This is a genomic window from Kitasatospora albolonga (genome assembly GCF_039535905.1).
GTDB classification, from domain to species: Bacteria; Actinomycetota; Actinomycetes; order Streptomycetales; family Streptomycetaceae; genus Kitasatospora; species Kitasatospora albolonga.
On sequence record NZ_BAAAYB010000074.1, the window covers coordinates 1 to 46,785 of the forward strand.

A 46,785-nucleotide genomic window follows, 5' to 3' on the forward strand; every position below is an offset into this window, starting at 1 on the left:
GCGCGCAGCCGGTAGAGCTTGCGCAGCAGCGCGGTCACGGCGGCGTTCCGCTCGTCCGCACCCACCGCCCGGCAGAGCTCGGCGAGCGTCAACTCCCGCCCGACTGCCAGCTCCTGCGCGACCAGCTCGCCGGCCGCCCCGCCGATCGGGAAGGCGTGCCCGTTGACGGCCCAGATCCGCCGGCCGGGCCCGTCCGGCTGCCGGAGCACCTCCCGCACCACCCGCAGCCGCTGTCCGGGGACGAGGGCCACGTCCTCGCGCGGCTCGGGGGCGGGCTCCAGCCCGGCGGAGGAGCGCCAGGCCGCCCAGCGGGTGCGCAGCGCCGCGGGCAGCTCCGGTCCGCCGGCCGCGGCTCGGGCCGCCTCGCCGATGGCGAGCATCGGATCGGCCGGTCCGCCGTCGGGCGGCGGGTAGGGCAGGCAGGGCACCGTGCCGTCGTACTCCAGGCGGTCCCGGACCTCCTCCGCCAGCAGGATCTTGACGGCTCCGGCCGCCAGGTGCGGGGCGCGCGGGACGGAGATCCGCAGCGTCAGGCAGCCGTCCAGGTGGCGCTCGCGCCAGCGGGACCCCTCGGGCCAGTGGAGCAGCTCGCCGGCGGTGGCCCGCAGCACCCGGAACGACCCGTCCGCCTCCCGCAGTTCGGCCTCCAGGGTGCCGCCCAGCACCCAGGTCAGCACGGCGTGGTCGGACGGGGCGGCCAGGCCGCGGAGGCGGGTGTGGTCGTCCCCCTCGGTCAGCTCGGCCTCGACCGGCAGGCACGGCAGGCCGACCCGCTGCCACAGCCGCTCCAGGCTGTCGCGGACGGAGGTCCAGAGCGCGTAGTCGGTGTGCAGCGGTTGACGGACGCTCAGCAGGAATCCGGTGTCCGGGCCGCTGCCGGCCGGCCCGCGGCGCAGCCGGGTCCGGTAGGCCGCCGGGGTCGGATCCTCGGCGTCGGGCAGCAGCCGGCCGGGCGCGCCGAGCCAGCCGAGCGCGGTGTGGAGACGGACCTGCGGGAAGGTCCGGAACACGGTGCCGGCCCGGAACGGGGCACAGGCGGCGACGACCGTCCGGTGCAGGTGCTCCGGGTCGGTCGGAGCGGCGGCCTTGAGCAGCGCGGGCTGCTTGCCCCAGGCGGGGGCGAGGAGTTCGGTCCAGTCGGTCGCGCTCACGCCCGTACCCCTTCCTTCGCGGGAGCCGGCTCTGACGCCGCCCCAGGTGCGGACCGGGACTCCGACCCGGGTGGTGCCGGTGCAGCCGGCGCCGCCCCGGGTGCCGAGCCGGTTCCCGACACGGATCCCGGCGCGGACCACGGCTCGGGTGCCGAATCGGGTGCCGACGCGGGTGCCGAGCCGGGTGGCGGGTACTTCGCCGCGAGCAGGGCCGCGTAGGCGGCCAGCGGCTGCAGTCCGGCAGCGGCGCGCCGCTCGTCCACCCGGTCCTCGTCCTCGATCGGGCAGGGCCGTAGCTCCCCGGGCGCGGCCCGTTCGAACTTGGTGCCGTACAGCTGCGGCCGGCCCTCGGCCCGGCGCACCGCATCGGTGAGGTAGGCCGCGTCGCGCGGCAGCATGTCGCCCGCCTCGGCGGCGGCCTCGATCAGCATCAGGCACGCCCGCCGGAAGTCGAGGTCGCCCTCGTGGTGTTGGAGCAGCGCACCGGCCGCCGTGGCTGCCTCCGGTCCGACCAGGCCGTGGCCGGGCCAGCCGTGCTCGGCGACCACGCCGCGCAGCCAGGCGATCCCGGCCCGGGTCAGCCGCTCCAGCCGCGCCTCCAGTTCGGTGTCGGTGAAGCCCCCCGCCGCCCAGGGCCCGCGCAGCGCGGCGTCGAGCCGGTCGAAGCGGAGCAACCGCTCGCGGATCTCCGCACCCGACCGGGCCTGCCGCCCACCCGCCTCCGCGAGGTCGGCGGTGGCGGAGGCGGTAGCGGAGGCGGAAGGGGTGTCCTGGGCTGCCGGCCCGTCCTGCCGGCCCGCACCGACCGCCTCCTCCCGTGCCACTGGATCGACCGGGCCGGCCGTCCTGATCAGCGGGTCGATGCGCAGCCGCAGCTTCGCCTCGTCCCAGGAGTAGGTGATGCGGCGGCCCGCCTGCGGCCAGTCGAAGGAGACCTCGCCCTCGCGCGGCCCACGCCGTACGAGCCGCACCCCGTGCCCCGGATCGTCCAGCTCGCCCGGCCCCGGCGAGTCGGGGTGCACGTACTCGACCGCGTCGCGCAGCGCGATGCCGAGCCCGGCGAGGTCAAGCTTGCCGCCCTCGCGGACGGCGGCGACCGGCGGCCAGGGCCGGTCCTCGCCCCACGCGGGTGCCTCGGCCGGCTCGGCGCGCAGCCCGCCGCCGGGCGGTGTCCGCATCGCCAGCAGCGGGCCGCCGTCGGCCGTCCGGAAGAAGTACGGGACGTCGCCCCGGGCGAGCTGCGCCGACTCGGCCTCGGTGAACGGCACGTCGCCACCGTCGGGGTACTCGTCCGTCGGCCGGGCGATCACCCGGACCACGTGCCCGGCCGCCCGCTCCCCGATGAACTCGGCGATCCGGGGCCGGTGACGGCACATCAGCGTCCAGGCGTCGAACATGCCGCGCAGCAGCGCCGGCAGGTACGGGCCGTAGCCCACCCGGCCCCCGGTGTCGCCGACGACCGCGCGGGTCTCGGTCCTGGTCAAGGAGCGGGTCCGGCGCTCCAGCCGCAGCGAGCCGTCGGGCTGCGGGTGCCAGCAGGTGGCCGGGCCGTCCGGCTCGCACCAGCGCGGGAGGGACTCCAGCCCGGCGTGGTGGTGGGTGGAGACCGCCGGATCGGCGATCAACCCGGTCCCGAACAGGCGCTCCACGGCACCGAAGTAGGACTCCAGGTCGACCGGGTACGGGAGCGGCTCGCCGTCCTCCGGACGCTGCCCGATCAGCACGTTGCCGCCGATCAGGTCGGTGATCCCGAAGGCGAACGCGGCGGCGGCCAGCGAACCGGCGCGATGCCAGTAGCGGTCCGCCACTCCGGGTTCCAGGACGGCGCCGCGCAGACTCAGCGGGCCCTCGGCCCGCAGCACGCCCCAGGCCTGCGGCGGCTCGATCCACTCCTGCCACGAGTGGTCCGGCCGGCCCGGCCCGCTGCCCTGCCGCACGCGCATCGTGGGGAGCCTGATCTCCCCCGCCATCGGAGGCAGTTGGTTGAGCAGGGCGAACAGCGAGCCTTCGGTGGCCAGGAACAGCAGTTCGCCCGTCGCCGGCCGTGGCTTGTACGCGAGCCGGCCGCCGTCGGCAAACTCGACCCGCACCACCCGCTGCCCGCCGTTGTGGGTCTCCTCGCCGTGCGCCCACAGGCCGGTGACCCGCCGGTCGGCGGGCTGGTCGCGGGCCAGCCGTTCGAGGAACAGTGTCAGGAACTCCAGGTACTGGCCCACCCGTTCGGCGGTGGACGCGGCGGCCCGTTCGGCCGGCCCGGCCACGCACGCCTCCAGCGCCTCGGTGAGCAGCGGCCCGAACACCTCGGCGTTCTCCGGCCGCAGCAGCCGCGGCTCGACCTGCCGGGCTTCGGCGGCGGCCTGCGCGGACCAGGCGTCGATCCGCCGGAGCGCCTCGTGCAGCGGCGCGAACCGGGGATCGGACAGCGCGTGCGCCAGCGCCCGTGCGTCGGACGGGCCGCCCAACGGACGCTCGACGGCGAGCGTGCCCTCCGGCCCGGGCACGACCGCGGGCGGGAACGCCCGGCCCGCCCGGCCCTCGGCCAGCGCGGTCAGCAACCGCCGTGTCGTGATCGGGAGTTCGGGCGCGGGGACGGTGCCGCCCGGGTCGCGCAGTTCCATCCAACCCCTCACCGGGTGGTCGCAGCCGCACGCTTCGCCGCCGACCCGCCCTGCCCTGCCCTGCCCTGCCACCGGAATTCCCACGACAAGAGGTCGGGTGCCACCGAATACGGCGGCACCCGATTCTCCTCGGAGGGGGGAAACTCTGCCTCCGCGGCGGATTCCCCCGCCACTTGCTAGAAGGAGCAGTAAACGCGGATACAGGTGCCGTTCTGCGGCTGGCCCTTCGGCGCGTCCTGCTCCAGCTCGCCGATCACGAGGTCGAACTCCGCGTCGCCGAACGTGGTGTCGGCCGGCAGCGCGTGTACGGTCGGAGCTTCCATACGGTCCTCCTGACAAGTGGGAACGAACCCCGGCCCCGCACGGCACGGGACCGCCGCCCAGTCTTGCCGCGCCCCGGCTGCTTCGTCAACAGATCGTTCCGCACCCGGAGTTCGAATTCCGCTATCCGTCCCGGCCCTGCCAGGTGGTCACGCAGACCTCGTTGTCCTCGACGTCGGCGAGCACCCAGAAGGCCGGGGCCCGGGCGGCGGAGAGCAGGCGGCCGCCGGCCGCCAACGCTGCGGCGATCCGCCGGGGCGCCTCGTCGTGGGGGACGCACACGTCGAAGTGGATGCGGTTGCGCTGCGGGCGGGCCTGGTCCATCTGCTGGAACCAGATCGCCGGGCCCTGCCCGACCGGGTCGACCAGGGGATCCCGGGGGCCGTCGGCTCCCTGCTCGTCGGCGTAGCCCAGCACGGCCTTCCAGAACGGGCGGATCGCCGCGATGTCGAGGGCGTCGATCGCGAGTTCCAGGAGCTGGACCGACCGCGGTGCGTCCGCTCCCACCTCGGGCTCCGTCCGTGAACCGGACTCCTCCGCGACGGCCGAGATCCGGCCCGCGAGGGTGACGTCCCGGGTCGTCACGGCGGCGTGGTCCAGCGACTGGAGGGTCAGGACCACCCGCCCGGGCCGGACGTCGACACGGAGGTGCCGGTCGGCCTCGCTGCCGCAGGCCGCCACCGCACCCGCCGCCACCGCGACCCCCTCGGCCAGCGACCCGACGGGGACCGAGGTGCGGATCGCGCCCAGCAGGAACCGCCACCCGAGACCGCCGACGGCCTCCGAGGCCTCCCGCCCGCTCAATGTCCGTTCCACGCCCACGTCCTCAGGCCTGACGGGCGGTCAGGCCCGCCGGGCGCAGGTCGGTCCAGTGGGACTCGATGTGGGTGAGGCAGGCGTCGCGGGTGGTGGGGCCGAGGATGCTGGTCCAGCCGGGCGGGACGGGGGCGAAGGCCGGCCAGAGGGAGTGCTGGTTGTCCGCGTTGACCAGGACGTGGAAGTCGGCCTCGGGGTCGTCGAACGGGTTGGTGGTCACGGAGGTGGGCTCCTCAGTCGGTGCAGGGGGTGGCCATCAGGGCGGCCAGGACGGTGAGTGGGAGGTCGGGGTTGGCGGTGGCGGTCCGGAGGAGGGTGAGGAGTTCGCCGGCCAGGGCGGCGGCCTTCCGGGGGCCGAGGCGGTCGGTGGCGTGGATCAGGGCGCAGTGCACCTCGCCGTCGCCGCGCGGCTGGTGGAAGCTGAGGGTGAGGTCGGCGGGGGTCCAACCGGTGGGGACGGCTTCGAGGGTACCCACTCCGCCTTCCAGGGAGGCGAGTTCGGCGGCCTCGTGGTGGATGACCATGACCTGGGGCGAGTGGCCGGCCAGGTCGGTGGCCTGGAGCACCTCGGCGTACGGGAGCTCCTGGTGTTCGAGGGCGGCCAGGGTGGTCTCCCGGACCCGGGCGAGCAGGTCGGCGAAGCTCGGGTCGCCCCCGGTGTCGGTGCGCAGGACGACGGTGTTGAAGAAGCAGCCGACCAGGTCGGCGAGTTGGTCGTCCGTGCGGCCGGCCACCTTGGCGCCGATGGGCAGGTCGGTGCCGGTCCCGTGGGCGGTGAGCAGGGTGGCGAGCGCCGCGTGCAGCACCATGAACATGCTGGTGCCGGTGGCCGAGGCCAGGCGGTCGACGGCGCGGCGCAGGCGCGGGTCGAGGACGAAGGGGACGTGGGCGGCCCGGTGGGTGCGCACGGTCGGGGCCGGACGGTCCGCGGGGAGGGCGAGGCGGGTCGGGGCTCCGGCCAAGGTCTGCCGCCAGTGGGCGAGTTGGGTGGCGGCCAGGTCGTGGGAGGCCAGCACGGCGTGGGCCCAGCGGGTGTAGTCGGTGTAGTCCACCGGGAGCGGGGCCCAGGCGGGGGCGGCGCCGCCGAGCCGGGCGGCGTAGGCGGCGGTGAGGTCGCGGAGCAGCGGGACCACGGACCACTCGTCCACGGCCAGGTAGTGCAGGGTGAGCAGGACGGCCTGCGCTCCGGTGGGGTCGGTCAGCAGGTGGGCCCGGAGCGGGGCGCCGTCGGGGAAGACGGCACGGCCGGTGGCCAGCTCGGCGATCCTGGCCTCCAGGTCGGGGCAGGCGGAGCACTCCAGGCGTGGCCCGGGGACCGGGAGTTGACCCCCCTCTCCGGCGGAGGTCCGCAGCGGAGCGTGCCGCTCAGCCAGGTCGGCGAGCGCGGCGGCCAGCGCGGCCCGGGACAGCCCGCCGGGTGAGCGGAGGACGAGGGCGTGGTCCCAGCCGGGGTGGACCGGGCTGGCGTGCCAGCGCTGGACCGGCGCCAGCGGGAGGGGCTGCGGGGAGGGGGCGGGCGGTGCGGGCAGGAGGGCGGGGCGGGCGGCGGTCGAGGGGGTGAGCTTGGCGGCGAGGCCGGCCACGGTGGGGGCGTCGAAGACGTCCCGGATGCCCAGCTCGACGCCGAGTTCGGCCCGTAGGCGTCCGACCAGGCGCATGGAGGCCATCGAGTGGCCGCCGAGGGCGAAGAAGTCGTCGTGGCGGCCGACGACCGGCAGCCGGAGGATCTCGCGGAAGATCCGGCCGACCGCCTCCTCGGCCGGGCCCTCGGGCTGGTCGGCACCGGTCAGGTCGGCCCAGTCGGGGGCGGGGAGGGCGGCCCGGTCGAGCTGCCGTTCGGGGTGAGCGGAGCGGGCCGTCCAGCGGGAGGAGGGCGGAGGGGAGCATGTACTCGGGAGCGCGGCGGCGAGGCGTTCCCGGAGGGCGGCGGCGTCGAACGGCTGGCCGGCGGCGGGGACCACGTACCCGACCAGGCGGACGATGTCGCCCCGCCGGTCGGGGAGCACGGCGGCCTGGGCGACCGACGGCTGGGCGGTCAACGCGGCCTCGATCTCGCCGAGTTCGATCCGGAAGCCGCGGATCTTCACCTGGGTGTCCACCCGGCCGAGGAAGTCGAGGTTCCCGTCCCGGCGCCAGCGGGCGCGGTCCCCGGTCCGGTACATCCGGGCGCCGGGGGCGCCGAACGGGTCGGCGAGGAACCGGGTCGCGGTCAGGCCGGGGCGGGCGAGGTAACCGCGGGCCAACCCCCCGCCCCGCGACGTAGAGTTCGCCGACCACCCCGGGCGGGACGGGGCGCAGGGCGTCGTCCAGCACGTAGCAGCGGGTGGTTGGGGTCGGGGGCGCCGATCGGGACCTGGCCGCTGCGGCGGCCGGTGCGGGTGGCGGGCCAGAGGGTGGAGTTGACGGTGGCTTCGGTGAGGCCGTACGCGGCGATCAGGTTCACGCTGCCCGCCCAGCGGTCGATCAGGTCCGGCGGGACGGTCTCGGTGCCGACCAGGATGGTGGAGCCCTCGGGAGTTCGCAGCCGGGCGGCAGGGCGGATACCAGCGAGGGCGGCAGGATCAGGTGGGTGACGCGCTGCTCGGCCAGGAAGTCGGTGAGCGCGGGGCCGGCCACCCGGGCCTCGTCCGGGACCAGGACGAGGCGTCCGCCGTGGCACAGGGCCATGGCGAGTTCGAAGACGAAGACGTCGAAGCCGACCGAGGCGAACTGGAGGACGCGGCTGTCGGCGGTCAGGCCCATCCGGTCCACGGCGGTGGCGACCAGACTGGCGATGCCCTCGTGCGGCAGGACGACGCCCTTGGGGCGGCCGGTGGAGCCGGAGGTGTAGATGACGTAGGCGGCCTGGTCGAGCGCCACCCGGACCGGGGCGGCCGGTTCGGCGGCGGAGAGCTCGGCCGCCACGGCCGGGGCGTCCAGGAGAAGCAGCGGGGCGACCGGCGGGATCTTCCCGGCGACCGGTTCGGTGGCGACCACCAGGGTGGCGGCGGAGTCGCCGAGGAAGTGCGTGAGGCGGTCGGCGGGGTGGGCGAGGTCGAGCGGGAGGAAGGCGGCGCCCAGCCGCAGCACCGCGAGCACGGTGGCGATCAGGTCGGCCGAGCGCGGGACGGCGACGCCGACCACACCCTCCGCTCCGACGCCCCGGGCCGCCAGCAGGGCGGCGATCCGGGCGGCCCGGGCGTCGAGCTCGGCGTAGCCGACCTCCCGGCCGCGGTCCACCACGGCCACGGCGTCGGGCCGTTCGGCCAGCCGGGCGGCGAACAGTTCGGGGAGGGTGAGCTCGTCCACCGGGCGCGCGGTGGCGTTGAAGGTCTCCAGCACCAGCTCGCGCTCCCCCTCCCGCAGCACGTCCGCGTGGGAGAGCGGTCGGGACGGGTCGGCGAGCACGGCGGCCAGCAGCAGCTCCATCCGGTCGGCCAGCTCCTCGACGGTGCGGCGGTCGAAGAGCTCGGTGGCGTACTCGATCCGGCAGCCGAGCCGCTCCCGCTCCCCCAGCTGCTCGGTGAAGCTGAAGACCAGGTCGAACTTGGCGGTCCGGGTCGGGTACGGGACGTACTCGGCGCGCAGGCCGTCCAGCGCCAGGGGCGCGTCGGTGCGGGTGTGGTGACCGACCATCACCTGGAAGAGCGGGTTGCGTGAGGTGGAGCGGGCCGGGTTGACCGCCTCGACGACGCGTTCGAAGGGCAGGTCGGCGTGGGAGAAGGCGGCCAGGTCGGTGGTGCGGACCCGGGTGAGGAGTTCGGCGAAGCTCGGGTCGCCCGTCAGGTCGGTGCGCAGGACCAGGGTGTTGACGAAGAAGCCGACCAGGTCGTCCAGGGCCTCCTCGTCCCGCCCGGCGATGGGTGCGCCGATCGGCAGGTCGGTGCCGGCGCCGAGGCGGTGCAGCAGCGCGGCGACGGCGGCGTGGAGCACCATGAACATGCTGGCGCCGTGCTCGCGGGCGAGTGCGCGCAGGGCGTGGTGGGTGTCCGGGGCGAGCTCGACGGCGAGGTCGGCACCGTGGAAGCCGGGCCGGGCGGGGCGGGGGCGGTCGGTCGGGAGCTCCAGCTCCTCCGGGGCGCCCGCCAGCGTCCGCTTCCAGTGGGCGAGTTGGGCGGCGCCCAGGCTGGAGGGGTCGTCGTCGGCGCCGAGCAGCCGCCGCTGCCAGAGCGCGTAGTCGGCGTACTGCACCGGCAGCGGCTCCCAGGCGGGGGCCAGGCCCGAGCGGCGCGCGGCGTAGGCGGTGGTGAGGTCGCGCAGGAACGGGCGGTCGGACCACTCGTCGGTGGTGATGTGGTGGAGCAGCAGGACCACCACCCGGTCCTCCGGGTCGATCTCCAGCACACTGGCGCGCAGCGGGAGTTCGGCGGCGAGGTCGAAGGGTCGGGCGACGGCGGCGGCGATCAGGTCGGGCAGCAGCTCCTCGCTGGCGGGCACCACCGTGACCTCCGGCCGGGCCTCGGCGGGTGGCAGCACGTGCTGGTGGGGGCGGCCGTCACGGACCCGGAAGAGGGTGCGCAGCGGTTCGTGGCGGGCCGTCAGGTCGGCGAGGGCGGCCGTCCAGGCGGCGAGGTCGAAGCGGCCGCGCAGCCGGAGCACCAGCGGGAAGTTGTAGGCGGCGGAGGTGCCCTCCAACTGCTGGATCAGCCACAGGCGTTGCTGGGCGGCGGAGAGCGGGATCTCGGCGGGGCGGACCGTGGCCACCAGCTCCGGGCGGGCCGCCGGACGCTCCGCGCCGGTGGCCGCGTCGACCCGGGCGACCAGGTCGGCGACGGTCGGCGCCTCGAACAGGTCGCGGATGGCCAGGCCGGCGCCGAGCACCGCGCGGGCCCGGCCGATCAGGCGGGTGGCCAGCAGGGAGTGGCCGCCGAGGTCGAAGAAGTCGGCGTCGACGGTGACGCTGCCCTCGGGCAGGCCGAGCACCTCGGCGTAGAGCGCGCAAAAGGGCCCGTTCGCGGTCGTCGCGCGGGGCGCGGCCGGGGCCGGTGAGCCCGGCGAGGTCGGGAGCCGGGAGGGCGCGGGCGTCCAGCTTGCCGTTGACGGTCAGCGGCAGGGCGTCGAGCAGGACGGTCGCGGCGGGCACCATGTAGTCGGGCAGCACAGTGCGCAGGTGGGCGCGGAGCTCCTCGGGGGTGACCGGGCCGGACGGGACGGCGTAACCGACCAGGCGCCTGCCCTCGCCGACCACCACGGCGGCCCGGGCCACGGCCGGATGGGTGGTCAGGGCGGCGGCGACCTCGCCGAGTTCGATCCGGTAGCCGCGGATCTTGACCTGGTCGTCGGTGCGGCCGAGGAAGTCCAGCAGGCCGTCGGGGCGGCGGCGCACCAGGTCGCCGGTGCGGTACATCCGCTCCCCCGGCTCGCCGAAGGGGTCGGCGACGAAGCGGGCGGCGGTCAGCCCGGGCCGGTCGTGGTAGCCGCGGGCCAGGCCGGTGCCGGCGATGTACAGCTCACCGGGGGCCCCGGGGGCGACCGGGCGCAGCATGGCGTCCAGCACGTGGGCCCGGGTGTTGCGGATGGGGCGGCCGACGGTGGGGGTGGGGCTGTCGGCGGTGGAGCCGCCGAGGGTGTTGATGGTGTACTCGGTGGGGCCGTAGAGGTTGTAGCCGTAGGTGCCCTCGGTCTCGCGCAGGCGGTGCCAGACCGCGTCCGGGACGGCCTCGCCGCCGAGCAGCACCAGGGCGGGCCGGTGCCCCTCCAACAGGCCGTGTTCGATCAGGAGTTGGGCATAGGTGGGGGTGACGTTCACCACGTCCACCGCGTTCCGGTCGCAGTACGCGACGAGCTGCTCGGCGTCGCGGCGCAGCTCCTCGTCGCAGACGTGCACCTCGTGGCCCTCGACCAGCCAGAGCAGCTCCTCCCAGGACATGTCGAAGGCGAAGGAGACGGTGTGGGCGATCCGCAGCCGGCGCCCGCCCGCCGAGGCGACGGCGGGGGCGAACACCTCGCGCTGGTGGTTGAGCTGCATGTTCGTCAGGCCCCGGTAGGGGGTGACCACGCCTGGGGCGGCCGGTGGAGCCGGAGTGTGGATGACGTAGGCGGGGTGCTCCAGACGGCCGGTGCGGCCGGGCTCGAAGCCGGGGACGTCGGCGAGCGGCCCGGCCGGGAGGGCGGCCAACTCGGCCTGGACGTCCGGGTGGTCGAGCAGAACCGGCTCGGCGGTTCCGGCCAGGGCCGGGGCGACCTCGGTGGTGGTGAGCAGGCAGAGCGGGCGGGTGTCCTCGAGCATCAGCCGCAGGCGGTCGGCCGGGTGGTCGAGGTCCAGCGGCTGGTAGGCGGCGCCGGTGCGCAGCACCGCGAAGAGGGCGACCACGGTCCGCACGGAGCGCGGCAGGGCGAGGGCCACCACGCGCTCGGGGCCGGCGCCGTGGGAGAGCAGCAGGCGGGCGAGGCGGTTGACCTCGGCGTCCAACTCGGCGTAGCTGAGCCGCTGTCCGCCGCTGACCAGGGCGGTCGCGCCGGGGGTGCGGGCGGCCTGCTCGGCCAGCAGTTCGGCCACCGTGCGGTCCGGCAGGGGCTCGCGGGTACCGGCTGTGTCGGGGGCCTCGCCGGGCAGCAGCAGGTCCAGGCGCCCGACGGGCGCGGCGGCCTCCAGGCCCTCGGCGAGGCGGTCCAGCACGGTGGTGTAGCGGTCCAGGACGGTGCGCGCGGCCTCGGCCGGGAAGAGGTCGGGGCGGGCGGCCAGGGTGACCCGCAGACGGGCCTCGGGGGTGACGATCAGGGTGAGCGGGAAGTGCGTGCCGTCCACGTTGCCCACCGCGGTGATGCCGTGCTGGGCCCGCAGGGCGGCGGCGCGCTCCTCACCGTCGGCGGAGCGCAGCACGAAGAGGGTGTCGAACAGCCGTCGGTGGCCGGTCCGTTGCTGGATCGCGCCGAGGCCGAGGTACTCGTGCGGCATCAGCTCGGCGCGCTCGGCCTGGAGGCGCCGGAGCAGCTCCGGCACCGGCTCGGCGGGGCGGAACGCGATCCGGGTGGGCACGGTGTTCAGGAACATCCCGATGATCCCGGCCACCCCGGGCACCTCTGCGGGCCGACCGGCCACGGCGGTGCCGAAGACCACGTCGGAGCGGCCGAGCAGGGCGGAGAGGGTCAGGCCCCAGGCGGCGCTGAGCAGGGAGTTGAGGGTGAGGCCGTGGGCGCGGGCGGCGGCGTGCAGGCGCTCGCTCGCGCCGGCGTCCAGCAGGGCGTGGTGGTCCTCGGGGATGACCGGGCCGCCGTCGCGGCCGGCGGGGGCGGTGAGGGTGCGCTCCGTCAGGCCGGAGAGGGCTCCGGCCCAGGCGTCGAGGGCCGCCTCGGAGTCCTGATCGGCCAGCCAGCGGAGGTGCTCGCGGTAGGAGCCGGGCCGCGGAAGGCCGGCGGTGTCGCCGGAGCGGGCGTAGAGGGTGAAGAGCTCCTCCAGGAAGAGCCAGGCGGACCAGCCGTCCCAGAGGATCAGGTGGTGGGTCACGACCAGGGTGTCCCGGCCGCCGCCGCGCCGGAGCAGCAGCAGGCGGCAGAGCGGAGGGGCCGTCAGGTCGAAGCGCCGGCGCCGGTCCTCGGCCAGCAACTCGGCCGCGCGGGAGTCCTGTTCGGCCTCCGGGAGGTGGGCGAGGTCGGCGACGGCGAGCGGGATCTCGGCCTGCTCGACCAGGTACTGGACCGGGTCGGGGACGCCGTCGGCGGTGAAGCCGGCCCGCAGGCCGGGGTTGCGCTCCAGCAGGGCGCGGCAGGCGGCGCGCAGCCGGTCGGTGTCCAGGCGGTGGTCCAGCTCCAGGGTCTCCTGCGAGAGGTAGACGTCGAGCGCGTCCCCGCTGTCGTAGCCGGCGTGGAAGTACATGCCCTCCTGGAGCGGTGAGAGCGGCCAGACCTCGCCGACGGTCCGCCCGGCGACGGCTTCGACCCTGGCACGCTCCTCCCCCGTCAGGTCGAGCAGCGGAGCCGGGGCCGGGGCCCCGGCGGCCGCCGTGAGCTTGGCCAGCAGGGCCTGCAGCGCCGGGTCGGCACTGCCCTGCTGCGCGAGCAGGGCCTGGAGGGCGGCGGCCTCGGCGGCGCCCAGGGTGAGGTCGGTCGGTTCGGTCACGGCGGTGGCGGGCTCCGGCTCGGGGGTCGGCTTCGACTCGTCGGGGGCGGGCAGGAGAGCGGCCAGGGCGGCCGGGGTGCGGGCGGTGAAGACCTCGCGCGGGCCGACCGGCAGGCCGAGCGCGCGGGCCCGGGTGGCCACGGTGATGGAGGAGAGGCTGTCGCCGCCCAGCACGAAGAAGTCGTCCTCCGGCCCCACCTCGGGCAGCCGCAGCACCTCCGCGTAGACGGCGCACAGCTCGCGCTCCAGGGAGGTGCGGGGCTCCCTGGAGGCGGTGGTCCGCCCGGTGGCGGACCCGGTGGCGGGCCCGGGGTCGGGCAGGGCGCGCTGGTCGAGCTTCCCACTGGGCGTCAGGGGCAGCTCCGCCAGCGGGACGACCGCCTGCGGGACCAGGGCGGCCGGCAGCACCTCCACCAGCGCGGCGCGCAGCGCCGCCCCGTCGAGCACCGTGCCGGGCAGCACGGCTCCGGAGGGCACCGCGTAGCCGAGCAGCGCACCGTCCCGGGCGATCACGGCGGCCCGCGCCACCCCGGGCAGGGCGGCCAACGCGGCCTCGACCTCCCCCAGCTCGATCCGCTGGCCCCGGATCTTGACCTGACGGTCCGTCCGGCCCAGGTACTCCAGCTCCCCGTCCGGCCGGCGGCGCACCAGGTCCCCGGTGCGGTACATCCGGCTGCCCGGCTCGCCGAACGGGTCGGCCACGAAGCGCTCGGCCGTCAGGCCGTACCGGCCGAGGTAGCCACGGGCCAGCTGGACCCCGGCCAGGTAGAGCTCGCCGGGGACGTCCTCGGGGACGGGGCGCAGGAAGCCGTCCAGCACGTGCAGCCTGGTGTTCCAGACCGGGCGGCCGATCGGCACCGGGCCGGCCGCAGTCCCGGTCCCGACGTGGGGGACGTCGACACGGGGGACGTCGAAGTGGGTGACGTCCACGGCCGCCTCCGTCGGGCCGTAGAGGTTGTGCAGGGGCACCCCGCCGGAGACCTCGGCCCAACCGCGGGCGGTCTCGCCGCCGAGCGCCTCGCCGCTGGCGAAGGCCCGGCGCAGGCTGGCCGCCCAGCCGGTCCCGCCCGTCGCTCGGGTGGCCTGGACGAAGGCGGTCAGCATCGAGGGGACGAAGTGCAGGGTGGTGACCCGCTCGGCCCGGATCAGCTCCGCGAGGTAGGCCGGGTCCTTGTGGCCCTCGGGCTCGGCGAGCACCACCGCGGCGCCCTCGCACAGGGCCCAGAAGAACTCCCAGACGGAGACGTCGAAGCCCGACGGCGTCTTCTGGAGCACCCGGTCGGTGGGGTCGAGCCGGTAGCGGCCCTGCATCCAGGCCAGCCGGTTGACGATCGCGCGGTGGGTGACGGACACGCCCTTGGGGCGCCCGGTGGAGCCGGAGGTGTAGATCAGGTAGGCAGGGTGGTCCGGCCCGGCTTCAACCGGGGTGGCCTCGGCCGGGGCGGGTTCGGGTTCCTGGTCGAGGTCCTCGATCAGCAGCCGTTCGACGCCCGGCAGGTCGGGGAGCTCGACCCCGGCCGTGGTGACCACCGTACGGGCGCCGGAGTCGGCCAGCATCGTGGCGAGCCGCTCGCGCGGGTGGTCCGGGTCCAGCGGGAGGTAGGCGGCGCCGGAGCGGAGCACGCCGAGCAGGGCGGTCATCAGCTCGGCCGAGCGCGGCAGGGCTATCGCGACGTGGCGCTCCGGACCGGCGCCCCGAGCTCGCAGACGCGTGGCCAACCGCTCGGCCCGGCGCTCGAGTTCGGCGTACGAGAGGGTGGCGTCGGCGGAGACCACGGCAGGTGCGTCCGGGGTCCGGGCGGTCTGCTCGGCGATCAGCCGGGGCAGGGTGGTGGCGGGCACCGGGTGGGCGGTCGCGTTGAGCGCGGCGAGCTGGAAGCGCTCGCGGTCGGAGAGCAGGTCGACGGCGGCCAACGGCAGTTCGGGGGTGGTGACGACCGTGGTCAGCAGGGCCGTCAGCCGGGCGGCCAGCGCGGCCGTCCCGGCAGCGGTGATCCTGCTGCCGTCGTGCTTGAGCCGCAGTTCGAGCTCCTCGCCGGGGAGCACCACCAGGGCCAGCGGGTAGTGCACCGCGTCGCGGACCTCGACCCCGGTGATCCGCAGGCCGTCCCCGGCGGCCGGCCCGGCGTTCAGGGCCGCCGTCGGGTGGTTCTCGAAGACCACCAGGGTGTCGAACAACTCGCCGCCCCCGCCGATCCGTTGCAGCTCGGCGAGGCCCAGGTGCTGGTGGTCCAGCAGGGCGCTCTGCTCCTCCTGGAGACGGGCCAGCAGGGCGGACAGCGACTCCTCGGGGCGCAGTCGCACGCGGACCGGGACGGTGTTGCTGAACAGCCCGACCAGCTCGGCGCTGCCGGCCACCTCGGTGGTGCGGCCGGAGACGGTGGTGCCGAACAGCACCTCCTCACGGTTGGTCAGCGCACCCAGCAGGACGGCCCAGGCCCCGTGCAGCACGGTGCTCGGGGTGAGGCCGTGCGACCGCGCGAACTCGGCTATCCCGGCCGTGAGTTCGGCGGGAAGCCGGACCTCCACCGTCCCTGGTGCGGCGGGATCCACTGCATCACCCAGCAGCTTCAGCGGTTCGAGCGGTCCGGCGAGGGCGGTACTCCAGGCCGTGCGGGCGGCCTCGCGGTCCCGGGTGACCAGCCAGCCGAGGTAGCCGTCCGGGGACGGCGCGGGCGGCAGCGGGGCACCCCCGTGGGCGGCGAGCAGGTCGCGCAGGACCAGGGCCACGGACCAGCCGTCGGCCACGATGTGGTGCAGCGTCAGCAGCAGCCTGGTCCGGCCCGGCGTCCGCAGCAGGGTGGCCCGCAGCAGCGGCGGAACCGCGAGGTCGAACCCGGCGGCCCGGTCCTCGGCGAGCGCCGCCTCCAAGGGGCCGTCGTCCGGTCCGTCGGCCGGCCCGCTCGACTCGACCACGCGCCACGGCAGTTCGCCGAGCGGCGCGATCCGCTGCACCACCCGGCCGTCCAGGAGCTGACGGAAGCCGGCCCGCAGCAGCGGGTGGCGTTCCAGCACGGTGCGCAGCGCCCCGCGCAGCCGCTCGCCGTCCACCGCCCCGGCCAGCTCCAGCACCTCCTGGACGAGGTACCCGTCCTGCGCGGCGCCGTCCCAGTGCGGCGTGGAAGAAGAACCCCTCCTGGAGCGGGGAGACCGGCAGCGCCTCCGGGTCGAGCACCACCGCCGGGGCCGCGGAGCCGGTCCCGACGAGGGTGGCCGCGGCGGCCAGCGCGGCGACGGTGCGCAGCCGGAACACCTGCCGGGGCGTGAGCCCGATGCCCTGCTCGCGGGCGGAGTTGACCAGCTGGATGGCCACGATGCTGTCGCCGCCCAGCTCGAAGAAGCTCTCGTGCACCCCGACCCGGGGCAGCGCCAGCACCTCGCCGAACAGCCGCGCGAGCGTGGCCTCCAGCGGGCTGCCCGGCGCCGAACCGGCGTCGCCGCCTCCCGCGGTCCAGTCCGGATCGGGCAGCGCCCGGTGGTCGAGCTTGCCGTTGGGGGTCAGCGGGAGCGGCCGGTCCAGCACCACCACGGCGCTCGGCACCAGGTGCTCGGGCAGCTCCCCCGCCACCGCGGCGCGGGCCGCCGCCACCGCGTCCCGGCCGCCCACCAGGTAGGCCACCAGCCGCTTGGTGCCCCGGTGGTCCTCCCGGACCAGCACGGCGGCCTGGGCGATGCCGGGGCGGGCCATGAAGGCGCTCTCCACCTCGCCGGGCTCGATCCGGTGGCCGCGGATCTTCACCTGGCCGTCGGCCCGTCCCAGGAACTCCAGGTTCCCGTCGGCCCGCCAGCGGACCCGGTCCCCCGTCCGGTACATCCGGCCGCCCGGCTCGCCGAAGGGGTCGGCGACGAAGCGTTCGGCCGTCAGCCCGTACCGGCCGAGGTAGCCCCGGGCCAGGCCGCGCCCGGAGACGTAGAGCTCGCCCTCGACGCCGACCGCGACGGGGCGCAGCGACGGGTCGAGCACGTGGCAGCGGGTGTTCGGGTCCGGGCGGCCGATCGGGACGGGCCCGCTCCAGCCGGAGGTGGCCGGCCAGAGCGTGGAGTTGACGCTCGCCTCGGTCAGTCCGTACGCAACCACCACGCGCAGCCGGCCGGCCCAGCGGGCCACCAGCTCCTGGGGTACCGCCTCGGTGCCGACCACCAGTACCGCGCCCTCGGGCAGGGTGCACTCCGGCGGCAGGGCGGCCACCAGGGAGGGCGGCAGGATCATGTGGGTGGCCCGGTGCTCGGTCAGGTACTCCGTCAACGCGGGCCCGGCGACCCGGCGTTCGGCGGGCACCAGGACCACCTGTCCGCCGACGCAGAGCGACATCACCAGGTCCCAGACCGTCACGTCGAAGCCGACCGAGGCGAACTGGGCGACCCGGCTGTGCTCGGTGACGCCGATCCGCTCGGTGGCGGTGGCGATCAGACTGCCGATGCCGTCGTGCGGGACCAGGACGCCCTTGGGACGGCCGGTGGAGCCGGAGGTGTAGATCACGTAGGCGGCCTCGTCCAGGGCGATGTCCACGCCCGGGGAGGTGGACGGCGCCGAGGCCAGCGCCTCCTGAACCTCGGGGGCGTCGAGGGCCAGGGCCTCGACGCCGGCGGGGAGTTCCGGCGCGAGCGCGGTGGTGGTGAGGACGGTGCGGGCCCCGGCGTCGGCCAGCATGTACGCGATCCGCTCGCGCGGGTGGTCGGCGTCCAGCGGGAGGTAGGCCGCGCCGGCCTTGAGCACCCCGAGCAGCGCCACCACCAGCTCGGCGGAGCGGGGCAGGGCGAGGCCGACCGGCTCCTCCCGGCGCACGCCGCGGGCGAGCAGCAGATGGGCCACGCGGTTGGCGGCGGCGTCGAGTTCGGCGTAGCTCAGCCGCTGGTCCTCGCAGACCAGGGCGGTCGCGTCCGGGCGGCGGGCGGCCTGGCGCTCGAAGGCCGCGGGCCAGCTGAGCTCCGGGCTGTCCACCGGGTCGGCGCCGAACTCCTCCAGCAGTTCGGTGAGTTCGGCGGCGGCGAGCAGCTCGATCCGGGCCACCGGCAGGTCCGGGTCGCCGGTGAGGGCGTCCAGGACGCGCAGCAGGCGTCGCTGGTGGCCGGCCAGCTCGGCCTGCGCGGTCGCGTCGGCCGGGGTATCCAGGGCGAGGTCGAGGCGGATGCCGTCGCCCGCCAGGGTCTCCCGAAGGTGATCGCGAGGTCGGCGGCCGGGCCGAGCCAGAGCGGGCGGAACTCCGGGGCGAGGCCGGTGAAGCCGAGGCCGGTGCCGACCGGGAGGACGTTGACGGTGGGGCCGGTGAGCGCGGCGACGCCCTCGGCGAGGCCGAGCTCACGGGCCAGCTCCTCGGCGCGCAGGCGGCTGTGGGGCAGCAACTCGGCGATGCCGTCCGCCACTTCGGCGACCAGCTCGGCGAGGGTGGTGGCGGGGCGGACGGTGAGCCGCAGCGGCAGGATGTTGGAGAGCATCCCGGGCACCTCGGCCCGCCCGCCGTCCGGCCGGGCGGCGACGGGCAGGCCGACCAGCAGATCGCTCTCCCCCGTGCTGCGGTGCAGATAGGCCGCGACGGCGGCCACCAGCAGGCGGGAGGTCCGCACGCCCATGGCCCGCGCGGCCGCCCGCAGGCGCGCCACCCGCTCGGCGCCGAGCTCCACGTGCCGGGTCACCCGCGTGGCAGTGGAGGCGGAGGCCGAGCCGGCGCTCCGGCACTCCGCCGAACCGGCGCCACCGCCCTGACCGGGCGTCACCCGGCCGGTGCCACCCTGCTCCCCCGGCCCGCCGGCGCCACCCTGGCCGCCCTGCCGCACTCCGGTGCCGCCCTGACTGCCCCGGTCCGCCGTGAGGTCCGTCCCGTCCGGACGGGCCCCCGGCCCACCGGTGCCTGCGGTCGAGCCCCCCGGCTCGCCGTCGGCCGGTGCGGCCGGTGAGGACGGGCGGGCCGTGGCGAGGCGGGCCGGCTCCGGGCGGGCCGCCAGCTTGGCGCGCCAGTAGGCGCGGTCGGCCTCGTGGGCGGGCGAGGCCAGGTAGGCCCGCTCGGCGTCGGTGAGTCGGGCCAGCCGCCAGTCCGGGTCGGACGCCGGGGCCGACGGGTCGTCGTAGAGCGCGGCGGCCCGGCGGGTGATCAGGGCGACGCCGGTGCCGTCCACCGCGATGTGGTGGTAGACCTGGTACCAGCGCACCACGCCGTCGGCCAGCCGGAGCAGCGCGTGCCGGTGCAGCGGCCCGGCCTCCAGGTCGATCGGCCGCACCCGGTCGGCCGCCATCCACGCCTCCGCCGCCCCGTACGGGTCGCCCTCGCCCCGCAGGTCGACCACCTCCGGCGCGGTCATCTCCCTCGCCGTGTCCGGGAGTTGGACCGGGCCGGGGGCGAACCGCACCCGCAGGCACTCGGCCTCCTCCACCGCCCGGCGGGCTGCCGCGGCGAGCCGCGGCAGGTCCACGGCCCCGTGCAGGTCCAGGAAGTAGGCGGCGTGGAAGGCGGTGCCCTCCGGTTCGTACTGCTGGGCGAGCCAGATCCCGTGCTGGCCGCCGGTCATCGGCAGGCCGGCGGGTGCCGTCGGGTCGGACTCGGCAGCAGACATGGTGGTACGCCTCTCTGGATGGGCCGGTGACGGTGCGTCCGGGGGCGGCGGCGCCCGGGCGGCTGCTACTGCTTGGGGCTGAGCAGCGGCTCGATCTGGTCGATCGCGTAGGGGATCGAGAGCACGGTGTTGAAGGAGAAGGCCGCGCCCACGTCCGGGTCGGTGTAGGGGACGAAGAGGTCGCGCTTCTCCTGCTGCACCTTGAGCTTGCGGTAGAGCGGCTCGCCCTTGATCCGCTCGTTGGCCGCGGCGCTGGAGGTGACCCAGACCAGGCGGTCGGCGTCGAGCACGTCGAGCTTCTCGGCGCTCAGCTCGGCGACGTTCCAGCCCGGCTTGGCCAGCGCGTCGATCTCCGGCTTGAGCTTGAAGCCGAGCTCGTTGAAGAAGATCGCCTTCGGATCGGTCCGGGTGAAGGCCGAGTACTTCCCCGCCTCGAAGCTGTCGGCGACGGCCAGCGTCTGCTGCGCCCACTCGGGGTGCCGCGCCTTGACGGCCTTGAAGCGCTCGCCGATCGCGGTGATCTTCTGCTCGGCCTCGGCCTCCTTGCCGAGCGCCTTGCCGATCTGGCGGGTCATCACCTGCCAGGGCGCGGCGTAGTCCTGGTGCTCCTTGGGCTGGGCGACCACCGGGGCGATCTTCCGCAGGGTGTCGTACTGCTCCTGCTTCATGCCCGAGTACTGGGCGATGATCAGGTCGGGCTTCAGCCCGGCGATCTTCTCCATGGCGTACTCGTCGCGCTCGCCGACCACCTGCGGAGCCGTGCCGCCCCACAGGTCCTTGGCCCACGGCCACTTGCCGTACGGGCTCTCCTTGAACCAGTCCACCGCGCCGACCGGCTTGACCCCGAGCGCGAGCACCGCGTCCTGGTCGGAGAGGCCGAGGGTGACCACCCGCTTGGGGGCGGACTTGATCTCGGTGCTCCCGTACTTGTGCTGGACGGTGACGGGGAACCCCGTGCCCGCGCCTGCGGTCGTGCTGGGGGCCGTGTCGGCGGCGGGCGTGGTGCCGCTCCCGCAGCCGGCCAGGGTGAGGGCGGCGAGAGCGGCGGCGGCCGCGTGCGGGAGGCGTCTTGCGGAACGGTGCACGGTCTTCCCTTCGAGGCGGAAACAGAGCCAAACTTAGGTAAGCCTAAGTTAATGTGCAAGTGCCCACCTGCGATCTCCCCGAACTGACCCGTCGACAACTGGCCATTTCCTGGCTGGAGTTCGCCTTCGTTGCATAACTTAGGTAAGCCTTGCTTTACTGATCGCATCCGACCGTCCCTTCCGAGGAGGAACCTCCATGCGGGTCGTCATGTTCGGCTACCAGACCTGGGGCCACCGCACCCTCCGAGCGCTCCTGGAGTCCGAGCACGACGTCGTCCTGGTGGTCACCCACCCCGCCAGCGAGCACGCCTACGAGAAGATCTGGAGCGACTCGGTCGCCGAGCTCGCCGAGGCCCACGGCGTCCCGGTGGTGATCCGCAACCGGCCCGACGACGAGGAGCTCTACGCCCGCCTGAAGGAGGCCGACCCGGACGTCATCGTGGCCACCAACTGGCGCACGCTGATCCCGCCGCGGATCTTCCAGCTCCCGCGCCACGGGACGCTCAACGTGCACGACTCGCTGCTGCCCGAGTACGCGGGCTTCTCCCCGCTGATCTGGGCCCTGCTGAACGGCGAGCCCGAGGTCGGCGTGACGGCCCACCTGATGGACGAGCACCTGGACGCCGGGGACATCGTGCTCCAGCGGGCCGTGCCGGTCGGCCCGCGGGACACCACCACCGACCTGTTCCACCGCACCCTGGAGCTCTTCGGGCCGATCACCGTCGACGGACTGGCCGAAATCGCCTCCGGCCGCACCGACTTCACCCCGCAGGACCGCTCCCGGGCGACCTTCTTCCACAAGCGCGCCGAGGAGGACATCCGGATCGACTGGCGCTGGAGCGCCGAGGAGCTCGACCGCCTGGTCCGGGCCCAGTCGGCGCCCTACCCCGCCGCCTTCACCCACCACCGGGGCCGCCGCCTGGAGATCCTCGCGGCCCGGGTCTCCGAGCAGCGGTACGGGGGCACCCCCGGCCGGATCTTCTACCGCGAGGGCGGCGCCGTGGTCGTCGTCGCCGGCCCCGACGCCCGCACCGGGCGCGCCCACGGCCTGGCCGTCACCGAGGTCCGCACCGAGGACGGCCGGGAGCTTCCCGCCGCCGAGTACTTCACCTCCATGGGCGGTTACCTCACCGACCGACCCTGACCGGAAGGCCGCCCTTCCACTTGTGCGGGGCGGGCCTGGCGGTGGTGCGCGGACGCGGCGGGGTGTGGTGGAGTGTCGGGCATCAGCTTCCACGGGGGAAGGATCATTCCGCATGCCTGAAAACGTCTCGCGGCGCACCCTGCTCGGCCTCGGCGCGGCCGCCGGGGCCGGAGCCCTGCTCGGCCCGCTGGCCGGTTCCGCCTCGGCCGCCGACGACGGGTGGCACGCCGCCCCGGCCGGGGAGGGCACCCCGGCCGTCGCCGGCGCGGGCCGGTGGCCGGCCGGCTTCGCGCTGCCCAACGGCTTCCGGCCCGAGGGCATCGCCATCGACGCACGGGGCCGGGCCTATTTCGGATCGCTCGCCAACGGCCGGGTGCTGCGCTACGAACTCGCCACCGGCAAGGGTGAGTTGCTCTACCCGGGCCCGGCCGCCGGGACGCCCTCGCTCGGCATGAAGGCCGACGACCGCGGCCGCCTGTTCACCGCCGGCGCCTGGGGCGGCGATGCCCGGGTGCTCGACACCCGGACCGGCGCGGTGCTGGCCTCCTACCAGCTCGGCACCGACCCGGCGAACACCTTCGTCAACGACGTGGTGCTCACCCGGGACACCGTCTGGATCACCGAGTCGCTCCAGCCGGTCCTCTACGGCCTGCCGCTCGGCCCGGGCGGACGGCTGCCCCACCAGGACCAGGTGATCCGCCGCCGGCTCACCGGCGACGTCGACCACGTCCCGGACGAGATCAACTCCAACGGCGTCGAGACCACCCCGGACGGCTGCGCACTGCTGGTGGTCAACATGACCACCGGCGTCCTCCAGCGGATCGACCCGGCCACCGGCGCCACCACCAAGGTGGACCTCGGCGGCGCGTCCCTGCCCTACGGCGACGGGTTGCTGCGGAGCGGCCGCGACCTCTTCGTGGTGCGCAACCAGGCCAACGAGGTCACCGTCGTCCGCCTCGACGCCTCCGGCCGCCGGGGCACCGTCACCCGCCGGATCACCGACCCGCGCCTGCGGGTCCCCGCCACGGTGGCGGCCTTCGGCGGCCGGCTCTACCTGCCGAACGCCCGCTTCGACACCGAGCCCACCCCGGACACCGACTACGACGTGGTCGCCGTCCCGATGCACTGACACGCACGGCCGAAGTGCCGCCGGGATCCGGTCCGTTGACGGACCCCGGCGGCACAATGGCGCGCATGGAGAACCGGATCGAGATCCGCATCGAGGCGCACGACCTGCCCGGCCGCGACTGCCCGCCCGGGCCGGGCTTCCCCGGCTACCGGGAGGTCGTGGTGGGCCTGCAGCGCAAGGGCCGGGCCGACGAGTTGCTCGACCCGGTGCCGGGGGACGCCGCCTCCGCCCGGTGGACGGCGGAGTGCGCCGTGAAGGGCGCGGGCGACCTCACCGGCCCGTACGTGCAGGGCCGCCCCGGTGCCCGCTTCCTCTACCTGACCTGGACGGGCGTGGCCCCCGACGGCGGCCGGGAGCTGTTCCGCCGGGCCAAGCTGATGCTGGACGGCGTGCCGCCCGAGGTGCTCGGGGCCGCCCTGGCCACCGGTCGGCTGACCGGCCGCCTCGGCCTCACCGACGGCCGCGGCCACCCGCTCTGCGCGGCGGTCCGCCCGCCCGTCGTCGACTGGACGGGCGAGCGGACCGACTGAGCTGCCGCGCCGCTCAGTTGGTGAGGATGCCCGGGTCCGAGGTGCCCGGGGCACCGGTCTCCACCACGCCCGCGAAGCGGCGGACGAAGTCGGCCGTGGTGCCGGCCGTGACCGTGACGTCGTACCAGCGGTTCCCGGCGGTCAGGTCCAGCGAGAGGGTGACCGTGGCACCGGTGGCCACCGTGACCGTGCGGGTGGTGTTGCCGTAGGCGTTGACCACCGTCAGGACGGCGGAGGCGCCGGCGTTGGTGCAGGTCAGGTCGAGCTTCCCGGTGGCCGCGTTGTGACGGGCCGTCACCTCGGGGCCGGCGGTCTTGCCCGGGTTGCGGAAGCGGCGCAGGAAGCCGTTCGGCCCGTGCACGGTGAGGTCGGTGACGCCCTTGGAGTAGGTGGTGTTCCAGGTGTCGGCGATCGACTTGCCGGCCTCGGCGGTGTAGGTCCACGGGGCGTCGGTCCGGTTGGCCGAGGTCACGTAGAACTGCGCGCCGGCCGACGGGCCGCCGCTGAAGGTCAGCTTGAACTTGCCGCCCGCCACGTCGGCCGAACCGTCCACGTACGGGGCGTACTTGAGCGGGCGGGTGGGCTTGGAGCCGGGCTCCTGGCGCGGCATGGTGCCGACCGTCGGCGCGACCGCGAGGAAGTCGCTGTGCCGGTTCTTGTCCGGCGGGTAGTAGCCGGCCGTCGAGGGCAGCGCCGCGGCGGTGCCGGTGCGGGCGAAGTCGAACGCCGAGGTGAGGTCACCGCAGATCGCGCGGCGCCAGGGCGAGATGTTCGGCTCGGTCACCCCGAAGCGCTTCTCGATGAAGCGGATCACCGAGGTGTGGTCGAAGGTCTCCGAGCAGCTGTAGCCGCCGGTGCTCCAGGGCGAGACCACGATCATCGGCACCCGGGGGCCGAGGCCGTAGGGGCCGGCCACGTAACCGGTCTTGCCCGGGAAGTAGTCCAGCGTGGTGGACACCGTGGACAGGCCCTGCGAGGCGCCGGACGGCGCGTACGGCGGCACCACGTGGTCGAAGAAGCCGTCGTTCTCGTCGTAGGTGATGAACAGCGCGGTGCGGGCCCACACGTCCGGGTTGGAGGTGAGCGCGTCCAGCACCTGGGAGACGTACCAGGCACCGTAGTTGGCGGGCCAGTTGGCGTGCTCGGAGAAGGCCTCGGGGGCGGCGATCCATGACACCTTGGGCAGGGTGCCGGCCTGGACGTCGGCGCGCAGCTTGTCGAAGTAGCCCTCGCCGGCCTTGGCGTTGGTGCCGGTGCGGGCCTTCTCGTAGAGCGGGCTGCCGGGCTGGGCGCTGCGGTAGCTGTTGAAGTAGAGCAGCGAGTTGTCGCCGTAGTTGCCGCGGAAGGCGTCGCTGATCCAGCACCCAGGAGCCGGCCGCGTTCAGCCCGTCGCCGATGTCCTGGTAGACCTTCCAGGAGACCCCGGCCGCCTCCAGGCGCTCGGGTAGGTGGTCCAGCGTAGCCCGCCTCGGCGTTGTTGATGACCGGGCCGCCGCCGGCTGCCGTCGTTGCCGGTGTAACCGCTCCAGAGGTAGTAGCGGTTGGGTCGGTGGAGCCGATCAGCGAGCAGTGGTAGGCGTCGCAGATGGTGAAGGCGTCCGCCAGCGCGTAGTGGAACGGGATGTCCTGCCGGGTCAGGTAGGCCATCGTGGCGGCGGTCTTGGCCGGGATCCAGTTGTCGTACTTGCCCTTGTTGAAGGCCGACTGGCCACCGGCCCAGTCGTGGTTGAGGCCTGGAGGTACTCCATGCCGAGCTTGGCGGAGTTGGGCCGGAACGGCAGGGTGACCTTGCCGCCGCTGGACTGGTTCCAGACCGACTTCCCGCTGGGCAGGGTGACCGGGCGCGGGTCACCGAAGCCGCGGACGCCCTTCATGGCGCCGAAGTAGTGGTCGAAGGAACGGTTCTCCTGCATCAGGACGACGATGTGCTCGACGTCCTGGATGGTGCCGGTGCTGCCCTGCGCCGGGATCGCGGCGGCCCGGGCGATGGAGTCCGAGAGCATGGTCAACGCGGCGGTGCCACCGGCGAGTTGGAGGAACCGGCGGCGATCGATGTTGGTCATGGGTGGCTGTGACCTCGGGAGGGTGAGGGGGCGGAGGACTGGCGGCCACCAGGAAAACGTTCCTCGGGTACCGCCCGGCGGACCTCTGATGGCTGCCCGCGGTACACCTGGCAAACGCATGCCAACGCGCCGAGTTGTCCTGCCCGACAGAGCCGGTTGTCTGGCCATTTTTCCCCATCTGTCCGCAAGCTTGTCCGCCCCCTTCCGCTCCCCCTGCACCTCTCCTGTACCAGCGCTTGCCCGCCGGATCGAGAGGGTGGAGCCACTCGCAACCGAGCAGAGGCAGGAGCAACGATGAAGCGTCAGCGCACGACCGGTGGGCGCCCCGCCCGCGTCAAGATCGCCGTCGCCGCCGCCGTCGCGGTCGCCGCGGCCGGCACCGTCACCGCCGGGTCGCCCAGGCCGGCGACGACAGGCGCGGCAGGGTCACCGAGCGCGAGATAGCCGCCCTCTTCGACCAGTGGAACGCCGCCCTGCAGACCGGGGACCCGGCCAAGGTGGCCGACCGCTACGCCAAGGACGCGGTGCTGCTGCCCACCGCCTCCCCGCAGATCCGCACCCACCGCGCGGAGTCACCGACTACTTCGAGCACTTCCTGCAGAAGAAGCCGCGCGGCGAGAAGATCCGCTCGGTGATCAACGTCCTGGACAAGGACTCGGCGCTCGACGCCGGCGTCTACCGCTTCCACTCACCGACCCGAAGACGGCGTGACCAAGCCCGTCGAGGCGCGTTACTCCTACGAGTACGAGAAGCGCGGCGGCAAGTGGCTCATCGTCAACCACCACTCCTCGGTCCTCCCGGCCGAGGGCTGACGGCCGCCTGACGCACGGGGATTCCACCGGAGTGTCGCGGAGTGCTGAACCGTTTCGGCTCCGCTCCCGCTCCCTAGGCTCCTGTCCGCCGGGGTGCTTCCTCCCCCGGCGCCGAGCACTCGTCCCCCGAGGAGTCCCCGTGCGTCTTCGTCGTGCCCTCCGCTCAACCACCGCCCTGCTCATGGCCTTCGGAGGCATCGGCCTGATGACCGCCACACCGGCCGTCGCCGACCCCTACGGCCTCTACGGGACGGCGGCGCCGCGCGGTCAGCAGGCGCCGTTGTCCGCCCACACGCCCCACTGGCCGCTGAGCGTCGGGTCCTCGTTCAGGGTCCACCACTTGTTGGTCCAGTAGTGGCCCTTCCAGGAGACCTTGGTGCCGGCGGTGGCGTAGGTGGTGGTCGCGCTCCAGCTCGGCGCGGCCGTGCAACTGCCGCCGGACGGGCTCGGACTGGGGCTGCCGCTGCTGCTCGGTGACGGGCTGGGGGTGCTGGTGGGCGGGGTCGCCCCGGCGAACTTCACGGTGAACTTGGTGAAGTCCCAGTCGTTCTGCACCACGCTCGAACAGGCACCGGACAGGCCCGGGTCCACCGTGCCCGGGCACTGGCGGTCGCGGTTGACGGACCAGTAGGTGTAGCGGGCCAGCCGGTGCGCGGTCGCGAAGTCCAGCACCGTCTGGAAGTCGGCCTGCCGGAAGTACTCGGCGGCGTCGGTGCGGCCGTTCATCAGCGACACGCCCTCGTGCGCGTACGCCGTCGCCTCGCTCCAGCCGAAGGTGGACTGCAGGATGCCGTTGAACTTCACCAGCGCGTCGGTCTGCGCCGCGGCGCCGTTGAAGCCGCCGTCGAACGGCATGATCGAGTAGTTGTCGGGAGTGAAGCCCTGCGACTTCGCCTCCAGCAGCATCTGGGTGCCGAACCAGCCCGTGCCGGCGTTGGTCCCGGCCGTGGTGATGGAGATGTAGATGCCCGGGTTGTTCTGCTGCAGGATCCGGGCCGCGCCGATCTCGTTGTGGATCGCGGCGGTGTTCTCGTACTCCGGCTCCTCCAGGTCGAAGTCGATGGCCTTGAGGCCGTACTTGGTCACCACCTTCTGGTAGGCGGCGGCGGTCGCCTCCGGGGTACCACAGGTCTGGCCGAGCTTGGTGCCGCCGTAGCCGCCGACCGAGACCGAGACGTCACCGCCCTTGTTCCGGATGGTCTGGATCACGGCGGGCATGGTGGTGTCCGTGTCGATCGAGGACGTGCCGCCCCAGGCGGGGCTGCAACTGCTGCCCTGGGCCAGGATGAAGGCCAGCTGGAACGCCTTCTGGCCGGTCGCGTCCATCACCGCGGCGGCGTTCGGCGGGCTGTTGTCCTCGGGCATCAGGTACGGCGCGGAGGCGTACCAGTTGGAGCCGATCCCGGCGGCGGCGTTCGCCGTGCCGGTCGTGGTGACCGCGGTGGCCGCGCCGGCCAGCAGTCCGAAGACCGACAGGGCGACGGCGAGGACGCGGCGGGGCCGGCGGGCGGGTGCGGGCGCGGGGGCATGTGGGGGTAGTACGCGTTCCATCGGAGACCTCTCCAGGAGGCGGCGAGGACATCGGCCCGGACGCGCGGATGTGGGGGCGCGCGGCCGGGTCAACGGTCGGGTACCAGGCCGAAGTTGACGTGACTGCCCACTGGTATAGACCTGTGCTGCGCCACCGTCAAGCCCTGACGGGCGATCGGGGCGCCGGCCGTGCCGACTCCTCAAAGCGCAGGTCAACGGCGGGTCAAGAGGGCCCCACGACCGCTGCGGCGACGCCCTTCCGGCCCCCGGGCACCCTTCGTCAACGTCCCGTCCGGGGCTCGGTCCTGAGCCCGATCCGGACCCTGAGGCCGCCGCCCGGGGCCTCCGCCAGGGTGGCGGTTCCGCCGTCGTCGGTGACCAGTTGGCGCACGATGGCCAGCCCCAGGCCGGAGCCGGTGCGGCCGGTGAGGCCCTGGCCGCGCCAGAAGCGGTCGAAGGCCCGGGAGCGTTCGGCCTCGGACATGCCCGGGCCCTGGTCGAGCACGTCCAGCAGCACCTGGTCGCCCGGGCGCGCGGTGAGGCGCACCGTGATGGTGGAGCCGTCCGGGGACACCTCCAGGGCGTTGGAGAGCACGTTGTCCAGCACCTGGTCGAGGTTGCCGGGCCCGGCCAGCACGCGCGGCAGGTCGTCCGCGTCCCCCGACAGCGCGATGGTCACCCCGCGCTCCTCCGCCGCCGGGCGCCAGACCGCCAGGCGCTCGGCCACCAACTCCCGCAGCACCAGAGGCTCCGGGGCGGAGACCTTGGCCTCCGCCCTGGCCAGCACCAGCAGGCCGCTGACCAGTCGGCTCATCCGGACCACCTCGGCGGTGGCCTGCTCCACGTCCTCCCGGACGAACTCGTCGTCCACGCCGTCGGCGATGTTGTCCAGCGACAGGCGCAGCGCGGTGAGCGGGGTGCGCAGCTGGTGGGAGGCGTCGGCGACGAAGATGCGCTGGGAGGCGACCAGGGTGTCCAGCCGCTCGGCGCCCTGGTTGAGGGTCAGGGCGAGCGTCCTGGTCTCCTGCGGTCCGGTGACCGGGGAGCGTGCGGTCAGGTCACCGGCACCGAACCGGCTGGCCATCTCGTTGAGTTGGCGCAGCGGGCGGGTGAGCAGGCGGGCCACGATGGCACCGAGCCCGGCGGCGACGGCCAGGACACCGACGGCGAGGACCGCGCGGAAGCCCCAGATCCGCCAGAGCCGGTCGGTGAGGTCGGCGGTGGCGTAGCGGATCCGCACCGCACCGGCGACCGCACCGCCGTCCGGCGCCCGGGCCGGGACGGTGACGACCAGTTCGGGGCCCCAGACCAGCCGCGAGCCCCAGTCCACCGTGGTGCGGCCCTCGCTGACGGCTCGTCGGAGCGCCTCGTCGGCCGGCTGCCCCGGGCGGGGCAGGGTGTCCACCGCTCCGCCGTCGGCGGCCACCACCTCCACCCGACCCGGGGTCTCCTCGGCGTAGGCGCCGGCGAGCCGGGAAAGCGCTTGCCTGGCCGGCTGGTCTCCCGCGCCGAGCAGCAGCGCCATGGTGGTGGCCTCGCGGCGCACCGACTCCTCGGTGTCACCGCGCAGCTGAGCCGTCAGGGTGAAGGCGACCGGGACGGTGAAGGCGGCCAGCGCGACCGCCACCAGCAGCACGTAACTGAGGATCAGCCGGCGGATCACGGCGCGCCGTCCGCCACCACCAGCCGGAAGCCCACGCCGCGGACCGCCTCGATCACCACCGCTCCGGCGAGCTTGCGGCGCAGTGCGGCCACGTGCACGTCCAGGGTCTTGGTCGGGCCGAACCAGTTGGCGTCCCAGACCGCCTCCATGATCTGCTCACGGCTCATCAACGCGCCGGGCTCCTCGGTGAGGAAGGCGAGCAGGTCGTACTCCTTGGGCGCGAGGGCGACCTCGGTGCCGTCCAGGTGCACCCGCGCCGCCCGGCGGTCCACGGTGAGCCGGCTGCCGTACCGGTCGGGGCCGCTCTCGGCGCCGTTGGCGGGGCGGGGCTGGACCCGGCGCATCACCGCCCTGATCCGGGCGATCACCTCGCGGACCCCGAAGGGCTTGGAGACGTAGTCGTCCGCGCCCAGCTCCAGCCCCACCACGCGGTCGGTCTCGTCGCTGCGGGCGCTGATGACGATGATCGGCACCGTGCCCCGGGCCCGCAGCTCCTTGCACACGTCCAGCCCGTCGGTGTCGGGCAGCCCGAGGTCGAGCAGCACCAGGTCGTAGGGCTCCGCGACGGTCAGCGCCGCCTGGCCGGTCGCGACCCACTCCACCTCGAACCCGTAGCGCAGCAGGCCCCGCCGAAGCGACTGGGCGACCGGCTCGTCATCCTCCACCAGCAGTACACGCACGTGGATCACCCTAACCGGGCAGCGCCGCGCACCCCGGACGGGGACCGCCCTCAGGCGTGCTCGGCGCCGGCCTCGCGGTGCAGGCCGAGCAGCTCGATCGCCTCCTCCCGCATCTCCACCTTGCGGATCTTGCCGGTGACGGTCATCGGGTACTCCTCCACCAGGTGGACGTAGCGCGGGACCTTGTGCCGGGCGATCCGGCCCTCGCAGTAGGCCCGCAGCGTCTCGGGGGTCAACTCGGGCGCGCCGGGGCGGAGTCGGACCCAGGCCATCAGCTCCTCGCCGTACTTGGCGTCCGGCACCCCGATCACCTGGGCGTCCAGGACGTCGGGGTGGGTGTACAGGAACTCCTCGATCTCGCGCGGGTAGAGGTTCTCGCCGCCCCGGATGACCATGTCCTTGATCCGGCCGGTGATGTTGAGGTAGCCCTCCTCGTCCATCACCGCCAGGTCCCCGGTGCGCATCCAGCCCTCGGCGTCCACCGCCTCGGCGGTGCGCTCGGGGTCGTTCCAGTAACCGAGCATCACCGAGTAGCCGCGGGTGCGGAGTTCGCCGTGGGTGCCGCGCGGGACGGTCTCGCCGGTGAGCGGGTCGACCACCTTGACCGTCAGGTGCGGGCCGACCCGGCCGACGGTGGAGACCCGGCGCTCCAGCGTGTCGTCCAGGCGGGTCTGGGTGGAGACCGGAGAGGTCTCGGTCATGCCGTAGCAGATCGAGACGTCACGCATGCCCATCCGCTCGACCACCTGCTTCATCACCTCGACCGGGCAGGGCGAGCCCGCCATGATGCCGGTGCGCAGGCTGCTCAGGTCGTGCTCCTCGAAGGTGGGGTCGTTGAGCTCGGCGATGAACATGGTCGGCACGCCGTACAGCGAGGTGCAGCGCTCGGCTGCGACCGCGCGCAGGGTCGCGGCCGGCTCGAAGCCGGGGGCCGGGATGACGACGCAGGCGCCGTGGGTCAGGGCCGCGAGATTGGCCATCACCATGCCGAAGCAGTGGTAGAACGGCACCGGGGCGCAGATCCTGTCCTGCTCGGTGTAGCCGCAGAGCTCACCGACGAAGTGACCGTTGTTCAGGATGTTGCGGTGCGAGAGCGTGGCGCCCTTCGGGAAGCCGGTGGTGCCCGAGGTGTACTGGATGTTGATCGGCTGCCCGGCGGCCAGGCCGACCGCCACCGCTGCCAAGCGGGCGCGGCTGTCGCGGTCCGCCGGGTCGGTGCCGACCAGCTCCCGCCAGCCGTCCGTGCCGATCAGCACGACGTCCTTCAGCTCGGGGCAGGCCGGGCGGGCCGCAGTCAGCATGGCCGTGTAGTCGGAGGTCTTGAACGAGGGCGCGGCGACCACGGTGCGGATGCCCGACTGGCGGAGCACGTACTCGAGTTCGTGGCTGCGGTAGCCGGGGTTGACCGTCACCAGCACCGCGCCGATCCGGGCCGTGGCGTACTGGGTGAACACCCACTCCGGGCAGTTGGGCGCCCAGATCCCGACCCGGTCGCCGGGCAGCACCCCGAGCCCGAGCAGCCCTAGCGCCACCCGGTCCACCTCGTCGGCGAGTTGACGGTACGTCCAGCGGCGCCCGCTCGGCACGTCCACCAGAGCCTCGCGGTCGGGGTGGGCCCGGAGCGTGCGGTCGAAGGCCTCCCCGATGGTGACCTCCAGCAGCGGGCTCTCCGTGGGGCCGGTGCTGATGCTGGGCTGGGGGGCCGTCGGCATGCGGGACTCCTGGGCTCGTTCGGACTGCTCCTCGGACGGACGATCACCGAGTCTAGGCAGCCGTGACCGGAGCACGCCATCCCTGTGCAGGGGCGACGGATCGGCACGCGCCGTGGGTTGACGGCCCGTCAAGCGCCGCAGGTCGACGGCCCGTCAGCCGGAACCGTACGTACGCCCGTCAGCCTCCCGGCCCGGCCGCCCGCCCGGCGCGCTTGTAGCTGCGCAGCAGGAGTGCGGTGTCGACCGGATGCGTGGTGCCGGCGAACGCCCGGGTGGAGAAGGCGTCCAGCTCGGCCATGGTGCGGTGGCTGGAGTAGCCGAGCAGGCTGTGCGCGCCGGTGGTCAGGGCCAGGTGGCGGACCGCCGGCTCCCGGCCGAGGGCGCGCAGGACCTCGTCGCGCTCGGCGGGCGGGGCGGCCAGCCGGAACCGGCACTCGACCGGGAAGCCGAGCACCTCCGGCTCGGCGTGCAGCCGCAGGTGCAGCACGTGGGAGCCCATCAGCCGGGCCAGCCGGCGCCGCGCGGTGGTCTCGCCGACCCGGAGCTCGCGGGCCAGCCGGGTCATCGACATCCGGGCGTCGTCCTGCAGCAGGGCCACCAGCTGCTCGTCCAGCTCGTCCACCGCGATCGGCTCGGGCAGCGGGCGGCCTTCGCTGACCGCCCGCCGCGGCTCGGTGGGCTCGTCGTCGAAGGGTGCCCAGTCGTTGGCGGTGAGCAGCAGGCGGACCAGGACCTCGGAGTGCACGCCGGTGACGCCGTCCAGGCGCCCGATCGAGGTGACCGCCTCCAGCAGCCGGCGCCGGTCGGGGAGGGTGAGTTCGACGTAGACGTCCGGGGCGCCGGTGGCGACCTCCACCGAGTTGGTGTCCGGGCGGCGGGCCAGGGCCAGCGCGGTGTCGTGGAGCCGGTCCGGTGCGCAGCGCACCGCCAGTTCGGCGACCAGCGCGTCCCCGAGGAAGTCGCGGATGAGGAGCGCGGTGAAGCGCACCCGCCCGCTGGAGGTGAGGCGGTCGAGCCTGCGGGCGACGGTCCGCTCGTGGATGCCGAGGGCCGCCGCGACCTCGGCGAGCGGTGCCCTGGGGCTGCGGCGCAGCAGGCGCAGGATCGCCAGGTCGGTGGGGTCCGGGAGCTCCTCTCCCGGCAGGGTGCGGTCCATGGCTCCTCCTGCTCCGCGCCGGGCGCCGGACCACGGCGCCGTCGACCCCGTGATTGCCGGATTCCCGCACCCGGCCGACCCGAGATGCCGCTTCCACCCGACCTCCGGTCCAGATCTTGCCCGGTATTCCGCCCCGGGTCCACATTGACAGCCTGTTTCCGCCACCCCCACCGGCGGCCCCCGGCCGCCTCTCGAGAACAGGTGCCCCGCAGATGACCGAGACCACCGCACCGGCCGGGAGAGCGGCCAGAGCCCTGACCCTCCCGGCCGTCCTGGCCGGCGTGGCCGTCGTCGAGCTGACCAGCGGCATCACCCAGGGGTTCCTCTCCCCGGTGCTCAGGTCGCTGACCTCCGTGCTGCACGTGACGGCGGCTCAGCTGAACTGGCTGAGCATCGCGAACCTGCTGGCCAGCGTCGCCTTCACCCCCGTCCTGTCCCGGCTGGGCGATCTGCACGGCCACCGTCGGGTGCTGCGCTGGAACCTCGGGATCGTGCTGGCGGGTTCGCTGATGGTCGGCGCGGGCCGGTCCTTCGGCGTGCTGCTGGCCGGCCAGGTGCTCCAGGGCGCGTTCGCGGGCTTCTTCCCGCTGCTGATGGGGATCCTGCGCGGACGCGGCACGGCGGCCGAGAGCCGGCGGGGCGTCAGCCTGATGGTCACCGCGCTGGTCGGCGGCCTCTCGGTCGGCCTGCTGGCCAGTGGTCTGATCGCCCGTCACGTCGACAGCCCGACGGCGGCGCTCTGGCTCCCCGCGGTGGCGGTGTCCTTGGCCCTGCTGGTCACCTGGCCGCTGCTGCCGGAGAGCGGGCACCGGCCCGGCGGACGGGTGGACTGGGCCGGCGGGGCGCTGTTGAGCGCGGGCATGGTGGCGGTGATGCTGGGGCTCGGCCAGGGCGGCATGCCGGGCTGGGCCTGGGGATCGGGGCGGACCCTCGGCTGCCTGCTGGGCGGCGCCGCACTGCTGGTGGTGTGGACGGCGGTGGAGCGCCGGACGGCCGAGCCGATGATCGACGTGCGGATGTTCGCCCGGCGCGGGGTCACCGTGGTCTCGCTGGTCACCGTGGCCTTCTCGTTCTGCATGATCGGTCTCCAGGTCGCCAACGCGGTCTTCCTCGGCACCGACGCCGCCGGGAACGGCTACGGGATGGGCCTGGACCCGCTCGGGGTCGCCGCTGCCTCGCTGCCCGGGATGCTGGCGATCGCGGCCGGTGCGCTGGCCGCGCCCGCGGTCGCCCGGGCCGTCTCCGACCGGGGTGCCCTGGTGCTCGGTTCGCTGCTGATGGCCGCCGGGTACGGCGCGCTGGCGCTGCGGCACGACTCGCTCCCGCTCTTCCTGCTGCTCAGCGTCGTCTCCGGGATCGGCACGGGCTTCCTCCAGCAGTCGACCCGGGCCCTCGCGGTGGAGTCGGTCCCGCAGGACCGCACCTCGGTCGGCTCCGGGCATCAACGAGCTGCTGATCAACGTCGGCGGTTCGCTCGGGGCGGCCGTCGTCCTCTCGGTGTTCGCCGCCCGCCACCGCCGCCGGGCAGGTCCTGCCGGCGCTGTCCGCCTACACCACGGCCTGGTGGCTGTCGGCCGCCGTCGCGGGCGCGGGCGCCCTGCTGGCGCTGCTGTACCGGCAGCCCGCCGCCGACCGGCGCTGACCCCGCACCCCTCCGCCCCTTCCGACCTCCAGGAGTCCCCATGACCACCGAGCCGGCCACCCTCCGCTCGCGCACCCGGACCAGGCTGACCGCCCGTCAGGACGACGTGCTGGCGCTGAGCCACAGCCTGCACGCCGAGCCCGAACTCGCCTACGAGGAGCACCGGTCGGCAGCGAAGATCGCCGACCTGATGGAGGCCTCGGGCTTCGAGGTGGACCGCGGGGTGTGCGGCCTGCCGACCGCCTTCACCGCCACGGCGGGCCGCGGCGACCTGGTGATCGGCATCTGCGCGGAGTACGACGCCCTCCCCGGCATCGGCCACGCCTGCGGTCACAACGTGAACGGCGCCGCCTCGGTGGCGGCGGCGCTGGCGCTGGCCGCGGTGGCCGACGAGATCGGCGTCACCGTGAAGCTGCTGGGCACCCCGGCGGAGGAGTCCGGCGGCGGGAAGGTCGACCTGCTGAACGGCGGCGCCTTCGACGACGTGGCGGCCGCGATGATGGTGCACGCCGCCCCCGAGGACGGCGTCGGGATGACCTCGCTGGCGATCAGCAGCTGGCAGGTGCGCTACACGGGGCCCCGCGCACGCCGCGGCGATGCCGCACCGGGGCGTCAACGCGGCCGACGCCATGACGCTGGCCCAGGTCGCGATCGGACTGCAGCGCCAGCAGATGGTGCCGGGCGGCGTGGGTGCACGGCGTGGTCACCTCGGCGGGCGAGGCCGCGAACGTCATCCCAGCCCTGGCCACCGCCTCGTACGACTGCCGGGCCCGCGACCGCGGAGGACCTCCGGGAGGTCCCAGCGCGCGGTCCGGGCCTGCTTCGAGGCCGGGGCGCTGGCCACCGGGGCGGAGCTCGACTGCGCGGTGTCGGGCACGACTACGCCGACCTGCGCCAGGACGCCGCGATGTGCGGGCTCTACACCGAGGCCGCCGCACTGCTCGGCCGCACGGCGGCCCCCGCCGCCCCCGGCATCCCGGGCGGGCTCCACCGACATGGGCAACGTCTCCCACCTGGTGCGACCATCCACCCGATGATCGGCTACGGCACCGGCGACACGATCATGCACCACCCCGACTTCACCCGGTACGGGACCGGCGACGGCGCCGACCGCGCGGTCCTGGACGGCGGCCTGGCGATGGCCTGGACCGCCCTCGCCCTGGCCACCGACGACGGGCACCGCGCCCGCCTGCTCGACCGGCTTGCCGCGCGGACCACGGCCGCGTAGCCCGCGCGGCACCTGACGACGCGTCGGTCTGACCCACTCCGGTGGGGCGGGCCGACGCGTCGTCATGCCTCGACGGAGCAGAGCAGGGCCGCGCGCAGGTCCATCCGGTGTTCCAGCTGGGTGAGGCTGCGGCCGGTGAGCTCCTCGATCCGGCGGATCCGGTAGTGCACCGTGTTCACGTGGATGTGCAGGGCCTCGGCGGTGCGGGACCAGGAGGCGTTGTGCCGCAGGAAGGTGTCCAGGGTGTTGAGCAGCGAGACCGGGTTGGCCCGGTCGTGGGCGGCCAGCGGGGCCAGCAGGCGACGGCGGAAGGCGGCCCGCACCTCCGGCGGGATGCCGCCCAACAGGGCGGCGAGGGAGCCGAGTTCGGCACTGCTGCCGACGGCGCCCCCGGCGCCCGAGGCCAGCGCGTAGCGGGCCTGCACCAGGGCCGCGGCCAGCTCGGCCCGCTCCGGCTCGGTGGTCGGGCCCACGCCGGCGCGCAGCGGCCCGCGGCCGGCCAGGCGGCTCTCGAAGCGGGGCCAGACGGCGCGCAGGGCCGCCGTGACCTCGGCGGCTGGTGCAGCCACCAGTGCGACGGCGCAGCCCCGGCCGGGGCGGGCGGCGGTGCCGTGGGGCGGTGCGTCGGCGTGCGGCCGCGCCGCCTCCGGTGCGCCAGCGGCGCCGGCGGCGGGCGCGGTCCCGAACGGGCCCACCTCCGACGCGGACGCACCGAACGCGGACGCACCGAACGGGCTCGCACCGAACGGGCTCGGCTCGACAGGGCCCGACTCGATACGGCTCGCCTCGTACGGAGAGGCGGCCGGGTGGGGCGACTCCGGGGCGGCGGCGAACGGCACGCCCGCCAGGTGCAGCGCCTCGGCGAGGGCGGCGACGGCCCATCCCTCCGGGGCGCCCTCGGCTCGGACCACCACCGGGGTGAGCGCTTTCCGGGCCGGGAGCCGACAGAGCGTCAGGGCCTCGGCCAGACCGGGCCCGCCGTCCGGGCCGAGCAGCCCGACCAGGCGGGCGGCGGTGCGGCGTTGGGCGGCCGTGGTCGCCCTGGCCCGGGCGGCCGAGGGGGCCAGAAGCTCGGCCAGGCCCAGCAGCAGGGTGCGGACGGACGGGCCCGGTTCGACGGCGGTCCGCAGCAGCCAGCCGTCGAAGGGGGTGTCCCCGGGCGGGCCGACCGGGACCGCGCCGCCGCCCCGACCACCGCCCAGCGTGGCGACCACCTCGGCCTCCGCCTCCTCCGAGGAGGCGGCCAGCACCCGCCCGGAGCCGGTGAGCAGCGCACAGCCCGGCAGTCCGAGCCGGTTCACCGCGCGCGCCAGCACCTCCCCCAGCACGGCGTCGCGCACCGGGGCCGTGCCCGCCTCCGCACCTCCCGACGGTCCGTCAACCACCGCCCCAGCACCGACCGCACCCCCGCTCTGGCCCCCGGCCGCACCACCGCCCGGGCCCATGACCGCGCCCCCGCCCGGGCCGTCGACCGCCGCGCGGGCGGCCGCGCCGAGCAGTGCCAGCAGGTCCTTGCGGACCGCCGCCAGCAGGGCGGCCGCGCCCTCCTCCGGGGCACCGAGCTCGCCCCAGAGCCGCAGGTACACGCGGTCGGTGACGGCCCGGAAGCTGGTGCCGGCCGGGACGGAGAGCAGCGGGACGCCGTGCAGGCGGCAGGCCTCGGCCAGCTCGGGCGGGACGGCGCCGTGGGTGCCCTCGCCCGCCAGCAGGGCGGCGGCGCCCGCGCTGCGCAGCGCGTTGGCGAAGCGCAGCGCGGCCGAGGCGGCGGCCGGGCCGTCCTCGGGGCGCCACCAGACCAGCCCGGTGAGCACCAGCTCGCCGCGCTGGAGGTAGCGGGCCGGGTCCTGGAGGTCGGTGGAGGTGACTCCGGTGACCTCGGTGGCCAGTAGCTCGGGGGTCGCCCAGGCCGCTTCGATGTGCAGGTCGGCCAGGTCCAGCAGGTCCCCGACGATCATGTGGTGCTCCTTGTGCTCCGCGCCCTGGCCCACTCTCGCCGATGCCAGGAGATCACGCAGTTCTGCATGGTAGATGCAAGCGGCCGAACCGTCTTTCCCTCTTGTCACTTCCTCCGAGCGACCGCCCCGTCCGCCGCCCCCGCCTCGGAGGCGCGCACAGTCCGGCCCCCTTCGCGGGCCTCGTGCAGCGCCCGCCAGACCTTGTCCCGCAGGAACGGCGCCTCGGTGAAGCGGATGCCGGTGGCGTCGCGCAGTGCGTTCGCGAAGGCCGGCGGCACCGGGTTGAACGGGCTCTCCGACATCGACTTGGCGCCCAGCGGTCCGATGGCGTCGGAGGTCTCGCTGAAGTGCACCTCGGTGCGCGGCACATCGGCGAAGGCGGGCAGCCGGTAGCGGCGGAAGGCGGCCGTGGTCACCTCGCCCCGCCCGTCCAGCAGCACCTGCTCGAAGAGCGTCGCGCCGAGCGCCTGCGCCACCCCGCCCTCCACCTGGCCCCGGCACTGCAGCGGGTTCATCACCTTGCCCGCGTCGGCGCCGTGGACGCTGCGCAGGATGCGGATCTCCCCGGTGTCCGGGTCGACGGCGATCCGGAACCACTGCGAGTTGAAGGCCACCGAGCGCGGCGAGCCGCCGAAGTGCCCGTCGGCCCGCAGCTCCACGCCCCGTCCGCGCGCGGCCTCGAACACCTCCTTGAGCGGCACCGTCCGCCCGTCGCACTCCACCGCCTCCGCGCCCAGCCGGACCTGGCTGCGCGGCCTGCGGGCGTACTCGGCCGTGAAGCTGACGATCTGTTCGGCCAGCGCGTTGGCGGCCTTCATCACCGCCTTCCCCGCCACCACCGTGCCCGCGGAGCCGAACGCCCCGGTGTCGTGCTTGACGACGTCGGTGTCCGACTGCCGGATGCCGATCCGGTCGACCGTGGTGCCCAGCGCGCCGGCGGTGATCTGCTTGTGCACGGTGGTGGTGCCGTTGCCGAACTCGGCGGTGCCGACCGCGATGTCGTACGTCCCGTCCTCCAGCAGCTTCACCGTGGCGTCGGCGATGTGGCCGCCGGGCGGGCCACAGGCGATGGCGGCCATGGCGAAGCCCTGGCCCACCAGCCAGCCCTCGGGGGCGAGTTCGGCGCTGGTGTCCCCGGCGAGGGCGTCGCGCGCACCACGTTCAGGCACTGGTCCAGGCCGTAGCTGGCGATGTGCAGGTCCTCCTCCTCGCCGAGCGGGCCCTCCATGTGCTCGCCCGGCCCGATGATGTTCCGCTCCCTCAACTCCAGCGGGTCGAGGCCGAGTCGGCGGGCCAGCTCGTCCATCGCCGACTCCACCGCGAAGGTGACCTGGCCGAGCCCGTAGCCGCGGAAGGCCCCCGGCCGGCACGCCGTTGGTGTAGACGGAGTAGGCCTCCACCTTCTTGTGCGGGGCCCGGTACACGCCCATCGACTCGCCGATGCTGTGGAACATCACCGCAGGGCCGTGGTTGCCGTACGCCCCGGTGTTGGAGACCACCCGGTACTGCAGGGCCGTCAGGGTGCCGTCCCGCTTGGCGCCGAGCTTCACCGTGATCCGGAACGGGTGCCGGGTGGTGGCGCCGTAGAACTGCTCGGCCCGGGTGAACTCCAGCTTCACCGGCCGGTGCAGGCGCATCGCGGCGAAGACCGCGATGTCCCTCGGTGAGCATCTCCTGCTTGCCGCCGAACCCGCCGCCGACCCGCCCGGCCACCACCCGTACCTTCTCCAGCGGCAGGTCGAACAGGTCGCACAGCGCCCGCCGGGTCAGGAACGGCACCTGGGTGGAGGAGCGCACCACGATCCGCTCCTCCCCGCCGGGCTCCTCGCTCTCCTCGAAGTACGCGAGGCAGCCGTGCGTCTCCAGGCTGGCGTGCTGCACCCGTTGGGTCCGGAAGGTCTCCTCGTACACCAGGTCCGCCTCGGCGAACCCCTGCTCCACGCTGCCCCAGCTCGCCGTGCGCCTCGCCGCAGACGTTGCTCTCCGCCCGGGCGATCCGCGACTCCGGGCCCTTGGGGTGGATCACCGGTGCGCCGGGCAGCATGGCCTCCTCCGGGTCCAGCACGTACGGGAGTTGCTCGTACTCGACCACGATCCGCCGGCAGCCCTCCTCGGCCGCGCCCCTCGGTCTCGGCCACCACGGCGGCGACCCGCTGGGCCGACGAAGCGGACCACGTCGTCCAGCAGCCGGGTGTCGTCCGGATCCTCGGTGGGGTGCTCGTGCCGGGCCGAGGAGTACAGCTTGGCCGGTGCGTCCTCGTGGGTGAACACGCCCACCACGCCGGGCACCCGGCGGGCGGCCGAGGTGTCGATCGAGAGGATCCGGGCGTGCGGGTGCGGGGAGCGCAGCAGCTTCATGTGCAGCAGGCCCTCCACCTCCACGTCGAAGGTGTACCGGGCCGTCCCGGTCACCACCTGCGGGCCGGCGGGGGCACGAGGCTGCGCCCCCACCGCCTTGCCCGCGCACGGGAGTTCGGTGTGCCGGACACCGTTCACCGCGTCCTCGATCGCCCGGTACCCGGTGCAGCGGCAGAGGTTGCCCTTGAGCGCCCTCGGCAGGTCGGCCTTCTTCTCCTCGTCGAAGGCCTCGGCGGAGGTGGTCATCAGGAAGCCGGCGGTGCAGAATCCGCACTGGAAGCCCTGGGCGTCGAGGAACCTCTGCTGCACCGGGTGGAGTTCGCCGCCCTCGGCCCAGGCCCTCGACGGTGGTGACGTACGCCCCCTCGGCGCGCACCGCCGGGTAGAGGCAGCTGTGCACCGGCTGCCCGTCCACCTGGACGGTGCAGGCACCGCAGTCCCCCGCGTCGCAGCCCTTCTTGACGCCGAACCAGCCGCGCTCGCGCAGATAGGTGCGCAGGCACTGGCCTCCCCGCGGCTCCGCGTCGAAGTCCTGCCCGTTGACCCGGACGCGATAGCTCATCGCGCGGCCTCCTCGTTCCCGTCGTTCAGCTCTCTGCGGATCTCCTCGGCGTGACGCAGCGTCATGTGCCGTCGCCAGTCCGGGAGTCCGTGGATGTCGTCGAAGTACTCGTCGCCCCGGATGCCGTCCTCCACCGCCTCCCGGACGGCCGCCGCGTTGGGCTCCGGCGGGAACCAGAAGCGGAACGGGCGGACGGTGGAGGCGGTGACGGTCAGGGTGAGGGACCCGTCCTGCGGGTCGCGGGCACCGATCACCAGCACGCCCGAGCGGCCGAGGCCGTAGAGCGAGGACTGCCGGAAGGCGGTGTCGCGCCGCCAGCGCCCGGGCCGGCAGGCTGATCGAGCGCAGCAGCTCACCGGGCTCGCGGACGGTCCGTCCGGCGCCGACCACGAACTCGGCCACCGGGACGCACCGGTACCCGCCGTTCTGACCGCGCAGCAGACAGACGCCGTCCAGCGCGGCGGTCAGCGAGATCATCGGCCCGGCCGGCAGCCCGTTGCAGAGGTTGCCGCCGACGGTGGCGAGGTTCCAGATCTTCCAGGAGGCCAGGAAGGCCCGGCAGCACTGCTCCACCAGCGGCGCGGCCCGCCAGTCGGCGTCCTTCCCGTACGCGGACAGCTCGGCGACGGTGCAGGTGGCAGCGATCTCCAGTCCACCCTCGGGCGTCCGCGCCAGCGGCCTGCCAGCCCATCGGCTGAGATCGACCAGGCGCCGCAGGTGGGGCTGCGGCTCGGAGAACAGGTAGGTGCCCGCCGCCCAGCCAGGCATCGCCGGGCCGCCAGCTCCCGTAGCGGCGGGCGTCGCACACCTCCGTCACCGTGTGCAGGTCCATGCGGCGCTCCTCCCGTCCCCGGCTTGTCGTCCCTGACCTGCCGTCAGAGCGATTGAAGCCCTCGGGCCGAGCGGGGGGACGAGTGGGCCGTGACACCAGGCCAGGCGGTCTTGCCTGGGTGATCCTCCAGCACCGGCCACACCGGAGCGCCCCCGGTTCCGAATCCCCTGGAACCGTTGCCGCGTCGGCGGGCAGTAGCGCGTCTGACGGATATCGGCGACTCCCTGCGGGACGACCTGCCCTTTCAGTTGGGGGGCCATCCCTCGAAAGTCTAGGGAAGGGGACATCGCGTTTGTTGGTGATGCTGCTCCGCGTGTATTTGTCTTTTTCCCGGGTTTTCGTACGTTTTTTCTTTATCACTTCCGGTGTTTCCCCTTCTTCTTCTTTCCTCTGTCCCATCTACCTCCCGTTGTCCGCCTTCCCTTTCCCCTTCTGCCAGCTTTCCCTTTCTTCACTTTTTTTCTTTTCTCGCTTTCGTGCCGAGACGGTCAGCGCCCAGCGGCTCGCCGAGATCATCCGGGCCGTGCACGCCGGCAACAAACCGTTTACGTGGACCGCGAGTTGGTGGCCGACGCGATCTCCGCCGGGGACTCCCCGCTGACCGCCCGGGAGGCGAGGTGCTGATGTTCGCGGCCGACAGGGCGCCCCCATCCGCGGAGATCGCCGAACGTGCCGCGCCTCTCCCCAGGGAACGGTCCCGTAACTACTCTCCGCGGCGGGCCGCGAAGCTCGGTGGCGGAGAACCGCACACGGCAGTGCGTCCTCGCCCGCGAGCGAGGTTGGGTATAGTGGTCTCCCGCTAGGCGCATGCGTACTGGCTCATTGTGGTAGAGGGCATATCACCTTGCCCAAGGTAGGGTCGCGTAGTTCGAATCTCGTCGTCCGCTCCATGCAAGAATGCCCCCGGTCGATCCGACCGGGGGCTTCCTTCGTGTCCTAGTGCCAGCGGCTGCCGGTGAGCACTCGTTACGCCTCCAGGTACTTGCCGCGGGTGCGTCCACCTCACGTCCTGACGGAGGCTGGCGGGCGGCTGCTCGCATCTTGCGGTCCCACCCGGACCCGGGCGAGGTCAGCGCCGTCCCGGACGAAACTGCTTGTCGTACGACGGCTGGGCGTGGCCCCCTCGCCAGGTCGGCCGGCCCAGAATCGGGAGGAGTCCGGGGTCGCACCATCGTCCGCGATGAGATCAGCCGCTCACTCCGGACTCGGTCGCCTCGAAGCCGACTCGAACTTGGTGTCGGCGAGGAATGATGCCGCGGTCACGGGCGGATGTTCCCGGGCCCGGCTTAGACGGCGAGGGTGTCTGGCGGAGGTGGGCGCGTGTGCGGGCCGACCTGGCGGCACCTCTCTAGTGAACGTTTCTCGTCGTGGTCGCCGACGCGGCCTTGGTGGCCGGGTGAGATCGGCGCGGGAGCTCGGGCGCGTCGGTGAGGCCCTCGTGGGGGCGGGCCGCAGACGTGGCGGGTCCTGGCTTGGTACTCGGCGAGGCCGATCCGGGAGTAGCCGCGGGGCGGATGAGAGAAGGGGCGGAAAAAAAAGGAAGAGGAGAGAAAAGAAGAAAGGGACAAGGGCAGAGGAGAGGTAGGAGGGACGAAAGCAGGGAGAGGAGAGAGAAAAGAGGGAGGATAATGGAGGGAAACCGTGTACTGGGTTAGGGATTCAGGGTTGAAAAAGAAAAAGGGTGTACGTCTTCCGGGAGCGTGCGAGGGGGGAGAGATGTGGAGATGGGCGAGAGCGAAGCAAAAGAGGGCCGTGGGGAGAAGCCAGTGGAGGAGGAGAGAGGGAAGAAACAAGGGCACGACTAAAGGTAGGCGAACGAAGCGGCGGGAGGGAAAGGAAAGAGGGACGGTCTAGAGCCGAGGGAAGCGAGAAGCGAGAAGCCGTAGCCGACGGACGCAGGCGGGGCGAGAAGAAAGGAGGGGGACATAGAGTAAGGAGAAGAGGGAGCGAGAGCGGTCGTACGCGAACGGAAGCCGGGAGGGAATGGGGGGGTGTGAGGGTTGAGGGTAATCAAGGGTATTGGAAGGGGCAAGGGGCGCAGAGGTAGGGGAGCGGAGTGAGACGGGGGGAAGAGTGGGAGAGGGAGAGGGCGAATTGGAAGGGATGAGACAAGGATGGATGAGCCTGAGATGGGGGGTGAGGAGGAGCAGACTGTCAGAGGAGAACAGTGACCGATAGAGAGCGTGAGAATAAGGGAGAGAGGATAAGAAGACGATGGAAGGGAATGGGAAGCGTGCCGTTGGGTAACCGGGGACGAGCGCCAGTGAGCTATGAGGAGGCTTGCCACGGGAGTTCATACAGGGGGCGGCCGAGACAGCTGAGCTTAGTCGCAAGTCGAAGAAGACGTAAGGCGCGATGGCGATCGAAACCCGGGGGGGGTTGGGTGGGCGGGTGGTGTGGCGAGCAGGGAGAAGTAAGGGGAGGAATCAGAGAGGCGAGCGGACGAAGTAGCGTGAAGATGTCATGACCGGAACGGTGAGCGAGGGGAGGGGTCGGAGGGTAACGAGAATCGCCATATGGGGCACGTGGAGAGAGGATGTTGTGTAGAGGTGATGTGGGAGGGACTAACCCTTGGGGGGCGGGGTGGCGAAGCGGAAGGGGCGAGGAAGGCGAGGCGTGGGCGATGGATAAGAACAGTGTTGATATGATAAGTAGCGGGGGAGGAGCGAGCTGGCATCTGTGTGCGTGCGGGGATGGGGGAGTGGTGGAGCATTCGTGGTGTGTGGAGGGGGGACAAGTGGAAGGGAGAGCTTGAGAAATGGATAAGAAAAGCGTGTCGGCCACTCGAGCATGAAGGAGAGGAGAACGTGCGTGTGAATGCGTGGAAAGGCGGCATCGGGGATGTGGAACTGGAAAGCAGGCATGACGAGAGCCGATGTCGTGGAGGTGGGAAGGAGATGGGCAGATCTTTGATAAGAGGGGAAAGCGATAGGGAGATTAGGTGGGAGCGGTAACAAGCATGAGGGGGTAGGTCAGCGGAGTGGGCCTCGAAGAGACGAAGCGGATGGCTGTAAGCAAGAGCGAGGTCGGGAAATGTAGATGATTGCGGTTGGCTGGAGGAAAGGGATAATGAGAAGTACGAGGCGGAGGAAGGGAAATGGAAACGTAACAAAAAGGGGAGAAGCAAAAAGAGCAGAGGACGACGCGCGGAGAGCGAAGCAAGGATGGGGAGAGAGCGAGGCCGAAAGGAAGGAGAACGCACCGAGAGAAGCGAAACTGCACGAAGGGAGAAAATCCGGGCGGACAGAGGGATGTTGGAGACTGGGCGAGAGAATTCGTAATCGGTCGGGTGCGCCACCCGCGGAGCTATCGGGAAGAGGGAGTGAGCTGAGAGGAGTGGTGAAGGCAAGGGGAAATGCCGTGCGGAGAGATCGGAGGGCTGAATCAGGGGGAGGAAGGAGGATGCCGGGTCGTAAGTGGGTATTGGCTTCAATGCTAGAGTAGACGTGAAAACGTAATGTGAGTAGAGTGGAACAATAGGTGACAGGGGACAAGGGGCGCGAAGAGATCACAGGTGTCAAGATGGTCGCGGAAGTGCGCGCAATACAGAGTGAAGGTGTAGTAGGTCGAGTGGGGAGAATGGCGACCCCAGCGACGAAGAAGAGCAGCAGATGGGGAAGAGGCCGAGACGATACGAAGAGGTGGAGGAGATGGCATGGGCGGGGGGGAGGGGGAGGAGGGGTGGATGTACGCGTTGAATACGAAGAGAATGGTAGGGTGAAAAGAAGAGCGGCTGGGGGAAGAAAGGAGGGAGAGGGGGGAAGAAGAGAAGAGAGAGAAGATGGAGGGGACGGAGGGGAAGGAGAGGAAGGAAACGGGGGGAGGAGGAAGGGGAGGGGGGAGGAGGGGGAGAGGAGGAGAGGAAGAAAGAGGGAAAAGGGAGGGAAAAGAAAAGAGGAGAAGGGGGGGGGGGGAGAGAGGAAGGGGAAGAAGAGAAGAGGGAAGAGAAGGGAGGAGAGGGGAGGGAGGGAGAGAGGGGGGGAAGGGAGAGGGAGGAAGGGAGGGAGGAGGGGGGGAGAGAGGGAGGAAGGAAGGGAAGGAGGGAGAGGAGAGAAAGGGAGAGGAGAAGGGAAGGGGAGAAGGAAGGGGAAGAAAGAGGGGAAGAAAGAGGGGAAGGAAGGGGGGGGGGGGGGAGAAAGGGGGGAGGGAAGAGAGGGGGGAGGGAAAGGAGGGGAAAGAGGAAAGGAGGAAGAGAGGAAAGAGGAAGAGGGGGGGGGAAGAAGGAAGGAGGGAAAAGGGGAGAAAGAGGAAGGAGGAGGGGAGGAAGAGAGAGAAGGAAGAGGGGGGGAGGGGGAGGGAGAGAGAAGGAAGGGAGAGGAGGAGAGAGGGAGAAGAGGAGGGAAGAGAGGAGGGGAGAGGGGGAAGAGGAGAAGAAGGGGGGAGAGAAGGAAAAAGAAGAAAGAAAAAGAGAGAGAGGAGGGGGGAGAGAAAGGGGAGAGGAGGAGAAGGGGGAGGGGAGGAGAGAAGAAAGAAGGGAGAGGGAGAAAAGGGAGGGGAAAAAAGGAGGGGGGGGGGAGGAGGGGGAGAGGAAGAAGGGAGGAGGAAAGGAGAGGGAGAAGGGGAGGAGGGGAGGAGGAGGGGAGAGAAAAGGGGAGGAGGGAGGGCGGAGAGGGGGGGGGAGGAAGAGAGGGGAAGAGAGGAGAAGGAGAGGGAGAGGGGGAAGAAGGGAGAGAGAAGGAGAGGAGAGAGGGAGAGGAGGGGGAAGAAGGGAGGAAGGGGGAAGGGAAAGAGGGGGAAGGGAAAGGAAAGGGGAGGGGGGAGGGGAGGAGAAAGAGAAGAGAAGGGAGGGGAAGAGGGAGAGGAAGAGAGGAGGGGGGGGAGAGAAGAGAAGGAGGAGAGGGAAGAGAAAAGGAGGGGGAAAGGAGAAGAAGGGAGGGGAGAAGGAAGAGAACGAGGGGGGGGGGAGGGGAGAAGAGAAAGAGGAAGGAGGGGAGGAGGAGGAAAAAGGGGAAGGGAAAGGGGTAAGAAGGGGAAAGAGAGGAGGGGGGAAAGGGAGAGAGGACCGCACTCGACCGGGGCCATCCGCAGCGACTTGCAATGAGGTGCGGCCCTCCCAGTCGGCGGGGCACGGGCTTAGCCTCGGTGAGAGCACGGTGGGTTTGGGCCGAGATCGGCGAGCTGGTCGAACCACCACCGCGACAGCTGTGGACCCGGCCCTTGTCGGGGATCTAGTCGGCACACCCAGTCGTTTCATTAGTTTGTTGTAAGGTA

24 protein-coding genes, 1 tRNA gene and 6 pseudogenes are annotated in these 46,785 nt (G+C 73.2%); 8 read left to right on the top strand and 23 right to left on the bottom strand.

Annotation, left to right across the window (positions count from 1 at the left end; all coding sequences use genetic code 11):
- The 11 genes and pseudogenes from ABD946_RS17855 to ABD946_RS17910 all read right to left on the bottom strand — a co-directional run.
- Positions 1-1,151 (bottom strand): hypothetical protein (locus ABD946_RS17855; protein WP_345284727.1); only part of this gene is annotated, 1,151 nt, incomplete at its 3' end.
- Entirely contained in the window at positions 1,148-3,769 is a 2,622-nt protein-coding gene (locus tag ABD946_RS17860) for a DUF4135 domain-containing protein (RefSeq protein ID WP_345284728.1), read from the bottom strand. The genes ABD946_RS17855 and ABD946_RS17860, both read right to left, overlap by 4 nt.
- A gap of 176 nt (positions 3,770-3,945) precedes the next feature.
- Positions 3,946-4,092 (bottom strand): hypothetical protein, encoded by a 147-nt coding sequence (locus tag ABD946_RS17865; RefSeq protein WP_345284730.1) that lies wholly within the window; start codon positions 4,090-4,092, stop codon positions 3,946-3,948.
- Positions 4,093-4,213: 121 nt separating this feature from the next.
- A complete protein-coding gene (locus ABD946_RS17870) occupies positions 4,214-4,906 on the bottom strand; it encodes a VOC family protein (RefSeq protein WP_345284732.1) in 693 nt (230 codons plus the stop codon).
- 10 nt (positions 4,907-4,916) lie between these two features.
- On the bottom strand, positions 4,917-5,126 hold the full coding sequence (locus ABD946_RS17875; protein ID WP_345284734.1) for an MbtH family protein: 210 nt from the start codon (positions 5,124-5,126) through the stop codon (positions 4,917-4,919).
- 13 nt (positions 5,127-5,139) lie between these two features.
- Positions 5,140-7,149 carry a condensation domain-containing protein gene (locus ABD946_RS17880; RefSeq protein WP_345284736.1) on the bottom strand — a complete coding sequence of 670 codons (2,010 nt, stop codon included), beginning with the start codon at positions 7,147-7,149 and terminating at the stop codon, positions 5,140-5,142.
- Positions 7,116-7,349, bottom strand: a complete 234-nt coding sequence (locus ABD946_RS17885) for a hypothetical protein (protein ID WP_345284738.1) — start codon at positions 7,347-7,349, stop codon at positions 7,116-7,118. Before ABD946_RS17885 ends, ABD946_RS17880 begins: the two co-directional genes overlap by 34 nt.
- A 20-nt stretch (positions 7,350-7,369) precedes the next feature.
- Positions 7,370-9,808, bottom strand: coding sequence for a condensation domain-containing protein (locus tag ABD946_RS17890; RefSeq protein WP_345284740.1), 2,439 nt, complete (start codon positions 9,806-9,808; stop codon positions 7,370-7,372).
- Positions 9,727-17,874 (bottom strand): annotated as a pseudogene (locus ABD946_RS17895) (non-ribosomal peptide synthetase); the annotation flags it as partial. The pseudogene ABD946_RS17895 and the gene ABD946_RS17890, both read right to left, overlap by 82 nt.
- Positions 17,790-19,493, bottom strand: a complete 1,704-nt coding sequence (locus ABD946_RS17905) for a condensation domain-containing protein (protein WP_345284742.1) — start codon at positions 19,491-19,493, stop codon at positions 17,790-17,792. The gene ABD946_RS17905 and the pseudogene ABD946_RS17895, both read right to left, overlap by 85 nt.
- Before the next feature lie 65 nt (positions 19,494-19,558).
- Positions 19,559-20,578: an iron-siderophore ABC transporter substrate-binding protein gene (locus ABD946_RS17910; RefSeq protein WP_345284744.1), complete on the bottom strand. Its 1,020-nt coding sequence runs from the start codon at positions 20,576-20,578 to the stop codon at positions 19,559-19,561.
- Positions 20,579-20,774: 196 nt separating this feature from the next.
- On the opposite strand from ABD946_RS17910, the gene ABD946_RS17915 reads away from it, so the two are divergent.
- The 3 genes from ABD946_RS17915 (at position 20,775) to ABD946_RS17925 (ending at position 23,381) form a co-directional block, all read left to right on the top strand.
- Complete coding sequence (locus ABD946_RS17915) at positions 20,775-21,722, top strand: methionyl-tRNA formyltransferase (RefSeq protein WP_345284746.1); 948 nt, start codon at positions 20,775-20,777, stop codon at positions 21,720-21,722.
- Between the two features lie 112 nt (positions 21,723-21,834).
- Positions 21,835-22,851, top strand: a complete 1,017-nt coding sequence (locus tag ABD946_RS17920) for an SMP-30/gluconolactonase/LRE family protein (RefSeq protein WP_345284748.1) — start codon at positions 21,835-21,837, stop codon at positions 22,849-22,851.
- A 65-nt stretch (positions 22,852-22,916) separates the two neighbouring features.
- Positions 22,917-23,381, top strand: coding sequence for a DUF5990 family protein (locus tag ABD946_RS17925; protein ID WP_345284750.1), 465 nt, complete (start codon positions 22,917-22,919; stop codon positions 23,379-23,381).
- A gap of 13 nt (positions 23,382-23,394) precedes the next feature.
- Here ABD946_RS17925 and ABD946_RS17930 read toward each other — a convergent pair whose 3' ends face one another.
- The 4 genes and pseudogenes from ABD946_RS17930 to ABD946_RS17935 form a co-directional block, all read right to left on the bottom strand.
- Positions 23,395-24,738 carry an alkaline phosphatase family protein gene (locus tag ABD946_RS17930; RefSeq protein WP_425558650.1) on the bottom strand — a complete coding sequence of 448 codons (1,344 nt, stop codon included), beginning with the start codon at positions 24,736-24,738 and terminating at the stop codon, positions 23,395-23,397.
- Positions 24,739-24,914: 176 nt separating this feature from the next.
- Positions 24,915-25,052 (bottom strand): annotated as a pseudogene (locus ABD946_RS42765) (alkaline phosphatase family protein); the annotation flags it as partial.
- A complete protein-coding gene (locus tag ABD946_RS42770) occupies positions 25,016-25,444 on the bottom strand; it encodes an alkaline phosphatase family protein (protein ID WP_425558647.1) in 429 nt (142 codons plus the stop codon). The gene ABD946_RS42770 and the pseudogene ABD946_RS42765, both read right to left, overlap by 37 nt.
- 302 nt (positions 25,445-25,746) lie before the next feature.
- Positions 25,747-26,007 (bottom strand): hypothetical protein, encoded by a 261-nt coding sequence (locus ABD946_RS17935; RefSeq protein WP_345284772.1) that lies wholly within the window; start codon positions 26,005-26,007, stop codon positions 25,747-25,749.
- Here ABD946_RS17935 and ABD946_RS17940 point away from each other — a divergent pair.
- A pseudogene (locus tag ABD946_RS17940) lies at positions 25,918-26,256 on the top strand (hypothetical protein). The gene ABD946_RS17935 and the pseudogene ABD946_RS17940 overlap by 90 nt on opposite strands.
- Positions 26,257-26,523: 267 nt before the next feature.
- Here ABD946_RS17940 and ABD946_RS17945 read toward each other — a convergent pair.
- The 5 genes from ABD946_RS17945 to ABD946_RS17965 form a co-directional block, all read right to left on the bottom strand.
- A complete protein-coding gene (locus ABD946_RS17945) occupies positions 26,524-27,807 on the bottom strand; it encodes a chitinase (RefSeq protein ID WP_345284753.1) in 1,284 nt (427 codons plus the stop codon).
- A gap of 259 nt (positions 27,808-28,066) precedes the next feature.
- Complete coding sequence (locus ABD946_RS17950) at positions 28,067-29,449, bottom strand: sensor histidine kinase (protein ID WP_345284755.1); 1,383 nt, start codon at positions 29,447-29,449, stop codon at positions 28,067-28,069.
- On the bottom strand, positions 29,446-30,129 hold the full coding sequence (locus ABD946_RS17955) for a response regulator transcription factor (RefSeq protein ID WP_345284757.1): 684 nt from the start codon (positions 30,127-30,129) through the stop codon (positions 29,446-29,448). Before ABD946_RS17955 ends, ABD946_RS17950 begins: the two co-directional genes overlap by 4 nt.
- 50 nt (positions 30,130-30,179) lie before the next feature.
- Entirely contained in the window at positions 30,180-31,841 is a 1,662-nt protein-coding gene (locus tag ABD946_RS17960; RefSeq protein WP_345284759.1) for an AMP-binding protein, read from the bottom strand.
- A 178-nt stretch (positions 31,842-32,019) separates the two neighbouring features.
- The gene (locus tag ABD946_RS17965; RefSeq protein ID WP_345284761.1) at positions 32,020-32,997 is read right to left on the bottom strand and encodes an Lrp/AsnC family transcriptional regulator; all 978 of its coding nucleotides are present in this window, start codon (positions 32,995-32,997) and stop codon (positions 32,020-32,022) included.
- Positions 32,998-33,209: 212 nt separating this feature from the next.
- Between ABD946_RS17965 and ABD946_RS17970 the strand changes: the two genes are divergently transcribed.
- Entirely contained in the window at positions 33,210-35,867 is a 2,658-nt protein-coding gene (locus ABD946_RS17970) for an MFS transporter (RefSeq protein ID WP_345284763.1), read from the top strand.
- 62 nt (positions 35,868-35,929) lie between these two features.
- Here the strand turns inward: ABD946_RS17970 and ABD946_RS17975 are convergent, their stop codons facing one another.
- The 3 genes and pseudogenes from ABD946_RS17975 to ABD946_RS18000 all read right to left on the bottom strand — a co-directional run bounded on the left by ABD946_RS17975 (position 35,930) and on the right by ABD946_RS18000 (position 41,574).
- Positions 35,930-37,822: a helix-turn-helix domain-containing protein gene (locus tag ABD946_RS17975; RefSeq protein WP_345284765.1), complete on the bottom strand. Its 1,893-nt coding sequence runs from the start codon at positions 37,820-37,822 to the stop codon at positions 35,930-35,932.
- 104 nt (positions 37,823-37,926) lie between these two features.
- Positions 37,927-40,742, bottom strand: a pseudogene (locus tag ABD946_RS42775) (molybdopterin-dependent oxidoreductase).
- A pseudogene (locus tag ABD946_RS18000) lies at positions 40,739-41,574 on the bottom strand (FAD binding domain-containing protein). Before ABD946_RS18000 ends, ABD946_RS42775 begins: the two co-directional pseudogenes overlap by 4 nt.
- Before the next feature lie 472 nt (positions 41,575-42,046).
- Between ABD946_RS18000 and ABD946_RS18005 the strand changes: the two are divergent.
- The 3 genes and pseudogenes from ABD946_RS18005 to ABD946_RS18015 form a co-directional block, all read left to right on the top strand.
- Positions 42,047-42,363 (top strand): annotated as a pseudogene (locus ABD946_RS18005) (DNA-binding response regulator); the annotation flags it as partial.
- Positions 42,364-42,383: 20 nt separating this feature from the next.
- A tRNA-Ala gene (locus ABD946_RS18010) sits at positions 42,384-42,464 on the top strand.
- Positions 42,465-45,355: 2,891 nt separating this feature from the next.
- Positions 45,356-46,615, top strand: coding sequence for a hypothetical protein (locus tag ABD946_RS18015; RefSeq protein ID WP_425558649.1), 1,260 nt, complete (start codon positions 45,356-45,358; stop codon positions 46,613-46,615).
- Positions 46,616-46,785: the final 170 nt, after the last annotated feature.

Bases quoted from the DNA above. Each gene is read 5' to 3' on its own strand.
- ABD946_RS17925 (WP_345284750.1), top strand. From the start codon at position 22,917: ATGGAGAACCGGATCGAGATCCGCATCGAGGCGCACGACCTGCCCGGC.
- ABD946_RS18015 (WP_425558649.1), top strand. From the start codon at position 45,356: ATGGAGGGGACGGAGGGGAAGGAGAGGAAGGAAACGGGGGGAGGAGGA.
- ABD946_RS17860 (WP_345284728.1), bottom strand. From the start codon at position 3,769: ATGGAACTGCGCGACCCGGGCGGCACCGTCCCCGCGCCCGAACTCCCG.
- ABD946_RS17945 (WP_345284753.1), bottom strand. From the start codon at position 27,807: ATGGAACGCGTACTACCCCCACATGCCCCCGCGCCCGCACCCGCCCGC.
- ABD946_RS17920 (WP_345284748.1), top strand. From the start codon at position 21,835: ATGCCTGAAAACGTCTCGCGGCGCACCCTGCTCGGCCTCGGCGCGGCC.
- ABD946_RS17960 (WP_345284759.1), bottom strand. From the start codon at position 31,841: ATGCCGACGGCCCCCCAGCCCAGCATCAGCACCGGCCCCACGGAGAGC.
- ABD946_RS17975 (WP_345284765.1), bottom strand. From the start codon at position 37,822: ATGATCGTCGGGGACCTGCTGGACCTGGCCGACCTGCACATCGAAGCG.
- ABD946_RS42770 (WP_425558647.1), bottom strand. From the start codon at position 25,444: ATGACCAACATCGATCGCCGCCGGTTCCTCCAACTCGCCGGTGGCACC.
- ABD946_RS17965 (WP_345284761.1), bottom strand. From the start codon at position 32,997: ATGGACCGCACCCTGCCGGGAGAGGAGCTCCCGGACCCCACCGACCTG.
- ABD946_RS17905 (WP_345284742.1), bottom strand. From the start codon at position 19,493: ATGTCTGCTGCCGAGTCCGACCCGACGGCACCCGCCGGCCTGCCGATG.
- ABD946_RS17915 (WP_345284746.1), top strand. From the start codon at position 20,775: ATGCGGGTCGTCATGTTCGGCTACCAGACCTGGGGCCACCGCACCCTC.
- ABD946_RS17865 (WP_345284730.1), bottom strand. From the start codon at position 4,092: ATGGAAGCTCCGACCGTACACGCGCTGCCGGCCGACACCACGTTCGGC.
- ABD946_RS17970 (WP_345284763.1), top strand. From the start codon at position 33,210: ATGACCGAGACCACCGCACCGGCCGGGAGAGCGGCCAGAGCCCTGACC.